Annotated in this window: 34 protein-coding genes; 15 read left to right on the top strand and 19 right to left on the bottom strand. The window is 59.9% G+C overall.

The features are described from left to right. Positions 1–11: 11 nt before the first annotated feature. The 8 genes from IIY41_RS05275 to IIY41_RS05240 all read right to left on the bottom strand — a co-directional run bounded on the left by IIY41_RS05275 (position 12) and on the right by IIY41_RS05240 (position 11,422). On the bottom strand, positions 12–1,385 hold the full coding sequence (locus tag IIY41_RS05275; protein ID WP_050004752.1) for an FAD-dependent oxidoreductase: 1,374 nt from the start codon (positions 1,383–1,385) through the stop codon (positions 12–14). Between the two features lie 39 nt (positions 1,386–1,424). Continuing rightward, positions 1,425–2,891 carry a sulfatase family protein gene (locus tag IIY41_RS05270; protein ID WP_055081344.1) on the bottom strand — a complete coding sequence of 489 codons (1,467 nt, stop codon included), beginning with the start codon at positions 2,889–2,891 and terminating at the stop codon, positions 1,425–1,427. Positions 2,892–2,968: 77 nt separating this feature from the next. Beyond that, positions 2,969–4,552 (bottom strand): extracellular solute-binding protein, encoded by a 1,584-nt coding sequence (locus IIY41_RS05265; RefSeq protein ID WP_009325221.1) that lies wholly within the window; start codon positions 4,550–4,552, stop codon positions 2,969–2,971. A gap of 69 nt (positions 4,553–4,621) precedes the next feature. Continuing rightward, positions 4,622–5,536, bottom strand: a complete 915-nt coding sequence (locus tag IIY41_RS05260; protein WP_050004749.1) for a carbohydrate ABC transporter permease — start codon at positions 5,534–5,536, stop codon at positions 4,622–4,624. Between the two features lie 18 nt (positions 5,537–5,554). Then, positions 5,555–6,547, bottom strand: coding sequence for an ABC transporter permease (locus IIY41_RS05255; RefSeq protein WP_009325219.1), 993 nt, complete (start codon positions 6,545–6,547; stop codon positions 5,555–5,557). Positions 6,548–6,823: 276 nt separating this feature from the next. Beyond that, entirely contained in the window at positions 6,824–8,623 is a 1,800-nt protein-coding gene (locus tag IIY41_RS05250; RefSeq protein ID WP_058723437.1) for a cache domain-containing sensor histidine kinase, read from the bottom strand. Continuing rightward, positions 8,620–10,272: a response regulator gene (locus IIY41_RS05245; protein ID WP_287400089.1), complete on the bottom strand. Its 1,653-nt coding sequence runs from the start codon at positions 10,270–10,272 to the stop codon at positions 8,620–8,622. Before IIY41_RS05245 ends, IIY41_RS05250 begins: the two co-directional genes overlap by 4 nt. 34 nt (positions 10,273–10,306) lie before the next feature. Beyond that, the gene (locus IIY41_RS05240; RefSeq protein ID WP_050004746.1) at positions 10,307–11,422 is read right to left on the bottom strand and encodes an ROK family protein; all 1,116 of its coding nucleotides are present in this window, start codon (positions 11,420–11,422) and stop codon (positions 10,307–10,309) included. 229 nt (positions 11,423–11,651) lie between these two features. Here IIY41_RS05240 and IIY41_RS05235 point away from each other — a divergent pair, with 229 nt between their 5' ends. The 4 genes from IIY41_RS05235 to IIY41_RS05220 are packed head-to-tail and all read left to right on the top strand — an operon-like array spanning position 11,652 to position 15,122. After that, positions 11,652–12,683, top strand: coding sequence for a zinc-dependent alcohol dehydrogenase family protein (locus tag IIY41_RS05235; RefSeq protein WP_050004745.1), 1,032 nt, complete (start codon positions 11,652–11,654; stop codon positions 12,681–12,683). Positions 12,684–12,722: 39 nt separating this feature from the next. Further along, entirely contained in the window at positions 12,723–13,757 is a 1,035-nt protein-coding gene (locus IIY41_RS05230; protein WP_155201475.1) for a zinc-dependent alcohol dehydrogenase, read from the top strand. Next, entirely contained in the window at positions 13,754–14,155 is a 402-nt protein-coding gene (locus tag IIY41_RS05225) for a VOC family protein (protein ID WP_242869121.1), read from the top strand. Before IIY41_RS05230 ends, IIY41_RS05225 begins: the two co-directional genes overlap by 4 nt. A gap of 10 nt (positions 14,156–14,165) precedes the next feature. Beyond that, positions 14,166–15,122 (top strand): carbohydrate kinase family protein, encoded by a 957-nt coding sequence (locus tag IIY41_RS05220; RefSeq protein ID WP_009325212.1) that lies wholly within the window; start codon positions 14,166–14,168, stop codon positions 15,120–15,122. A gap of 86 nt (positions 15,123–15,208) precedes the next feature. Here IIY41_RS05220 and IIY41_RS05215 read toward each other — a convergent pair whose 3' ends face one another. Continuing rightward, on the bottom strand, positions 15,209–15,784 hold the full coding sequence (locus IIY41_RS05215; RefSeq protein WP_287400082.1) for a xanthine phosphoribosyltransferase: 576 nt from the start codon (positions 15,782–15,784) through the stop codon (positions 15,209–15,211). A gap of 268 nt (positions 15,785–16,052) precedes the next feature. Here IIY41_RS05215 and IIY41_RS05210 point away from each other — a divergent pair, with 268 nt between their 5' ends. Continuing rightward, positions 16,053–16,238 carry a hypothetical protein gene (locus IIY41_RS05210; RefSeq protein WP_009325210.1) on the top strand — a complete coding sequence of 62 codons (186 nt, stop codon included), beginning with the start codon at positions 16,053–16,055 and terminating at the stop codon, positions 16,236–16,238. A gap of 268 nt (positions 16,239–16,506) precedes the next feature. Here IIY41_RS05210 and IIY41_RS05205 read toward each other — a convergent pair whose 3' ends face one another. Together IIY41_RS05205 and IIY41_RS05200 are read right to left on the bottom strand one after the other, a co-directional pair. Continuing rightward, positions 16,507–18,828: a hypothetical protein gene (locus tag IIY41_RS05205; protein ID WP_117461020.1), complete on the bottom strand. Its 2,322-nt coding sequence runs from the start codon at positions 18,826–18,828 to the stop codon at positions 16,507–16,509. After that, positions 18,825–20,912, bottom strand: a complete 2,088-nt coding sequence (locus IIY41_RS05200) for an efflux RND transporter permease subunit (RefSeq protein ID WP_287400079.1) — start codon at positions 20,910–20,912, stop codon at positions 18,825–18,827. Before IIY41_RS05200 ends, IIY41_RS05205 begins: the two co-directional genes overlap by 4 nt. A 261-nt stretch (positions 20,913–21,173) precedes the next feature. Here IIY41_RS05200 and IIY41_RS05195 point away from each other — a divergent pair, with 261 nt between their 5' ends. Further along, positions 21,174–21,764, top strand: coding sequence for a TetR/AcrR family transcriptional regulator (locus IIY41_RS05195; RefSeq protein ID WP_055081641.1), 591 nt, complete (start codon positions 21,174–21,176; stop codon positions 21,762–21,764). A gap of 60 nt (positions 21,765–21,824) precedes the next feature. Here the strand turns inward: IIY41_RS05195 and IIY41_RS05190 are convergent, their stop codons facing one another. The 5 genes from IIY41_RS05190 to IIY41_RS05170 form a co-directional block, all read right to left on the bottom strand. Further along, the gene (locus IIY41_RS05190) at positions 21,825–22,292 is read right to left on the bottom strand and encodes a spore coat protein (RefSeq protein WP_009325206.1); all 468 of its coding nucleotides are present in this window, start codon (positions 22,290–22,292) and stop codon (positions 21,825–21,827) included. A gap of 202 nt (positions 22,293–22,494) precedes the next feature. After that, positions 22,495–23,388 carry a carbohydrate ABC transporter permease gene (locus IIY41_RS05185; RefSeq protein ID WP_009325205.1) on the bottom strand — a complete coding sequence of 298 codons (894 nt, stop codon included), beginning with the start codon at positions 23,386–23,388 and terminating at the stop codon, positions 22,495–22,497. Then, complete coding sequence (locus tag IIY41_RS05180; RefSeq protein ID WP_050004739.1) at positions 23,385–24,317, bottom strand: carbohydrate ABC transporter permease; 933 nt, start codon at positions 24,315–24,317, stop codon at positions 23,385–23,387. The genes IIY41_RS05185 and IIY41_RS05180 overlap by 4 nt, the downstream gene beginning before the upstream one ends. Before the next feature lie 74 nt (positions 24,318–24,391). Further along, positions 24,392–25,819 (bottom strand): ABC transporter substrate-binding protein, encoded by a 1,428-nt coding sequence (locus tag IIY41_RS05175; protein ID WP_287400076.1) that lies wholly within the window; start codon positions 25,817–25,819, stop codon positions 24,392–24,394. Between the two features lie 60 nt (positions 25,820–25,879). Then, on the bottom strand, positions 25,880–26,887 hold the full coding sequence (locus tag IIY41_RS05170) for a LacI family DNA-binding transcriptional regulator (RefSeq protein ID WP_009325202.1): 1,008 nt from the start codon (positions 26,885–26,887) through the stop codon (positions 25,880–25,882). Between the two features lie 507 nt (positions 26,888–27,394). Here IIY41_RS05170 and IIY41_RS05165 point away from each other — a divergent pair. Together IIY41_RS05165 and IIY41_RS05160 are read left to right on the top strand one after the other, a co-directional pair. Then, entirely contained in the window at positions 27,395–29,830 is a 2,436-nt protein-coding gene (locus IIY41_RS05165) for a glycoside hydrolase family 94 protein (RefSeq protein WP_287400073.1), read from the top strand. Between the two features lie 13 nt (positions 29,831–29,843). Then, positions 29,844–31,196: a glycoside hydrolase family 1 protein gene (locus IIY41_RS05160; RefSeq protein ID WP_055081334.1), complete on the top strand. Its 1,353-nt coding sequence runs from the start codon at positions 29,844–29,846 to the stop codon at positions 31,194–31,196. 76 nt (positions 31,197–31,272) lie between these two features. Here IIY41_RS05160 and IIY41_RS05155 read toward each other — a convergent pair whose 3' ends face one another. Next, positions 31,273–32,640 (bottom strand): sensor histidine kinase, encoded by a 1,368-nt coding sequence (locus tag IIY41_RS05155; RefSeq protein WP_287400071.1) that lies wholly within the window; start codon positions 32,638–32,640, stop codon positions 31,273–31,275. Continuing rightward, positions 32,637–33,323, bottom strand: a complete 687-nt coding sequence (locus IIY41_RS05150) for a response regulator transcription factor (protein WP_009325197.1) — start codon at positions 33,321–33,323, stop codon at positions 32,637–32,639. Before IIY41_RS05150 ends, IIY41_RS05155 begins: the two co-directional genes overlap by 4 nt. A 200-nt stretch (positions 33,324–33,523) precedes the next feature. Here IIY41_RS05150 and IIY41_RS05145 point away from each other — a divergent pair, with 200 nt between their 5' ends. From IIY41_RS05145 to IIY41_RS05120, 6 genes are all read left to right on the top strand, one after another. Then, positions 33,524–35,932 carry an extracellular solute-binding protein gene (locus IIY41_RS05145; protein WP_192960592.1) on the top strand — a complete coding sequence of 803 codons (2,409 nt, stop codon included), beginning with the start codon at positions 33,524–33,526 and terminating at the stop codon, positions 35,930–35,932. 142 nt (positions 35,933–36,074) lie between these two features. Further along, a complete protein-coding gene (locus IIY41_RS05140; RefSeq protein ID WP_242853453.1) occupies positions 36,075–37,010 on the top strand; it encodes a carbohydrate ABC transporter permease in 936 nt (311 codons plus the stop codon). Next, complete coding sequence (locus tag IIY41_RS05135) at positions 37,007–37,861, top strand: carbohydrate ABC transporter permease (protein WP_287400069.1); 855 nt, start codon at positions 37,007–37,009, stop codon at positions 37,859–37,861. Before IIY41_RS05140 ends, IIY41_RS05135 begins: the two co-directional genes overlap by 4 nt. A 6-nt stretch (positions 37,862–37,867) precedes the next feature. After that, entirely contained in the window at positions 37,868–39,352 is a 1,485-nt protein-coding gene (locus IIY41_RS05130) for a hypothetical protein (RefSeq protein ID WP_287400068.1), read from the top strand. Continuing rightward, the gene (locus IIY41_RS05125) at positions 39,349–40,380 is read left to right on the top strand and encodes a hypothetical protein (RefSeq protein WP_287400066.1); all 1,032 of its coding nucleotides are present in this window, start codon (positions 39,349–39,351) and stop codon (positions 40,378–40,380) included. Before IIY41_RS05130 ends, IIY41_RS05125 begins: the two co-directional genes overlap by 4 nt. Positions 40,381–40,486: 106 nt before the next feature. Further along, positions 40,487–42,418 carry an EAL domain-containing protein gene (locus IIY41_RS05120; protein ID WP_287400064.1) on the top strand — a complete coding sequence of 644 codons (1,932 nt, stop codon included), beginning with the start codon at positions 40,487–40,489 and terminating at the stop codon, positions 42,416–42,418. A gap of 93 nt (positions 42,419–42,511) precedes the next feature. On the opposite strand, the gene IIY41_RS05115 is transcribed toward IIY41_RS05120, so the two are convergent. After that, complete coding sequence (locus tag IIY41_RS05115) at positions 42,512–43,711, bottom strand: acetate/propionate family kinase (RefSeq protein WP_009325190.1); 1,200 nt, start codon at positions 43,709–43,711, stop codon at positions 42,512–42,514. Between the two features lie 179 nt (positions 43,712–43,890). Here IIY41_RS05115 and IIY41_RS05110 point away from each other — a divergent pair. Beyond that, on the top strand, positions 43,891–44,327 hold a 437-nt coding region (locus tag IIY41_RS05110), incomplete at its 3' end, for a nucleotidyltransferase family protein (protein ID WP_287400063.1).

Genomic DNA, 44,327 nt, shown 5'->3' with positions numbered 1-44,327 from the left:
GTGTGACCAAGCTATTGCCCCAGATAAGCTCCCTGCTGCAGCAGAAGGCTGCGCAGTGCCTGAGCGTCGACACGGGACGGATCGCAGGCGCCGGATGCGGCCATAGCTGCGGCGGTTCCCGCCGCCTGGCCGAACACAAGACAGCAGGGAATCATACGGATGGCAGAGCCGGCCATTGCGTCGGCGGAAATGGAACGTCCCGCCACCAGAAGATTGGAGATTCCGCGCGGGATAAGGCAGCGGTAAGGAACACCAAAAAACGGACCGTTTTCCAGCGTATAGTAGGTGCCGCCGGGATCGTTTTTATTGTGGGTATCCATATTGGTCGCCATGACGGCGATGGAATCATCCGGTACACGGCAGGCCCGCACGTCGTCAACGGTGAGCCGGTATAATCCGTCGACATGCCGCGTTTCGCGGATGCCGATGGTAGCTGCAGTGTCAAGGAAACGCGCGTTTTCAAAGCCGGGCGCGTATTTTTTCAGAAATCCGAATACCTGGTGCGCCTGGCGCAGTCCCTCCAGTTCGGCGCGGGTCAGATCCTCCGCGTTTGTACCGTCCACATCCAGGATTCGGGTAACGTTCAAACGGTATTCCCCGGCCGCGGGGCTTTCAAACAGACACACCTCGCCTCGGGGCACGTCGCCCCATTCTGCGGCTTTCTCCCGGATCAGCCAGCTGAAAGGCCCGTAAAACGGGCGTATTTCATCCCGGTGTTCCCGAATGTGCGCTTTGAGGCGGGGCGTATCCACATTGCCGACACGGAAAAACAACGTGGCTGGCTGCATATTGCCGTCCTCCACGCGCCCAAGTTCAAATTTTACGCCCGAGCGTGCAGCAACGTCTGCGTCGCCGCTGCAGTCGATCACAACTTTGGCACGAAACAGAAACAGGCCGGATTTATTGGCGGCTACGACACCGGTGATGCGGCCGTTTTCCTGCAGTACATCTATAAACTGGGTGTGCAGCAGAAGCTTTGCACCGCTTTCAGCAAGCATCTGTGTACATACCAGTTTAAAGCACTCATGGTCAAAGGGGCCAACATGGGCGTGGCCGATCTTATAAAAGCCGGAAAACGGTTCTTCCGCCTCTACATCGGCCGGATCAACGGCGCCGCCCAGAGTTTTCATACGGGCCACAACCTCCTCAAAGATACCCCGGATGACCATTTTTTTGTTTTGTGCATCATAGCAGGTCATAAACGGACCGACGAGGCCGGTTGTGGCCTGGCCGCCTACACATCCGTTCTGATCAAACACAAGGGTCCGGGCCCCATTGCGGGCCGCACAGACAGCGGCACCGATACCGGCGGGGCCGGCGCCGACTACCAGAACGTCTACATTTTCAGCAACGGATAGTTGCCTGGTAAAGGATACGGTCTCCATTGTTTACCTCCGCTCTTTTGTTCTGCCTGAGGTGCGGGGTCAATAGCGGCCCCGCCTGGTCTGCCCCGGGCGCGAATATTTTGTGGAAACTCCGAAAGAATCCAGGATCAGGGCTTGTTTGACATCCTGATGATCCTTGTCATACCATAAATTGTGCTGTTCCTGCGGATCGTTTTCCATGTCGTACAACTCTCCGAATTGGATGCCGTGATAAACGCTGAGTTTGAACCGTCCGTCGTAATACATGGTTGCGTAGCAGCTTTCGGCCGGTTTGCCGGCCGCCTGAATTTCTCCGGGGGCGCGAAGTCCGTCGTAGTTCATATCCACCTCCAGCGTATCGTAGAACTCAGCGCGCACGAATTTGCGCGGTGCCGGCGCGTTCTGCCCTGTGAGGACGGGAACGAGGGAGCGCCCATGGGTGTCGGCTGGTGGGATGCCGCACAGGTCGGCGATGGTGGGGGCCAGATCGGTTTGTTCCACCAGGCCGCCGTACACGGCGTTTTGCCGGAAGGTACCGGGCAGGGAAATAATAAGCGGGACGTGTGTAATACCCTCGTAAAAGCGGCAGCCTTTATGGGTAAGCCCATGGTCGCCGAGCATTTCACCGTGATCGGAATTGAAAATAACGATGGTGTTTTCCCGCAGCCCCATTGCGTCCAGTGCGTCAATGATGCGTCCGTAGTGTCTGTCGATCAATTCTATCATCCCGTAATAGGACGCCTTGTTTCTCCGCATCGCATCGTCTGTGGGATGGGCCGTACTTTGAAAGAAAAAATCTTTAAGGTTATTGTTCAGAGCGAGGTCGGCATCGCTGTAAATGGGGTCGGGCAGATTGCGGGCAAGATATTTCTCCACCAGGTCCGCCGGCGCGTCATAAGGCGGGTGAGGGTCGTAGCAGTTGACCGATAACAGCCATGGCTGCTCGCAGGCGGAGCGTTCCCGTATAAAGGAGACGGCTTTTTCCGCCAGCCATGCGGTTTGCCGCAGCTCCGCAGGAGCGTCGGAGCGGTACCAGTGATAATCGTGCTTTTCATCGGAGGTAAAAATATCATGCCAGTCCACACCTTTTTGGTTCAGCCATTCCACATAGGGGTTGCCGGGGCTGTTCAGGTGATGCCCGGACGCGAGATTGTAACAGAAATAAGAATAGCCGTCATCCATGCGTGGCTCGTAATCGTTCCAGGCCGAGGTGATATGCAGTTTCCCGACGAGCCCGCAATAATATCCGGCGTCGGCAAGGCGTTTTGTGATCAGCGTGCAGTGCTCCGGCAGGTTGCACGCCCCATTGATATTGGCGTTGATCGAAGACGGATAACGCCCTGTCAGGAAACTGGCGCGGCTGGGTGTGCAGATGGGGTTTTGGCAGTATGTGTTGGTGAAAGCGACACCCTGGCGGCACAGGCGGTCCAAGTTGGGCGTATCAATGAATGAATTGCCCAAAGCATGGATCGTGTCCCACCGCTGTTGGTCTGTGCAAAGCCAAAGGATATTGGGCCTTTTGTCCATAGCAATTCCTCCGTTCTTATCTGCAACCTTCCACAAAAAAGGGGCCTGAGGCCCCTTTTGGTGCGGTTGGAATATGGTCAGCCATAAAAACTGTCGTACCAGGCCTGCAGCTCAGCCTGAACTGCATCGCCGCCGGCATTTTTCCAGTCCGCCTGGAAAGTGGGAAGATCGTCCAGCGTTTTGGTCCCGGCCAGAATTTGCAGGATATAATCGTTCATGCTGCTGAACAGTGCTGTATTGTATTTGGCATAGTTTTCGGTGGCAGGCTTAAAGGCGAAATCATTGTTTACGAAAATTTCAGGCGTATTTTCGTTGGCATACAAAGTAACAGCTTCGAAACCTGCCCACTGGGCGTCGGATTTGCGGACGCGGGACGGCCATTCGGTTGCGAACTCTTCCTCGTTGGTAGAGTCGATATACCAGTAGGAATTGCCGCGCTCCTCGGCAAAAATGGGGTTGATGGGGGCGATGCCGCCGTCTTCATCATAGTTAAAGTGAGTTCCTTCCACACCGATGTTGATATAAAGCTGGTTTTGCTGCTTCAGGTTGATCCAGTTCACGGCATCGGCGGCGTTTTCCGAGCCGCGCAGAATGACAGTGACAAAGTTGATGGCTTCCGTGCGCATGTATTTGCAGGTACCGTCAGAGCCTTTCAGTGCGCCGATGTATCCGAGGTCATCGTAAGTGAGGCCCAGAGTCTCAAGCATGGTGGGAGTGGTCTCGCCCAGGCCGTTGCGGTTGATCTGAGCGATGATCGCCTTGCCGCCTGCAAGCTTTTCCTGCACGGTGGACGAGGTGTTTACGGCCCAGTCGGGGTCAAGCAGACCCTCCTGCTGGCACTTAGACAGAAATTCGATCATCTTTCCGAAGTTTTCATGCTCCGTCATATAATATACATTGCCGTCCTCATCTACCATCCAGTCGTTGTAGATGCCGAACGCCGCGGCAATGGCCTGCGGGAAGATCCAGGTGCCGTTGCCTTCCGAGGCGGAACGGTACGGGCCAGAGAAGATGATGTATTGATCTCCGAAATGTTCTTTTAATTTTACGAGACAGTCATAAAATTCGTCGATCGTGGTTGGGATGGCCTCGATGCCTGCCTCCTGCATCAGATCCCAGCGGCATACCATAAAGCCCTGCACCTCCTGGGCATAGGGATATTTATAAGGAATGCCGTAAATGTTGCCGTCCTCGCCGGAGACAGCACGCCAGGAATCCTCGGATACACCGTTCAGGATATCTTGGCCATAGACGTCCAGCAGATCGTTCAGGGGCATAAGGGCACCCTGGCTCATCAGTGTCTGGAACTGGTCGGGCGAGCACTGGATGATATCATAGGAGGCGCCGCCGGCAACCTCCATCACAAGCTTTTCGTCGGCATTCTCGGCCGGCAGAGCATAATATTCCACATCATAACCCGTGGTCTCTTTGAGAACGTCCACCATGATATCGGTGGTGGGGTCCCATGCAACGTTATACCCCAGACGCTTTAATGTTACGTTGCCCGGGCCCTTCAATGCGGGGACGTTTGCGCCCGCCGTGCTTTGGCTGGTGCCGGATGTGTCCGTGCCGGACGGCGAAGCGCTTCCGGCGCCTCCGCAGCCTGCAAGGCATGTGAGCAGAAGCGCTGCGGTCAGCAGAATAGACAATGCTTTTTTCATCTTGTTACCTCCTGTTTTGATCGATTCGACTATCTCCTACCGGTGCATCCCGGAATGGATCCAAAAAGGTTATCCCTTGACGGAGCCGATTGTGATGCCCTGTACCATAAACCGGGCCACAAAGGGATAAAGGGCGACAATGGGAATGATGGACAGCGTGACGGCGGCCGCGACCATGCCTTCGGAAGTGATATTGGCCATGTAGTTGTTGCTGGCGAGATTTTGAATAAAATCCTGGCTGTTGTTGATGATATTGTACAGGTATACCTGAAGGGTGTTCATATCCGGGGACCGGGTATACATCATCGCATGGAAATAATTGTTCCAGTAATTGATCGCATACAGCAGGCCGACGGTGGCGATCACCGGTTTGGACATGGGGCACACGATGGACACCAGCGTGCGCAGATCTCCGGCGCCGTCGATCCGGGCGGATTCCTCTACACTTTCAGGCAGGCTTTCAAAATAATTTTTCACAATGAACATATTGAACTGCACGATGGCGAAAGGCAGGATGCAGGCGGCATAGGTATCCAGCAGCCCCAGGCTTCGTACGACCATATAAGCGGGGATCATACCGCCGAAAAACACCATGCTGATGACATACAGCAGTGAAACGACCCTGCGCCCCTTGAAGCCGGGCTTGGAAAGGGGATAGGCTGTCGTAATCGTCGTAAACAGGCTGAGCAGTGTACCTGCTCCCGTAACGATGAGAGAATTTTTCAGCGCCGTAAAAAATGAAGTCTGGGTCAGCACATACTTGACGGTCTCAAGCTGGAACCCAACGGGCCAGAAGTAAACGTTGCCGGCTGTGACGTCCGGCCCATTGCTGACAGCCTTGCTGATGACGTGCAGACAGGGCAGGATGGCGATAAGACTCAGCAATGCCATGGCTATGTAGGCAAAGCCGGACAGGAATTTTTCACTGCCGGACAGGGGAATGCCTTTTTCACGGTATAGCGGTTTCTTTTTGGTATTTAACATTTTATTGCATCCCCTTTCTTACCAGATGCTGCGTCCCAGCAGCTTGCGGCTTATCGCATTGGCGCTTACGATCAGAACAAACGCCACCACGGAGTTGAACAGTCCCAAAGCGGTGGACAGAGGGAAATCCATCTGCCCCATACCCAGACGGTATACATAAGTCTGGATTATATCTGCAACTTCATATACGGCAGGATTGTAAAATACCAGCACCTGCTCAAATCCCGTTTCCAAAATATAGCCCACCTTGAGAATGAGCATTAGGACGATGGTGGGCAGCAGGCCGGGCATGGTGATGTTCCAAATCTGGCGCCATTTGCTGGCGCCGTCCACGCGGGCCGCCTCATACAGCGTTATATCGATCCCCGTGATGGCCGCCAGATAAATGACCGTATTGTAGCCGACTTCTTTCCAGCCTTCGGTAAATACCAGCACGCTGCGGAATACACTGTTATCGGTAAAGAATCCGATGCGCGTGCCGCCCATCGCGGTGATAGCGGTATTGATGATGCCGTAAGAACCAAACAGCGAATAAAAAATACCGAAGATGACGACCCATGAAAAGAAATAGGGCATATAGATAGCGGTCTGGGCAAATTTGCGGTAGGTAGCGCGGCGGATCTCGTTGAGAAGTATCGCGCAGATGATAGGGATGGGAAACAGCCAGAGGATCTTCAATCCGTTGATGATCAGCGTGTTGGCCAGCACTTTCGTAAATTGGGAACTGGCGAACAGGCGCCGGAAGTGTTCAAGCCCCACCCAGTCGCTCAAGCCGATGGCGTCGATGGGGTTGCTGCCCAGAAAAATATTGTAGTCCTTGAAAGCGATCAGAATACCATACAGCGGCGCGAGTTTATAAATAAAAAGGAAAAACAAGCCCGGTATCAGCATCAGATACAGCATGGGATGATGCTTTACATACACAAAAAAACTGTGGAGTTTATGCCGCAATCCGGTTTTGGCTCTCAGTCCGCCGGACGGTACAGCCGTTGTGTCAAGTGCCATCTTCATTGTAAAACCCTTTCTTTCCATTCAGCTGCCGGAGCGTTCCGGGCTGTTTGTTCTCTGATATCAATTGTAGTACGGGCCAGCGTTGTGGTAAATATCACAAAATTTCGTTTTCTAGTCCGTTCTTTATGTAATTGTTGCTCAATTCAAAGACGTTGTAGACTTCTTACAAAAATACGCCCATGCCTTTCGGCATGGGCGCAGAAGAAATGAAACAGAATCAAAAAAATGAAACAGAGCCGCCTTCACGGCTCTGCGGACGATCTCGTACAGGAGCGTTCAATCGCTGTCATGGGGCTGCACCGGAAGTTCAATCATCACACAGGTGCCGATGCCTTCGCGGGCGGAGATATAAAACTTGCATTTCCCCTGGCCGAAGATATCGAGCCGCTTATGTACATTGGCTACGCCGTAACTTTTGCTGGTGCGGATATCCAGCTCGGTCAGCTTCTGTGCCGTTTCGGGCGCCATCCCGTTGCCGTTATCCTCGATCTCTACACCGAAAGCGCGGGAGGAACGCCATGCGCGGATGACCAGACGCTTTTCCGTTTTGTCACAGTACAAAATGCCGTGGAGCAATGCGTTTTCCACCAGCGGCTGGAGCGAAAGTTTGGGGATCAGGCATTCCATTGCAGCCTGATCCAAATCATACTCCACCTCAAACTGATGGGAGAAGCGTTTTTGCATGATACCGAGGTAGGTGCGGGTAAGATCCAGCTCGTCGGACAGCGGTACGATGGCTTCGCCTTTATTGATGCTCATGCGCAGATAGCGGGAGAGCGCGTTCACCATCCATACGCTGTCATCCGGATTTTTGTCCAGGATCATCCACTTGATGACATCCAGCGTGTTGTAAAGAAAATGCGGCTTGATCTGAGCCTGCAGCGACTCCATTTGATATTCGGAAATAGCCAGCCTGTCGCGGTAACGGGCGTCCACAACAGCGGCGATGGAGCGTACGATCTGCTCGGTATCGCGTTCCAGCGTGATGAGGCCTCCTTTGCGGCGTCCCGCGCAGGAATCGGTATTTCCGGTCCCGTTTTCGGCATCCAGCGTATGGATGGCTGCGTTGAGGCGGCTAACGGTACGGTTGAGATTGAGACTGTAGGCTGCCGTGACGGCGATGATAAACAAAATCAGACACGCGACTACCCACATGGATACAATGGTGTTTACCGCGCCGGAATCCATGGTGTAGACCTGTGCCCGCGGCATGGAGGAGATAACATACCATTCCGTCGTTTCAAGCCGGCTGAATGCAAGGATGACGTCCGGTTCAAGCAGATAACCGGAGCCCAGGCTGCACACCTGCTCCATCAGCGACGGCGGCAGGGCCGTTTCACCCAGATGCGCGTCGTCTGTGTGCGCCAGAATACGGCCCTGCGCATCCGCAAGGAACATTTCGTCATGGTTGGTGCTGCCTGCGGCAAATATCTCATGAAATTGAGAAACGCTCACATCGGCAAAAAGCACACCGCACAGCTTGTCGTAATCCGCCTGGCTTTTCAGCGCCACAGCACAGGAAACAACGGCGGTGGGCTCGGATATGCCCAGGCTGACAAGGTGTGTTCCGTGCCAAAATACGCCGCCTTTTTGATAAACGGACCCGTTTTCTCCAAGGCTGGACAGAGGGTCCAAGGAGTAAAGCGTTGTTTTCTGGCCGGAATAAATTTTTTCGTCGGGCACATACAGCCGCAGGCGCGTGATCATATGCTTGTCCAGCTGTTCAGACAGCGCGCGGCGTATCTTGGCGTATTCTTCCAGTTGCACGGCTGTGTCCGCGTCTGAATTGAGATAGGGATACAATGTGCCGATCAATGCCGATGCGCTCTCTTTGACCTGTTCAAAACGGTAATCGATGTTGTTGCGGGTCTGCCCGGCGGATACCAGCATTTTTTGACACAGCTCCGCTTCCATGGCCTGGGCGGTGTTGCGGGTGTAGTAGAATACGGCCAGCGTCAGAAGCACCAGCGCAGCCAGCAAAAGCACGAACATCAGCAGGCGGGCGGCGCTGCGGGCACGGCCGAGCCGGACGCCGCCGTTTGCGGGACGCCTGAAGCGGGCGGTCGCCTGTTTCAAAGCTGCTCCGCCTCCTTTTCGGCCGCGGGGCGGGCGTTCAGCATGATGTTTTCGCGGTATTCGCCCGGCGTTTGGCCCGTGTACTTTTTGAACAGGCGCGAAAAATAACTGGGGGAAAGGTATCCCACCTTATAGCATACGTCATACAGATGAATGTTTGTCTGCGCTAAAAATTCTTTGGCTTTGTTCAGCCGCTCCTGCGTGATGTATTCGTTGATGGTCTTTCCTGTGGCCTGCTTGAACAGCACACACAGATAGGTGGGCGTAAGATATACGGCTTCTGCGAGGCTTGTTACTGAAAGCTGCTCCATATACTGCGCGGCGATGATCTCCCGCACGCGCTTGATGACCGTATTTGTGTGAGGCGTGCTCATTTTTTGCAGGTGCAGGGTCAAATCTTCATATACGGAAGCAAGCATCGCCTCCTGCTCTCCCAAGCCGTTGCATTGCAGAAAGCTGGCTGTCAATTTAAGGTGTGAGGCATAGGGGCCCATATTTTCCGTGCGCATATTGGTCATCAGGCGCGTGGGCAGCAAAAGAAGGAAAAGCATGAAATTCTGCTGCTCGTCCTCGCCGGGCAGGGCGCGGATGCCGGCAACGGCGCGCTCCAGCGCCAGATGCACCGCCGCTGTATCTCCATTGAGAATGCTGTCACAGATCTCTTTTTCCGATTGTTCGCGAAGAGTGCGTCCGCTGCCGTCGTCCTCATATTTTTTGATGGAGATCGGGATATCCTTGCCGATCAGGTAACAGCGGCTGATTGCCTCGCAGGCATTGGCGTAAGCGGAGCGTACGCTGCGCAGCCCGCGGAACGGCTCGCTGATGCCGATCATGGTATCCAGTTTCATTTCGCTGCGTATGCGCGCCTGCAGATGCTCGGCCACGCTCAACAGGTCTTCTTCGTATTCGTCATGTTCTACGTCCAAAATGGCGATGTATTCGGAAAGCCGCCCTTTGAACACGACATTGACGCCGTATTCCGCCAATACGCGGGCAAACAATTCTTCCAGCGCCATACTGAAGGTGATGCGGTCTTTTTCAGGCATGCTGCCCATGGTGAGCCATTTTGATTTTGGCTGAAGCCGCAGTACCAGCACGGCGTAATGTGTCTGGCTGTTCAAAGGGATACCCAGGAATTCGATGCTTTGCAGAATGTCCTCCTCGCTTTCGTCATTGTTCTGCAAAAGATCGCACAAACGGCGCTGGCGCAGCAGCGGCATGCTTTGCTCCAGCTTTCGGGCCATGTCTTCCAGGACCAGTTGCTGGGAAGACCTCTGGTCCAGCATGGCCACCACTTTGGTGATCACCGCGTCCAGTTCGTCAATGTCGATGGATTTGAGGATATAGTCTACGGCTTCCATCTTCAGAGCATCACGCAGATATCCCACATCTGCATAGCCGCTGATAAATATGATTTTGACGCCGGGATAGCTCTCCAGCACATTTTTGGCCAGTGTGATGCCGTCCATATGGGACATCCGCACGTCTGTGACGATGATGTCAACTTCATTCCGGCGGACAAAATCCAGCGCTGGGACGCCGTCGTCGAATACCCCGGCCACTTCCACACCGTGCTTGCCCCAGTTAAAGTGCGTTACAAGCCCACGGCGAACCGTTTCCTCATCGTCTGCGATAATGGCTTTGTACATCTTTACCGTTCCCTTCCGCGGTTTTGCCGCGCGCTCAAAGTGTTTGCAGGTATTCTTCGATCCACGGGATGGCCGAGCCCAGGGCGGCCGCTTCTTTTTTATAGGCACAGGCCTTGAGATAGCCGGCGTCCGGCTCGAAGGTGTTGCGGAAGGCCGCGCGGCGGCGCAGCCCGGCCAGTTCTGCATCCATGTACCGGCCTACATAGCCTCCAAGAATCACGTCGCAGTCCAGCATCATGCGCAGGTTGTTCACTACGACGGCTACGTTGTCCAGATAAGCGTCCCACACGCTGCGCAGCGCGGCGTCACCCGTGTGCAGCCGCAGGAAGAAATCTTTCAGGCTGCCGCCGGTGTGGCCGTGCAGCAGGCCGGCGCGGCAGTAGGCGTCCACACAGCCGCTTTTGCCGCAGTAGCACGGCCGTCCGCCGGGAACCAGCGTGGTGTGCCCCACCTCGCCGCTGCGCAGGTTGTGCCCCAGATACAGCCTGCGGCCGATGAGCACCGCGCTGCCCACGCTGTTGCTCAGGGAGAGATAAACCGCGTCCCGCAGAGAGACGTCGGCCCAGGCCTCGGCAAGGCAGCCGGCGTTTGCGTCGTTTATCATGCGGCAGGGCAGGCCGAGATATTGTTCGAATTCATCGGCCCGCAGTCCCTGAATGGAAAGCGCGTGGGAGCGCAGGACGAGGTCCTGCCCGCTGCCGATGATACCGGGAATGGACAGGCCGACGCCCAAAACCGATTGCCGGGGCAGCTCCGCGCACAGCTCGCTGATGAACGCGGCGAGCGCCCGAAAATAGGCGGGCGTACGCGTAAAGGCCAGAGTGCGGGTTTGCGTGCGCGTCACCTGGCCGGAGAGATCCACAGCCACCAGGCTGACATGGCGCAGAGTGATGTCGGCCCCGACAACGTACCGCGCGCCGGGACAGGCGCTCCAGGCCCGGGGCTTGCGTCCGCCGGTGGAACTGAATTCCCCGCAGGGCTGCACCAGGCCGTGGCCCTCCAGGCGGCGCAGCAGAGTAATGGCCGTGGGCGTGCTCACCGCCAGAGCGTTCGCCATCTCCTGTGTGGAAAAACGTTCTTTTTCCATGGCCCATGCAGCCGCCTGCGCCGCCCGCCCGCGCTGTGCGCCGAAAAGATTTACTGTCTCCATCCTGAGTGCCTCCCGCCTGTTTGTGGTTTTACTGTAACACATTCAAAACACTTTGTAAAATCGTTTTAAAAACTTGACAAAAAGAAAGACTCATTCTTGGAGATTCCAACAAAATTGGAAGAGACCGCTTGACAACGTATCAAAAAAGACGCATTCTAATGCTGGAATCTTTTTAAACTGAGTTAAAAAAGTTTTGGGCATGGGAACATGCGGAAAGGATGGATCGACGATGAAGGGAGCTTTTTTTCTGGGCAACCGGGAATTTGAAGTCCGGGATATGGAAAAACGGCCGCTGGCCGCGGACGAAGTGCGCATTCGCGTGATGGCGTGCGGCGTGTGCGGTACAGATGTCCACATTTACCACGGCGAGGCGGGCTCGGCCGAAGTGACGCCGCCGGTGGTTCTGGGACACGAATATGCGGGTATTGTAGAAGAAGTAGGCGCGGATGTGAAAGGTTTGGTGCCAGGCGATCATGTCGCCGTAGACCCCAATATTTACTGCGGCGCCTGCACGCCCTGCCGGGACGGTAAAAAGCAGTTCTGTGAACATCTGCAGGCGCTTGGCGTCACCCGGGACGGCGGGTTTGCACAGTACAGCGCAGCGCCGGCGGCACAGTGCTTCAAACTGGCACCGGAGCTGCCCTTTGAGGCAGGAGCCATGGCCGAGCCGCTGGCGTGCTGCCTGCACGGTATCGATGCCGCGGGTATACGGCCCGGCAGTACGGTATGTGTGATCGGCGGGGGAGCCATCGGCCTGCTGATGGTGCAGCTGGCCCGCCTTTCCGGCGCGGCGAAGGTCATTCTCAGTGAGCCGGTGGAACTGCGCCGCAGCGCCGGGCTGTCCGTTGGAGCGGATCTGGCTGTCGACCCGCTCCGGGAGGACCTGTCCGCCCGTGTGCGGGAGGCTGCGGGCAAAAGCGGCGCGGATGTGGTGATTGAATGTGTGGGGAACACGGCGGCCACACGCAGTGCCTTCGAGGCCGCGGGCTTCGGCGCGACGGTGCTGCTGTTCAGTGTGCCCGCGCCTACGGCTACGGTTCCGCTGCCGTTGTTCGACGTATACAAAAAAGAGCTTGCCATCCGCGGCTCCTTCATCAACCCGGATACGCATCTTCGGGCTGTGGAATTGCTGAGTGCGGGGCGCATCAATGTGGAGCCGCTCATCACCCACACGTTCGGCATCGGGGAAATGGAGCAGGCGATCAAAATGCAGATGGGCGGCGAATCCATCAAAGTGATGGTGCTGCCAAACAAACGCTGAACGCGTACAAACGGGAGAGGATGATTCAGAATGCAGAAAATGCTGCAGCAGGTGATGACGGCGCCGGGGCACATCGAGTTCCGGGAGGCGCCCGTACCCGCACCCAACGCGGGCGAGGTATTGGTAAAGATCATGAAGATCGGCGTGTGCGGGTCGGATATCCATGTGTATCACGGCGAGCATCCGTTCACAAAATATCCGGTCACCCAGGGCCACGAGGTGTCGGGGAAAATCGCGGCGTTGGGCGAGGGCGTGACGGGATTTGCCATAGGGCAGAAGGTGACCATCGAACCGCAGGTCTACTGCGGCCGGTGCCATCCGTGCACGCACGGCAAGTACAATCTGTGCGAGGAACTTCGGGTGATGGGGTTCCAGACGACAGGCACAGCCAGTGAATATTTTGCCGTGGACGCGGGCAAGGTGACGCCTTTGCCGGAAACGATGACATACAGTGAAGGCGCGATGATAGAGCCGCTGGCCGTGACGGTACATGCGGTGCGGCGCGCCGGGGATGTGCGCGGACAGAAGATCGCCGTGCTGGGCGCGGGGCCCATCGGCATCCTGCTGGCCCAGAGCGCAAAGGCGCTGGGCGCGGCGCAGGTGCTTATCACCGACATCAGCACGCCGCGGCTGGAATTGGCAAAAGCATGCGGCGTGGATTTTGCAGTGAACACAAAAGAACACGGCTTCGGTGAAGCACTGGCGGAATGCTTCGGCCCGGACAAGGCGGATGTGATCTACGACTGCGCAGGCAACGATACGACCATGGGACAGGCCATCCGGCACGCGCGCAAGGGCAGCACGATCATCCTTGTGGCGGTGTATGCGGGTATGGCAAACGTGGACCTTGCGGTGCTCAACGACCATGAACTGGATCTGAACACGAGCATGATGTACCGCCATGAGGACTATCTTGAGGCCATTCGCCTGGTGAACGAAGGCAAGGTTCGGTTGGAGCCGCTGATGAGCCGGCACTTCCCGTTCCGGGATTATCTGGCGGCATACCAGTACATCGACGCGAACCGGGAGACGACGATGAAAGTGCTTATCGACGTGGATGAGAGCGAGGCGTGAACGTGGAAAAAATCGCGGAAACCATAAATGGCCTGCAGCACATCGGCCTGCCTACAAACGACCTGGAGAAAACGGTGGCCTTTTACGAAGGGCTGGGCTTCTCCGTTGCGCTGCGTACGGTCAACGAAGCCGCAGGGGAACAGGTAGCCTTTTTGCAGCTGAAAGAACTGATGATCGAAGCCTATCAAACCGGCCGCGCGGCCGGCAGGGCCGGGGCTGTCGACCATATCGCGCTGGACGTCGCGGACGTGGATACGCTGTTCGTGCTGCTGCGGGACGGTGGATACGAGCTGCTGGACGACGCGGTGCGGTTTCTTCCTTTTTGGGCGCGGGGCGTGCGCTTTTTCACCATCCTAGGCCCCAATGGGGAAAAGGTGGAATTCAGCCAAAAACTTTGAGGAGGAAAGTATGTTTGATATCGTGGCGCTGGGCGAGAGCCTGATCGACTTTACACCCAGCGGGGAAAACAGCCAGGGGATGGCGCTGTTTGCGCGCAACCCGGGCGGCGCGCCTGCCAATGTGCTGGCAATGGCCGCAAAGCTGGGCGGCAAAACCGCATTTATCGGCAAGGTGGGGGACGACGCTTTCGGCGCGTTTTTGAAAAAGACGATGGAGGATGCTGGTGTGGACGTGCGCGGTCTGCGTATGACGCGGGAATATCCCACGACGCTGGCCTTTGTGCAGCTGACGCCGGAGGGAGACCGAAGCTTCACGTTTTACCGCAAGCCGGGTGCGGACGTGATGCTCGCGCCTGCCGAAGTGGACAGGGCGCTGCTGCGGGACTGCCGCATCTTTCATTTTGGTTCTGTTTCGCTGACGGACGAGCCGTGCCGCACGGCTACGCTGGAGGCGGCGCGGGAGGCAAAAGCAGCGGGGGCGATGATCAGTTACGATCCAAACTACCGTCCGTTTTTGTGGGATAGCGCGGAGCGGGCGAGAGAAGCGCTGCTGGCCGCGCTGCCTCTGGCGGATATCGTGAAAGTATCGGAGGAAGAAATGGAACTGCTGACGGGCGAAGTGCAGCTGGCGGCGGGAGCGGACGCGCTGGCGTCCCGGGGCGCGGCGCTGGTTCTGGTGACGCTGGGGCCGCGGGGCGCGTACTACCGTGCTGCGGCGGGCCGCGGGTTGCTGCCTGCCTGCGAAGTGGACACGGTGGACACTACGGGCGCGGGCGACGCTTTTCTGGGAGCGCTGCTGTCGTGCCTTGCGGGCAAGACGCTGGAAGAGCTGCGGATATTGCCGCAGGCACAGTGGGAGCGCATTGTCGCGTTTGCAAACGCAGCGGGCAGCCTGACCACCGCGGCAAAGGGGGCCATCCCGGCCATGCCCGCGCGGGAGCAGATCCTGCGGCTGTGCGGCGAATGACGAACAGCCTGCGCGTTTTTTCATGCGCGGCATGCAAACAGGGCCTGTGCCCCCATTGTGGAGCACAGGCCCTGTTTTTATGCCGGTCACTGCGCAAAGGTGACCGTGCCGTTTTCCAGCGAGGCGATTACGGCCAGCGATTCCAGGCGCACTCCCGCTGCCCGCACCAGCGCGCCGCCGCCCTGCTGCTGCTTTTCAATGACGATGCCGCAGCCAGCGCACTGCGCGCCCGCCTGCCGCACGATGTCGATGAGGCCCAGCAGCGCCTGTCCCCGGGCGAGGAAATCGTCCAGGATGAGCACAGTGTCCTGCGGGCCGAGAAATTTTTTGGATAGCTGCACATCGTAGGTAATGTCCTTGGTGAAAGAATGGACCTTGGCGGTATACAGCGCACCGTCCAGATTGCGCGAACGCGTCTTTTTGGCGAAGATGACGGGAACGCTGCCGAAATGCTGCGCGGCAATGGCAGCAATACCGATGCCGGACGCCTCGACGGTAACGATTTTGGTGATGTCCGCTCCGTCGAAACGGCGGCGGAATTCACGCCCGATCTCATTCAGCAGCGTCACATCCATTTGGTGGTTGAGAAAGCTGTCCACCTTGAGTACGCCGCCTTCTTTCACCTGCCCGTCCCGCAGGATCCGCTGTTTTAAAAGCTCCATATCCGGTTGCCTCCGTACCTGTTGTTTTTGACATTGTAGCACAGCTGTGCGCCTTTGGCCAGACACGCCGGTCGCCGGTATGCACGCGGGCGGGGATAGGGCAGCCCTCCGCTGCCACGCGCATTCCGTGCGCGATGGGCTTGAGGGCGTTCAACCATGCAGAACCGTAGCGGATGCGGCTCTGCTGTGGCCGCTGCATCATGTCGTTGAAGCAAGGTCTGAAAAATGTTATAATACGTATAGTATAGAAAAGGAAAGGAGGAGCGCAATGTCTTTCCGCGAACCAATGGCCCATGTCCGGTATGGCAAAAATACGGAATTGGCGGGCGCGACACCCGGCGTGGTGCGCCCGATGTCCACCCGAGAGGCGGACAGGGCGTACCGCAAGGCCTGGCGGAAAAACAATCCGGCCTGGTATACGCGCCTGTGGCGCTTCCTTGCGAAAAAGCGCTGAGCCTGCTCCGCCGGAAAGCGGCACACGGGAAAAGCGCGCGGAACATTCCATGCGCTTCAGACCGTTGAAAAGGGCAAAGAGGCAAAAGAAACGTCTGGGGAAAAAGTTTGAAAAAGGGGTGGTGAACCCCTTTTTCATTTAAAATAACCCCGCGCCGTGCGCGGCGAACGGGGCCGCAGGCCCCGTTCGTAGGCAGCTTGGCGCAAAAGCTACGCTTTTGCGCCAAGCTGAAGCGCGTGGAATGTTCCGCGCGCTTTTTCCGTGCATGTCAGGAGAAAAGATTCTTGACCCGGTCCCAGAAGGAGGCGTCCGGGGTTTTGTCCTGCGGTGCGGCCTCCGAATCTTCCGTGTCGGAAGAGGATGCCGTTTCCTCCTCCGGCAGACCGGCTGTTTTCATCACGAATTTTACATTGGCACGCACGCCGTCCGCACTGCCCGTGTAAGAGGTGTAACTCTGCGCGCGGGTTTCCAGCGCCTTCAGCACGTCCTGCAGCGCGGAGGTGTCGGCGGAGCCCGCAAGCTCGGTCAGCTTTCCGATGGCCTGGCTGGCATAGGTGTCCAGCCCGTCCTGCAGCTGTGCCGCGCCGTCGTTCAGGCTCCCCGCGCCGGTGCGGAATTGGCCGATGGCGTCACGGACTGTTTTGCTTGCGCCGGAGAGCTGCGTCAGGCCGGCGCTCAGGCTGGAGGCGCCGTTGCTCAGCTGTGCCGCGCCGGCGGTGAGCTGCGCCGCGCCGTCGCGAAGGGAGGCCGCGCCGTCCTGCGCGCTCTGCGCGCCGGCCGCCAGAGCTCCGGCCGCTCCTACAACAGTGTTCTGGTCCGACGGAGCGTCGGCGTTGTACAGTGCGTCCGTCAGGGATTTTACCGAACCCATCATCGTTTGCGCGTCGCCGGAAAGCTGTTGGAACTGCAGCAGCATGGCCTTCAGCGCTGCGGTGTCCAGCCCGTTCAGTGCGGCGGTCACCTGGTTTACGGCGGCCTCCTTTTCGGGAGCCATCGCGGCCACGATCTGTCCGGCCGCTGCGTCGGCATCCACGGTCACATTGCCGGTAACGGCTTTGTCCACCGCGCCCTGAACCATGCCTGCCGCATCCACCTTGGCGGCCGCGCCTTGAGCCGCTCCGGCGGCCTCCGCAATGACGGCGTTCATTTCGTCAGATGTCATTTTCCCGCTGTCCACATAGGGCTGCAGCGCGTCTGCCAGCGCGGAGGAAACATCCTGCGCGGCTTTGGATGCAACGCCCTGCGCCGCGGCCGGTGCTGCCTGCGCAACGGCTGCGTCCGCAGCCTGCAGTGCGCCGCTCTTTACAGCGTCGCCCACGCTTTGGGCGGCGGCTTTCGCCGCACCCTGTGCAGCGCCGTCAAACACCTGGCCCACACCTGCGCCGAGCTGCTTTTTCAGCGCGTCCACATCGGGAAGCTGCACATGGCCGAGCTGGTCTGCCAACGCGTCCATCTGCTGCTGCAGGGCTGCCTGCTGCGCGGCGGCACCCTCCAGAGCGGGTACGAGAGTGCCGTTCAGCCGGCCGGCCAGCTGCTGTGCGCCGCTGTTCAGCTTCTGTGTGCCATCCGCAAGCTGCTGTGTGCCGTTGTCCAGGCTTTTTGCACCGTCCAGCAGGTTCTGCGCGCCGCTCTGCACCTGCTGCGCGCCGCTGAGAGCATTGTCCAGGCCGGTGTCGAAGGTGGCGTAGCTGGCGGCGAATTCGTCCATTTTGCTCTGCAGCGTGCCCGTAGCCTCATGCAGTGTGGCTGCGCCGCTCTGGAGCTGCGCGGTCGCATCCTCGAGCTGGCTCATCTGGCCGGAGAGGTCGGGAACGTCCAGCTCTGAGGTCAACTGGTCCATGCTTGTGGCTGCGGCCAGCATAAATGCTGGAGGTGTACAGTCTTTTACATCCGCCTCGATGACCAGTTCGTCCAGCATGTAATCTTCAAGACCGGACAGCGCTTCCGGCAGCAGACCGCCGAAGGTCTCGGCCATGCCCGGCATGGCGAGAAAGCAGACGAGCTGCGTTTTTGCGTCCGTCTGCACGGTGCCGTGCTGTGCGGCAATGTTGGTATAGGAGCCCGTGGGCAGCGTGGCCGCGGCCACAGTGAAAAACGGCGTGTACACCTTGCGCCGGCTGCCGGCAATCTCCATTTCCTGTCCCTCGTTGTTGGTCAGAGCCAAGCGCATCACAAGGTGTCCGCTTTTGCCCGCCAGCGCATCGGCGGTGATGGACCGGCCGTCCAGCGTATAGGTAATATCCACGGTCACGGGAGGCGTCTGCGTTGTGGTGCCCTGATAATAAATATCGTTGTCCTCGGTGGTCCAGGTCAGGTTTTCGCCGTCCTGCGCGGGCAGCACGTCGCTTTTCAGGTTGGTGATGCCGGAGAGTGTGCTGCGGTCCGCCGCAGCGTCAAAGCCGGTATCGCTGTGCAGCCAGTCGCTGACGATCTGTTCGCTCACCGAACCGTCCGGGTTCAGGATCAGAAACACATTTTCGTCTTTCGTCACGCCCTCTGTGGGCTGTTCGGCAAAGGCGGGCAGGGCGCAGGTGACGGCCAGTGCCGCGCTTACCAGAACGGCCGTGGTTTTCTGCAATAACTTTTTCATACGGTTTTCGTCTCCTTTTCTTTGCTGAGCCAATGGTAGGTGGTTTTCCGGATGAGAGGCGCCGTCAGGATAAGCAGCGCGGGCAGCACCAGCAGAATCACAAGCATGCTGATGAGCGCGCCGCGGCTGATGAGACGGCACAGGCTGCTGATAAGTTCCATGCGGGAAGCCAGTGAAACGCTGAAGGTTGCCGCGAAAAACGTCAGTCCGCTGGTGAGGATGCTCTGGCTGCACTGCTCCACGGCCGTCTGCACGGCGTCCTTGGTGGATCGCCCCGCATTCAGCTCTTCCCGGAAGCGGGTGGTCATCAGGATGGCGTAGTCCACCGTTGCGCCGAGCTGGATGGTGCCGATGATGATGCTGGCCACAAAGGGCAGCGTCGTGCCGGTAAAATAGGGGATGCCCATATTGATCATAATGGCACTTTCGATGGCGGCCACCAGAAGCACCGGAATGGACGCTGAGCGGAATGAAATGGCGATGATGAGGAAAACCGCTGCGATACTGGCGATGCTGACGCTGCGGAAATCCACGTCCGCCACTTCGATCAGGTCTTTTGTCATTGCACCCTCTCCGGTAATCACGCCGTTGGGGTCGTAACGCTTGACAATGGCGTTCAGAGCGTCCAGTTGGGCGTTTTGAGCTTCGGTACCGCTCTCATAGCTGGAATTGGCCAGCAGCATCTCGTGGCCGCCTGCGCAGAAGATCTGACGCACCTCGGTGGGCAGAACCTCCCGGGGAACGCCGCCGCCCAAAAACTTTTCATAGCTGAGCACCTGGCGGATGCCGTCCACCTGCTCGATCTCATCGGTGAGCGCCTCCATGTCGCGGGCCGGCAAGCCGTCGTCCACGATGATGAAATGGGAAGTCGTCATGCCGAAGTCCTCTTTCAGGCGGCTGGTACCCTGAATCCCCGCGAGGTCCTGCGGCAGGCTGTCGAATAGTGTGTAGTATACAGGCGTTTTCGCCTGCGCCACGCTGAATGGAATGAAGCAGAGCACGAACACTGCGAGGATGGGAATATACCGGCGCACCACGAAACGGGAGGTACGGCGCAGCTTAGGGATGAAGGTACGGTGGGTATGCCGCGCGATGGAGCGCCGGAACGTAAGGATGAGCGCGGGCAGGATCGTCACAGTGCTGACAACGCCCAGCAACACGCCCTTGGCCATTACGATGCCGATATCGCGCCCCAGTGTCAGGCGCATGGTGCACATTGCGAGGAAGCCTGCGATGGTGGTGAGCGAACTTGCCAGAATGGAGGAGAACGTCTTTTGCACGGCGCGCACCATTGCCTCGTTCTCATCCGGGCAGGAACGCTTTTCTTCCTCGAACCGTTGCAGCAGAAAGATGGAGAAATCCATCGTCACGCCCAGCTGGAGCACCGTGGCCAAAGCCTCGGTGATGTAGCTGATCTGCCCCAGAAAGATATTGGTGCCAAAGTTGTAGACAATGGGGAATATCATGCCCAGCATGAAGATGAGGGGTACAACCGTTTCTTTCATGCTGAGGAACAGCACCACCAGACACGCCCCCACGGCACACAGGATGTAGACGGGCATTTCCTGGTTTACCAGGGATTTTGTGTCCTCCAGAATGGCGGACATTCCGCCGATGAAGCAGTCCTTGCGCAGGATATCCTTGATGGTGCGCTGCGCCTGCATGGTCACGGCATGGGCGCTTGGGTTTTCGAACTGGACCAGCAGCAGTGTGGCGCCGTTTTCGCTGTAAAAGAATTTCTGGATGTCGGCCGGCAGCATTTCCTTTGGCGTAGTTACGTCCAGGATGTCGCTCGTCCACAGCACGCTTTTTACACCCGCAACAGCCTCCAGCTCACTCTTGAGGGCAAGTGTGTCCGCGGTGGACATATTCTCCACGGTGATCATGGAGGTGGAGGCCATGTTGAAATCGTCCTCCAGATATCCTTCGCCCACCATGGAATCCAACTCCGGCGGCAGATAGGTGAGGATATCGTAATTGATATAGGTGCCTGCGGCACCGAACACGGATGGGATCAGCAGCAGCACGGCGGCCGCCAGCACCGCTTTGCGGTGCCGTACCACCCAGCGCGCAAAATGTTCCATTGCTCAACGCTCCCTTTGAATTTTTGCGGCAGCCGATGCCGCGGATCAAACTGACCAACAGTCAACGTTGAATAGTATAGTCTTGTTATGACCGTTAGTCAATCCAATTATTGACCAATAGTCACAAAATGAAAACGATGACTTTTGGTCATTTTGCTGAACCGAAAGACAGCTCTTGCAATCGCCGCCGCGCGGGAGGTATACTAAAAGCGGGAAAGAACGGGGAAAATGCCGCGCCGCGGCGGAAAGGGGAAAACGCGTATGCGCGAACCGATGGAATCCCGCAAGGAACAAAAGCGTCAGAGCCTGCTGGACGCCGCCTACGCGTTGTTCACGGAAAAGGGCGTGGCCAAGACTTCGGTGGACGAGATCGTCCGCGGAGCGAACGTGGCCAAGGGCACGTTTTATCTGTATTTTCACGATAAGGATCAATTGCTGGGACAGCTGGTCTATAATATCTCGGCCCAGGTTCTGGAAGAAGCATACGAATGGCTGGATGAACGCCGCACGCCGGATTTTGTGGAGAATGTGCTGCTTCTTTTGGATTATGTGGTGGAATATTTCAAGCGCAACAAGCTGGTCCTTCGGCTTGTTGAGCGGAATTTTTCCTGGCCTATGGTGGCAAAACAGATGAGCGAGCGGCGCGGCCCTCTTTGGGCGCGGCTGATGCGGGACCTGGAGGCAAGCCCGCTGGCGGCCCGGTATACAGAGGACGAGCTGTTCAAGATGATATTCGTCATCATCGAGATGCTGGGTTCCGTATGCTATTCCTCCATCATTGAGGGCAAGCCGGACACCGTGGACAATATGAAACCGGTGCTGTACGGCATCGTCCGCAAGATCCTGAGCTGAAGGAAGCACAAAAAGAAAGGCCGCCCGCGGGCGGCCTTTCCGGATGAAAAAGATGGTGTCTCAGCAATACATGTTGTTGGCCTGCATATAGTCCGAAAGCTGTTTGCCGTGTTCCTGTTCCTGCTGCTGGATGGCGGCCAGCACTTGGCGCGCCTTGGCGTCGCTGAACTCAAACACGGCGGTGTTGTACACGCCGGAGACATATTTTTCCGTGCCCAACAGATCGGACAACAGATAGGCGTCGCGCTGTTTTTCAGCGCGGCTGGCCGTGGATTTCAGGTCCTTTTCCGCCTTCTGACGGGAGGCCTGCCCTTTGCTCTGCTGGCCCTGTTGGGCGGGCAGGGTGCCCGCCAGCATACCCGTCACGGTGTCGTAATGGCTCTGTTCGGCTTTTTCGATTTTTTCAAAGATATGCTGCAGCTTGGCGTCGCAGGCATTTTCGGCGGCCTTGCGGTACTTTTCCACGCACAGTTTTTCTTCATTCTGCAGGTCCTTCAGCAGGCCCTGCTCCTTTTTTGTCAAAGTCATCCTCATTCGCTCCTTTTTTGCGTTGGGCCGGCCGCCGGGGGAGCGGTGCGCCCCGCCCGCCGGCGCATGCGTCTTGTGATAGTGTGCCGGGCGCGGCCGCGGATATGCACTGCGCCGGCACAAAAATAAAAAATACGCCGCCGCACCCGTTGCCGGATGCGGCGGCGCCGCTTTTTGTGCTGTAAACGCAGTCGTTTTCCGCTCAGCCCTTCACGCCGCCGAGGGCCACGCCGCGCACGATAAATTTGGAGAGGCAAAGGTATACGGCGATGACCGGCAGAATGGCGATGGCTACCATCATATACACCTGCCCCATATCGAACTTAAGAAAATCCGCGCTGCGCAGCTGTGCAATGAGGATGGGCAGCGTCTTTTTGCCGCTGCTGCTCAGCACAAGGGCGGGGGTGAAATAATTGTTCCAGGTGTTGACGAAAGTGAAGATGGCCTGCACGGCCAAAGCGGGCTTGAGGATGGGAAGCACGATGCGGTTGAAGGTGGAAAACTCGCCCGAACCGTCAATGCGCGCGGCCTCGACGATCTCCATGGGCAGGTTGCCTTCCATGTACTGCAGCATGAAATAAAATACAACGGGCGCCGCGATGCTGGGCAGAAACAGCGGTGCGAGGGTGTCGGCCATGCCCATTTTGGTGATGAGCCGAACAAAGCCCAGCGCGGATACCTGTGTGGGCATCATCATGATGAGCAGGATGAACGTAAAGGCCAGCTTTTTGAATTTGAAGTCATAGGCATGGATGCCGTAGGCGGTGAGCGCTGAAAAATAAACACTGAGCAGCGCAGAGAGCGCCGAGACAAGCAGGCTGTTGCGGATGCCGGAGAGCACGGGGATGTTGGCGTTGGCCAGCACGCTTTTCAGGTTCGTCAGCAGTGAACGGCCGGGCAGCAGGGAAAAGCCGCGCTGGATCTCAAAATGGGTGCGCGTTGCGTTGATGAGCAGGATGTAAAAGAAGAACAGGCACAAAAAGCACAGCAGCCCCAGCACCGTGTAGGCTGCCGCCCGCCGGGCCGTTGAAGCCGCGCGGGCGCGCCCTGCGCGCCGCAGCCGGGAGCTTGCTTTTTCCGTTTGGGCAGACGTCATTTCCCTGCGCCTCCTTCCTTGCTGCGGTCCAGCGTTTTCAGCACGGCGATACACAGCACCGCGCACACCAGAAACAGCACCGTGGAGACCGCCCCCGCCATGCCGTAGTTTTTGCTGTACATGTGGTTGTTCAGATACATGATCATCGTGGTGGCGCAGCGGTCCGGGCTGCCTTTGCCGTTTGTCAGGATCTGGGGCACATCGAACATCTGCAGCCCGCCGATCATCGAGGTGATGACCACATACACAAGGATGGGCCGGATAAGCGGCAGTGTGATGCGCCGGAACATCTGGCCGGGCGTGCAGCCGTCGATCTCGGCGGCCTCGTAAAGGCCGGGGTCGATGCCCATGACGGCGGCCATCAGCAGGATGGTGGTGTTGCCGAACCACATGAGAAAATTCATCAGGCCCACCAGCCCGCGCGTGCCTGCCACGCTGGATAAAAAGCGGAACGGCTCTTCCAGAAAGCCGGCGGAAACAAGCGCGGCGTTGACCGGCCCGTTGTCGGAAAACAAGGCGAAAAACAGCATGGCAAAGGCCGAGGCCATAATGAGGTTGGGCATGTAGATGACCGTTTTGAAAAAGCCCTGGCCGCGCAGGCGCAGCCGCGTGTCCGTGAACCAGGCCGCCAGCAGCAGCGACACGGCAATCTGCGGCACAAAGCCGATGATCCACATCAGCAGCGTGTTGCCGAAGTATTTCGGCAAATCGGTGCGGAACAGCTCGGCATAATTCTTAAGCCCCACGAAATTGGGGCCGATCTCCTTCAGGCCGCTGCGGAAATATTCAAAAAAACTGTAATATACCGTGGAGGCCAGCGGGATGAGCTGGAACACCGCAAAGGCGATGAAAAACGGGGCGATGAAAAGATAGCCCCATTTGGCGTAGCGGATGGAGCGGTGCTTTCGGCCTGCCGTGCGCGCTTGCATATCGGTCACCTGTCCTTTTCAGAGGAATGCGGGGCGGGCGACGCCCGCCCCGCGCGTTTGAGCCGTGGCTGCGTTTATTCGGGCCACACTACTTCGGTAAGTTCAGGGTATTTTTCCCCGATGGACGTCTGGAAATTGGTCTTGGCTGTTTCCAGGTCCACCGCGCCGTCAAAATAATCCTTGAACGCGCCCTGGAAGCTTTCGTTCAGCCCCTGGTCGTAGGGGCCGGCGTTGCTCATGTCGATGTTGGGCGCGGCTGCGGCGAACAGCGCGATGTGGTTCTGGCCGCCCAGAAAATCGGATTTGAAGTCGCTGGAGGCAAGCTCCTCCATGGCCGGGGCGTTGTTGGTGTAATCCTGCGTATCCTCGGTGATCTGCTTCATGATGGCCTTGTCGCAGGTGAGGCTGCGCATGATGTCCGCAATGGCGGCGGTGTTGTCGGTGCCGGCCGCGGCGCAGATCCATGTGCCGCCCCAGTAATACGGCTGCGGGCCTTCGCAGACGGCGTAATCGCCGTAGATGCCGTTGCCCGCTTCGGCTTTGCCGCCCTCGGCCTCGGGCGTTTCCAGGGAATTACCCAGCAGCGTGAAATTGATGCCCCAGGTGGAATAGAAGAACCCGAACACCTTGCCGTCGGGGCCCTGGTCCGCGGCCCACACGTCGCTCCACAGGCTGGATTTATTGTTGTAGCCGTTGTCGGTGTAGGTCTTGGTCTGTTCCACCCACTTCATCAGGTTTTCGTCCACAGTTACGGTGGTGCCCGTCACCCATGGGGCGGAGACGTTGTTGGAGAAAGTGCGGTAGCTGTCGTCATAGCCGGACAGCATCTTGTAGCCCTTCGCGGCGGCCTGTTCGGCCACAGCGTTGAATTTGTCCCAATCAGACAGGGCCTCCTGCACCTGAGCGGGGCCGTCGGTGCCCAGTACGTCTTTGGCGATGCTGCGCCGGTAGGCGAACAGGCCGGGGGTGGCCTGCCAGGTGACGCCCTTCAGCTTGCCGCCGGCCGTGGCGATGTCCTGGGTGTACGGGTACTGCCCGGACAGGTCTGCGTCCGTCAGGCCGATATCGCCGCGTACGTCCAACGTGTAGTCGGAATCCACATACTTCAGCGCGTAATCCGCTTCGATGAGGAAAATATCGATCTTGTCGTCGGCTGCGGCGGAATCCTGCGCCAGCAGGGCCTCGTCCAGCTTGTTCTGGTAATTGTTGTTCTCGTTGGGATTGATGGTCCACTTGACGATCGTGCCGTCGTTGAGCGTGGTGGTGGATTTGTCCTCCGCCACTGCCTTTACCTCGGGATAATAGTCGTTGAACCGGCTTTGGAACTCGTCGTTCCAGCACCAGATGTTGAGCACGGCGCCATCGGCGGGCGCGGATTCGATGCCGGATGAGGGGGCGGAGGCGGAAACGGAGGCGGGAACACTGGAAGCGCCGGAGCCGCCGCAGGCGGCCAGGGAAAGCATCATGCACAATGCCATAAGGGTCGCAAGTGTACGTTTCATAGATTGTTTTCCTCCTTGTAAAGTTCGGTCAGGCGGCCGTTTGGCCGCGCGATCACAAAATCAGATGCGCCTGACCGATGCTCCTTCCAACAGGCTGCCGGGGATGAGGATGCTTTCCGGCAGGGTGGTTTTGGGGTGCTCGATCAGGCTGACGAGACGGTCCGCCGCCCAGTAGCCGATGGCCTGGGTGTCCTGGTGGTAAGTCGTCAGGCTGGGGATCATCATTTTGGCGAGAGGGATGCCGTCATAACCGACGGCGGAGATGTCTTCCGGCACGCGGAGGCCCGCCCGGGCGATGGCGGCGAGGCCGCCCAGAGCCGACACGTCATCGGTGAAAAAGATGCATGTGGGCCGCTGCGGCAGCGCCAGCAGCTCGGCGGTGATGCGTTCGCAGCTGTCGCAGTCGTGGTAAGCGCCTTCGCGTACATAGGCGTCGGGCACCTGCAGCCCCAGGTCGTAGCAGGTCTTGTAAAAGCTGGCGCAGCGGCTTTCGGTGACGGCCGTGCGTTCGCCGTGGATGAAGGCAATGTTCCTGTGCCCCATACCGAACACATGGTTCACCAGCGTTTGAACGCCCTTGACGTTGTCCGAAACGATGGAAGTACGGTTGTTGAACATGTGGTCCACTGTCACGACGGGCAGCTCGCTCTGCACCAGTTCCAGCACCTGCGGGTCCAGAAAGTTCACGCATACCACACATACGCCGTCCACGCCGCGGTAGCGGCAGTGCTCCAGGTAAGACGAGCGCCGCTTGCCGACATTGCGGTTGATGAAGGTGACATCGTAGCCGCAGGCCTCGGCCTGCGCGCGGAAGCTCTCCAGAATGCGCGAAAAATATTCGTGCCCCAGGCCGCTGTGCTGCGGGTCCTCGTACAGAACGCCCAGATTGTATGTACGGTTCGTCTTGAGCGCACGGGCCGCGGAATTGGGCTGGTAGCCCATTTCGGCCGCTTTGCGGCATACGGTCTCCCGCGTTTGAGCGCTGATGTCATGGTGGCCGTTGAGCGCTTTGCTCACTGTCGCCACGGACACGCCGCATTCCTTTGCAATATCCCGAATCGAAATCATAACGGTCCGCCTTTCCAGAAGTTTTGCTCTGCTAAATCGAAATCGTTTTCTGGCATCTATTATACCGAAAGGCGGCTTGTTTGGCAAAACTGGATACTTAATCGTTTTCGCAACTTCAATATACCGCAATCTCGCTTTAATTTCAACAAAAATCAAGCGATTTTTAAGCGAAATCACGAAGTTTGGAGCCTTTTCCAATTTCGACAAAGAGTATTTGGCGATTCTATCCGAAAATATACCTTTTATTTTCGCCAATGATACGAAAACATTTTCGCTCTTGTTCTATACCTTTATTTAAATGGAAAAAAGACTAAGAAACAAGCGGGATCCGTACTTTACAGCACTTATCAGCAAAAAAGGCTTGCTTTTTTTTGAAATGGCAGTATGATAAAAATACAGAGCGCTTGAATGTATGCGGACTTAATCGTTTTCGCAAACGGGGCCGCAGCATGCTCCCCAAAATCGAGTGGCCCGCGCCGCAGGGCACGGGTGTGAGGAGAATACCTTATGCGCTATGGATACTTTGACGACGAGAACCGGGAATATGTGATCACCACACCGCGCACACCGCTGCCGTGGATCAATTATCTGGGCAGCGAGGATTTTTTCAGCCTTGTTTCCAATACGGCGGGCGGCTACAGCTTTTACCGTGACGCAAAGCTGCTGCGTCTGACGCGCTACCGCTACAACAGCGCCCCGGCGGACGGCGAGGGCCACCGGTTTTATATCCGCGACGGCGCCTGCGTATGGAACCCGGGCTGGCAGCCCGTGCGCACGGAACTGGATTCCTATCGCTGCCGCCACGGGCTGGGCTATACGGTCATCGAGGGTGCGAAAAACGGCATAGAGGCAAAGCAGGAAATGTTCGTTCCGCTGGGCGACGCATGTGAAGTGATACGCCTGACGCTGCACAACGCCGGGGCAGAGCCCCGCGCGCTGCAGCTGTTCAGCTATGTGGAGTTCTGCCTGTGGAACGCAGTGGATGATTCCACCAACTTCCAGCGCAACTACAGCACCGGCGAGGTGGAGGTGGAGGGCGGCGCCATCTATCATAAAACGGAATACCGCGAGCGCCGCAGCCACTATGCCGTGTTCGGCGTGAACCGGACGCCCGACGGTTTCGACACGAGCCGGGATGCGTTTCTGGGGCCGTACCGCGGCCCGGCCGGGCCGCTGGCGGTGGAACGGGGCGCGTGTACGGGCAGCATCGCCCACGGCTGGGCGCCTGTGGGCGTGCATCAGCTGAACGTGACGCTGGCCCCGGGCGAACGCCGCAGCTTTATTTTTGTATTGGGATATGTGGAAAACCCGCCCCGGGAAAAATGGGCCGCGCCCGGCGTGGTGGAAAAAAGCCGCGCCCGCGCCATGCTGGCCCGCTATGCCGCGGACACGCAGGTTGACGCCGCGCTGGCCGCGCTGGCCGCGTACTGGAATGGGCTGCTGGCGCGCTTTTCGCTGCGCTCCGGCGACGAAAAGCTGGACCGTATGGTCAATATCTGGCACCAGTACCAGTGCATGGTGACGTTCAATATGAGCCGCAGCGCCAGCTATTATGAAAGCGGCACCGGCCGGGGCATGGGCTTTCGGGATTCCTGCCAGGACCTGCTGGGCTTCGTGCATCTGGTGCCGGGCCGGGCGCGGCAGCGCATTCTGGACATCGCCGCCACCCAGTTCGCGGACGGCAGCTCCTATCACCAGTATCAGCCGCTGACGAAAAAGGGCAATTTGGACGTGGGGAGCGGCTTCAACGACGACCCGCTGTGGCTCATCGCCTGTGTGAGCGCATACCTGCGGGAAACAGGCGACCGTTCCATCCTGTACGAGGAGGTGCCCTTTGACTGCCGGGAGGAAGACACGGCGCCGCTGATGGAGCATCTGCGCCGCAGCCTGGGCTTTACCGCTTCGCACAAAGGCCCTCATGGACTGCCGCTCATCGGCCGGGCCGACTGGAACGACTGCCTGAATCTGAACTGCTTTTCCAGCGAACCGGGCGAGAGCTTCCAGACCACCGGCCCCAGCGAAGGCCCTGTGGCGGAGAGCGTGTTCATTGCGGGGATGTTTGTAAAATACGGCGGGGAATACGCGGACATTTGTGCGTGGGAAGGCCTTTCGCAGGAAGCGCGGGCCGTGCGCGCACAGGTGGACGAAATGACAGCGGCCATCCTCGGCCCGGGCTGGGACGGCGCCTGGTTCCGCCGCGCCTATGACGCAAACGGCCGGCCGGTGGGAAGCGCCGAATGCGCGGAGGGCAAAATTTACATTGAACCCCAGGGCATGTGCGTGATGGCGGGCGTGGGCCTTTCCGACGGCCGCGCGCTTCAGGCGCTGGAGAGCGTAAGGCGGCATCTGGACACAGAGTACGGCATCCTGCTGCTGCAGCCCGCATACACGCGGTATCATCTGGAACTGGGGGAGATCAGCAGCTATCCGCCGGGGTATAAGGAGAACGCGGGTATTTTCTGCCACAACAACCCATGGATCAGCTGCGCTGAATGTGCGGCGGGGCGCGGCGGCCGCGCCTTTGAGGTATACCGCCGCACCTGTCCGGCCTATCTTGAGGAAATCAGCGAGATCCACCGCACCGAGCCCTATGTGTACAGCCAGATGATCGCCGGGAGGGACGCGGCCGCCTTCGGCGAGGCGAAAAACAGCTGGCTGACGGGTACGGCCGCATGGACATTCGTCAACATCAGCCAGTATATCCTGGGGATCCAGCCCACGTTGGACGGCCTGCGGATCGCCCCGTGCATTCCCGCCGCGATGCCCGGTTTCACCATCACGCGCACCTACAGAGGCGCGGTGTACGAGATCGCAGTGGACAACGCGGCGGGGGTGGAAAAAGGGGTAAAATGCATCACGGCGGACGGCGCGCCCTGCGTGGACGGCATTCTGCCCGCCGCGCCCGCCGGAACGACAGTACATGTAAAGGTGACGATGGGCTGAACGGAGGGGACATATGGCGTTTGCAAAAGATTTTGTATGGGGCGCGGCCTCCAGCGCTTACCAGACCGAGGGCAGCCCGCGGGCCGACGGCGGCGGGGAATCCATTTGGGACGTATTCTGCCGCCGCCCCGGCGCCGTTGCAGACGGGTTTGACGGTTCCGCCGCCACGGACGCGTACCGCAGATATGAGGAGGACATTGCCTGCGCGGCGCAGATGGGCCTCGGTGCTTACCGTTTCAGCGTGAGCTGGGCGCGGGTGGACCCTTACGGCGACGGCCGCTGGAACGGGGAAGGGTTTGCGTTTTATCTGCGCATGCTCCAGGCCTGCCGCGCTGCGGGCCTGGAGCCTTATGTCACACTGTACCACTGGGAACTGCCCCAGGCGCTGGAAGATGCGGGCGGCTGGCGCAGCCGAGAGACCGCCCGTGCTTTTGCCCGCTATGCCGCCGAGGCGGCGCGCCGTTTCAGCGGCCTTGCAGAGAATTACATTACGCTCAACGAGCCGGAGTGTACTGTAAAGCTGGGCCACGGTACGGGCGTGCATGCCCCGGGCCTGCGTCTGCCCGAGGCGCGCCAGCTTCTGGTGCTGCACCATCAGCTTTTGGCTCACGGCCTTGCCGCCGCCGCCATTCGGGAGACCTGCCCCGGCGTGCGCGTCGGCATCGCCGCGACAGGGCGGCTGTGCTGGCCCGGCACGGACAGCCCCGCCGATGTGGAGGCTGCCTGCAGCGCTACCTTCGCCACGCCGGACAGCGACTGGGCATTTACCTATCAGATGGTGCTGGACCCTGTCTGTTTCGGACATTATCCGGAAAACTGCGGGCCCGGCCTGCGGCGTATGACGGCGGCGCTCCCGGCGGAAGACCTGGCGGTCATCCACATACGGCCGGATTTTATCGGCTTGAACATCTACAATGGCCACGCGGTATGTGCAGGGACGGGAAAGCGGCCGGTTTATGTGCCGCGCCCGCGCGGCTGTGCTGTGACAGCGCTGAAATGGCCCGTTACGCCGCTGGTGATGAACTGGGGCGTGCGTTTTCTCTGGCAGAGGTACGGCCGGCCGATTTACATCACCGAAAACGGGCAGAGCTGCAACGACCGCATCTTTCTGGACGGCCGTGTCCATGATCCCGACCGCATTGATTTCCTGCACCGTTATCTGCTGGCGCTGCGTGCGGCGGCGGAGGGAGGCGCGGATGTGCGGGGCTATTTCCACTGGGCGCTCACTGACAATTTTGAGTGGAGCGAGGGCTATCGCGAGCGCTTCGGGCTTGTTTATATCGACTATGTTACGGGTGCGCGCATCCCGAAGGACAGCGCTGCCTGGTATGCCGAAACCGTGCGCGCCAACGGGGAGAACCTGTAAAAGCGCATGGCATGCAGGCTGCAGAATACCCCCGGCAGCCCGGAAAAGAACCGGACGCCGGGGGCATTTTGCGATTTCATGCGCGGCCTGTATGCGTGCGCTGTGCTTTTCGGGCGCGGACAGGCAGACGCAGCGTGAATGTGGCGCCTCCGCCGGGTGTGTCTGTAAGAAGGATATCTCCGCCGTGCAGCGCGGCCAGTTCCTGTGCCACAGAGAGACCCAGCCCATAGTGCTCCTTGCCCGTGCGGCTTTTGTCGGCGCGGTAAAAGCGCTCGAACACATGTGCCTTTTCCGCATCCGGCACGCCGGGGCCGTGGTCCTCCACCGAAAGCAGTACCCAGCCTTTTTCCGCGCGGGCGCGCAGCGTGACGTCGCTGCCGGCGGGCGCGTAGGCGCAGGCGTTGCTGATGAAGACCAGCAGCAGCTGGCGCAGCCGTCCGGCGTCGCCCCACAGGGGCGGCAGTGTTTCCTCGGGCAGGTCCAGCGCAAGGCGCAGGCCGCGCGCTTTTACCAGAGGCGCAAACTGTTCATGCGCGCCGATCACCAGCGCATCGGCATCCACAGGTTCCATACGCATCCGCCAGGTGCCCGCGTCGCTGCCTGCAAGCAGGAGAAGATCGTCCACCAGGCGGGCCATGCGGTCGGCCTCGCTGCCGATGGCCGCCAGGTACTGCGGCGTGTCCGCCGGGCTGGCCTGCATGGCCGACAGGCTCGTCTTGACGACGGCCAGCGGGCCGCGCAGCTCGTGTCCGGCGGCGGCCACGAATTCCCGCTGTTTTTGCAGTGCTTCGGCGGTGGGACGCAGCGCCCGCCCCGCCAAAAACCAGTTGACCGCGCCCAGAAGTGCCAGCCCGCCCGACAGCAGCGCCGCATACAGCAGGGCCTGGCGCGTCAGCGTCCGGCGCAGAGGCCCGTCGTCCCGCAGCACGGCAAGGCCGTACCAGCCGCGCTGTCCGGGGACGGAGCATACGGCGGCGGTATAATGTTCGCCTGCGTTGCCCTCCACTGTGACGGTGACGCGGGAGGCATACACAGACGAACGCGGCGCGGCATCCATATTCACACCCTCTGCAAGCCCTGCCTCCGCCGCACGCTCCAGCAAGGTCCCGCGCGGGGTAGCGGGCGCCCAGCCGCCGCTGAAAAACAGCGGGGTACCGTTGTCCGTGATGAAAATGAGCAGTCCATCCGCGGCCTCCGTCTGGGCAAGAGCCGTGTCGGAGACGCTGCCCGTCTGCAGCGTGACGATCAGGGTGTCCACGCTGGCGTCGAACATGCTCTGTGCCGAGAGCTGCGTCTGCTTTTGTGCCAACCCCAGGGTGATGGCCAGGAATACCGTGAGAACTGTGCCCGTCAGCACGGTGAAAACAAATGTCAGGCGGCGGCGCAGCTGGCGCAGCGGCGTGGTGTACGGGCCGCGGGGAGGCTGTGCGGCACGGCGTTTCATGCGCCCGTTCCTCCATCCAGCAGCCGGTAGCCCACGCCGCGCACAGTGTCCACTGTCACCCGGCTGCTCACGGCACGCAGCCTGCGGCGGATAAAGTGTACATAGCTGTCCAGGCTGGCTTCCTCTACGTCGGCGCCCGGCCCCCAGACACGGCCGAATAAAAAACTGCGGGACAATGTTTGTCCGGCGTTTTCCATCAGTGCGGCCAGCAGCTCCGCCTCTTTTTTCGAGAGCGTGCATTGCTCTTTGTCTCCGGTCAGCACCAGTGTGCCCATGTCCAGAGTAAGATCCCCGCAGCAGGGACGGCCGGAGACCGCCACAGGAGCGGGGCGGCGGGCCAGTGCGCGTACCCGGGCCAGCAGCTCGCGTACGTCGAAAGGCTTTACCAGATAATCGTCTGCGCCCGCGTCCAGACCGTCCACTCGGTCGCCCACAAGGCCCAGCGCCGTCGTCATCAGCACCGGCGTGTCCAGGCCCTCGGCCCGCGCTGCGCGCAGCACCGAAAGCCCATCCCGTCCGGGCAGCATCCTGTCCAGAATGCACAGCCCGAACATCCGTTGGCGCATGTAGTACAGCGCATCGTCGCCGTCTCGGCATACGTCCACACGGTAGCCCTCCTGCTCCAACAGCGGCGCCACGGCCGCGCACAGGGCTTCGTCGTCTTCCACAAGCAGTATCCGCATGTTTTTGTCCCTCCTGTTCTGCAATAAAACCATTATAATGGATGCAACCTTAAAAATCCCTGAAAAACAGAGGCTTTCACAAATCCCTCACTGTTTTTCAAGGACTTTTCAAGGTTGATTTTTTTATGATGGAAACAGGCTGGACGGGAAGCATCTTCTGTCCGCATCATTTTGAGCATACCGGAAAGGTGAGGGAAACAGTGAAGATAAAACAACTTTTGTGCGGCGTACTGGCCGCGGCGGTGCTGTTCACGGGCTGCGGTGCGCAGCCCGGCACGAGCGGCGGTTCAAGTGCGCAGGGGGACGGCACGCCCATGCAGGCCAAGGGGCGGTTCGTGGAAAACGACATCACCCCGCCGGGCGCGGCGGGCTGTACCCCGGTGAGCCTGACGGCACGGCCGGACGGCGGATTGGACTACATCGCGCTCCGGCCTGCCGAGACGCCCGGTCAATATACATATACCCATTTTTATTCTGCTGACAGCGGCAAAGAATGGACGGAAAATACGATGGACTGGCAGGAGAGTTTCGGAGAGAAACGCCAGATCGAAAAGGTCACCGTTACCCCTGAGGGAGAATATTTTGTAATGTTGACAGAGCAGACAGAGGACGGTATGGGCGCGGTGGCCTACGCACGCGTTGCGGCGGACGGCACGGCCGCTCCCGTGCAGCCGGAGGGCCTTTCCGCGCAGGGCGGGCTTATGGCGGCGGATGCACAGGTGCTGCCGGGCGGCAGACTGCTGCTCACCAGCTTTGGGGGCGATTTTGCCGCGGCGCAGAACGGGGCTGCAGGGGAAGACGCAGGCGCGCAGGCGGCATCTTCCGGCACGCAGGACGCCGCCGGAGAGACGGACGACGCAGAAGCTGCGGACGGCACGGAGCAGTCCGGGGACGATATGGGCGTATTCAGCGCGGAGGATACCGCCACAACGGCTGTATACGATATGGCCACCGGAAAAAAGCTGTATGAGATTCCCAACTGGATGGGAGGCCTGACAGCCTGCAACGGGACGACACTTTTTGTCTACGGCTACGAGGGCGGCACGGCGGCGTATGATCTGGAGACCGGGCATATGCAGACTGAGGCCGCCAGCGCGGCGGGTGGAGAGGATTATCCGTCCAGCCTTGCGGCAGACGCGGACGGCAACTTGTATCTGCTGTCTGAAAAAGGCGTGCGCCGCGCCGTGCCGGGCGGCACGCTGGCGGAGACCGTGATGGAAGGCAGCATGTATACCTTCGGTTCCCCGCTGGCCGCTGTGCGCGGCTTTACGGCGCTGCCGGGCAACACCTTCGCACTGGCCGTGCAGACGGAGGAGGGCGGCCGTGTGCTGCACTATGTATTTGATGAGACGGTGAGCGCCGTGCCGGACAAGGAGGTGCGTGTTTACGCGCTGAACGATTCCCCCACTGTGCGCGCGGCCATCACCAATTTCCAACAGGAAAATCCGGATGTGCGCGTGAATTTTGAGGTTGGAACCTCCGGCGGCGCCAGCGCCGAGGACGCGCTGCGCACGCTGAACACAGAGCTTGTGGCGGGCAAGGGGCCGGATGTGCTGATCCTGGACGGCATGCCGCTGCAGAGCTTCATCGACAAGGGCGTGCTGGCGGAGCTTTCACAGGTGATCTCCGCCGACGGGTTGATCCCGCAGGTGGTCGACCCTATGAGAACGGACGGAAAGCTGTACGCAGTGCCCACACGTTTTACCGTACCTGTGCTGATGGGAAAGCCGGAGACGCTGGAAGGGCTGGACAGCCTGGAGGCGCTGGCCGCGGCGGTACAGGACGGACCAGAGGCGCTGGCCGCCAGCGGAGATATCAATGATATTTTCAAAGCTGTGCCGGAGGAGCAGCGCCCGCTTCTGAGCTTTACCACCCTGCGGGAGTTGTTCGACCAGCTGTACAGTGTCAGCGCACCCGCCGTGGTGCGGGACGGCACGTTGAACGAAGCCGCTCTGCGGGAACTGTTTTCCGTGATGCAGGCGGTTTCGGACCGATACGGACTGGGGGAAAAGGCGAACGACGGCGGTATTGCGTTTATGGTGACGTCAAATGCCTCCACCGGGCTGGGAATGTCCGCGGACGTTCCGCAGGGCGTGATGGAATACAGCTACGGCCGGGCAAACGCGGCGCTGTTTACACTCAAGGATGTGCTGGGTGCATATATGTCCGATGACGGACAGGCGGCGCTTACGCCGGCGCCCGGCATGGAGCAGGGCGTATATACACCGCGGGTGCTTGCCGGCATTACGGCACAGAGCGCCCAGCAGGAGCTGGCTGCACAGTTCATACAGGCGCTGCTCGCGCCCGGCGTGCAGAATTATTCGTTGGGAGAGGGACTCCCGGTGCTGCGCTCCGGCCTGGAAAAACAGGTGGCGTACGTGCAGGAGCTCTATGCAGAACGCGGCCAGACGATAGGCACGGATGTGCCCCGGGTGGACTGGACTGCACTGCTGTCCGGGCTGAAGACACCCGTGCGGGACGACAGCACGGTGGCCGAAAAGCTGTATGCACAGGCTGAGGCGCTGTGCAAAGGTGAAAAGACCATGGATGAAGCCGTGACGGGAGCAAAGACGGAGCTTGCCACCTATCTGGCGGAAAAGCGGGCGTGACCTGCCGCAGAACGGCAGGAACAAACCCGAAAGGAGCGGCCGGATGCCGTATTCAGCGATTGGAAGCATTGGGGCGCGGAAGCATTTCTGGAGGAATTTACGGTTCCGAGTTATCAGAATGATCAATTAAAGGAAAAAATATATGCCGAAGCAACAAAACGATACAGCGGCGAGGCCGCGCTGGAACAGGCTGTGGCGGCAGCGGCCGACGCCACGCGGCTCTATTTCGCCGAACAAAATGAACCGCGCCGCGCCGTATTTGTTCCTCGCGCCCAGCCTGGCGGGGCTGTGCGTGTTCGTGCTGGTGCCGTTTGCGGACGCGGTGCGCCGCAGCTTTACCGACGCCATGGGCAGCCGCTTCGTGGGGTTTGCGAACTACGCCTCGGTGCTGGGCAACAGCGCGTTCCGCCTGGCGGCGGGCAATACTGCGCGCTTCATCGGCGTGTGTGTGCCCCTGCTGCTGTGCGTCAGCCTGCTGCTGGCCGTGGCCGTGCGCGCCGCAAAGGACGGCGGCCGTATTTTTAAAACAACCTATCTGATCCCCATGGCTATCCCGGTGGCCAGCATCGTGCTGCTGTGGCAGGCGCTGTTCCACAGGCAGGGGCTCGTCAACGCCGTTTTGTCGGCGCTGGGCGCGCAGCCGGTGGATTTTATGGGCACAGACGCGGCTTTCTGGGTGCTCATCGGCACCTATGTTTGGAAAAATGCGGGCTATGACATGATTCTGTGGATGGCGGGGCTGGACGGTATCTCCGACAGCCTGTATGAGGCCGCCCGCGTGGACGGTGCGGGGGCATGGCAGTGCTTTTGGCGTGTCACGCTGCCCGGGCTGTTGCCCACGCTGTTCATGACGGCGGTGCTCAGCCTGCTCAACACCTTTAAGGTGTTTCGTGAGGCATATCTGGTGGGCGGAGCATACCCGCACGACAGCATCTATCTATTGCAGCACCTGTTCAACAACTGGTTCCTGGACTTGGACGTGGGCCGCCTGTGTGCAGCGGCGGTGCTCATCGCGGCGGTGCTGCTGGCTGCTATTCTGCTGCTGCAAAAACTGTGGGGCGGGGAGGACGCGCGATGAAAAGAAAAAATTTGGGCCGCGCGGTGTTTGTGCTGTTCCTTCTTTTGCCTGCGCTGGCGGTGTGGTGGCCGTTGTGGTTCATGGGCACAGGCGCGCTGATGCCCTTGGACGAGCTGCGGGCCGCGCTGGGCCCGGTGCTGCAGGGTGCAGAGGGCAGCGCTTTCTGGCCCCTGCTGCCAAGCTGGCCCACGCTCCAGCCACTGGCGGAGCTTTTGTTGGACACACCGCAGTTTTTCACCATGTTCTGGAACACCTGCGCCATCGTGTTCCCCCAGGTGCTGGGACAGGTGCTGGTGGGCGCGCCCGCGGCATGGGCGTTTTCCCGGCTGCGGTTTCGCGGGCGGCGGGCGCTGTTCACGCTGTACATCGTTCTGATGCTGATGCCCTTTCAGGTCACGATGGTTTCGGGCTATCTGGTGGCGGACGCAATGGGCATCATGGATACGTTTTGGGCCATCATCCTGCCGGGTGCATTCAGTACATTTCCGGTATTTATCATGGCAAAGGGGTTCGATGCCGTGCCCATCGCGCTGTTGGAGGCCGCGTCCATCGACGGTGCGGGGCCGCTGCGCACTTTTTTCCATATCGGCGTGCCGCTGGGTGTGCCGGGCATCCTTTCGGCGGCGGTACTGGGCTTTCTCGAAGCATGGAACGCCATTGAACAGCCTATGACCTTTCTCAAGACAAAAGCCCTGTGGCCGCTTTCGCTGTACCTGCCCCAGATCGCGGCGGAAAAGCTGGGCCTGGCCATGGTGGCCAGCCTTGTGATACTGGCCCCGGCGGTGCTGATCTTCCGGTTCGGGCAGAAATATCTGGAGCTGGGAATCCAGGCCAGCGGATTAAAGGAGTAGACAACGTTGCATATCAAAGAAAAAGTCACGGGCCTTTGGGCCCGCAGGCCGCGCTTGAGCGGCACACAGGGCCGCGCGCTGAAGGGTGTGACGCAGTTCTTTGCGGCCATGCTGGTCTGCACGCTGATTGCGCGCGGCACGGCGGGCGCAACGCTGGCCGTAGTGCAGACGGCGTCCCCCCGGCGCGGAGAGCTTGTACAGGGGCTGACGGCGGACGCAGCGCTCTCCGCGGGAGAGGTGCAGAACGTTAAGGCCCCCACGGGGCTGGTGCTGGAAAAATATTTCGTTCCGGCGGGCGGCAGGGTGGAGGCGGACACGCCTTTGGCACAGTTTGACCCCGACGGTGTGAAGGATGCGCTGGCTCGCGCAAAAACGGAGTTGGCGCGCCTGCGCCTGCAGCGGGAAAAGCTGCTGGCAGGGGACACGGCGGACACCTCGTCGCTCTCTTCCGCCTCTACCCAGCGGGACAGGGCACAGGCGGATTACAACGCCCAGAAAGCGCAGAACGACGCGGCCGTGGCCGCTGCCCGGAACGATGCGGATACGGCTCAAAGCGCCTTGGATGCGGCAAATGCCGCGCTGGCGGAACTGCGGGCACAGACGGACCCGCCCGCCTCTGAGGAAGCGTTGGCTGCGGCGCAGGCGGCGGCAGACGCCGCGGCCGCGGCGCTGGCTGAAAAGCAGGCGGCGCTGGCTGCCGCGCAGAGCGCCGCCGATACCGCCGGGGAAAACGCGGCGCGGGCTTTGGCCGACGCGCAGGCCGCGCTGGACCCAGCGGCAAAGGCGTATGAAAAATCAAAGCAGGAAACGGAATTCCAGAACCGTCAAAACAACCTTGACGCCCAGACGGCCGCGCTGGACATTGAAAAACAGCAGGCTGTTGTGGACGCGCTGGCGGCGCTGGCGGAAAACGACGGCGTTCTGAAAGCGGGATCGGCGGGTACGGTGGAGACGCTGACACTGGAACCGGGCGGAACCGTTACGGAGGCCTCGGTGGCCGCGCTGGCCCCGGCGGACGCAGGCATGACGGCGACATTCACGCTGGACTCGGGAAAAGCGGAAAAGATGGCTGTGGGCGCCGCGCTGACGCTGCGGCAGGGCGGCACGGCTGTCAGCACCACGGTGCGGGCCATCTCCGAGCCGGATGAAAACGGGCGCGTTACCGTAACGGCGGATGTACCTGCGGATGCCGGCCTGCGCAAGACGCAGACCGTGACTGCCTCGGCGGAGCTGTCCCGCACCACATACGAAATGGTGTTGCCGCCTGAAGCGGTGCGCATGGACAACAAAGGCAGCTACGTGCTGCGCGTCGAGCAGACGCAGACCATCCTCGGCCTGCGCAATGTGCTCTCCCGCGTGGATGTGACAGTCCTGGAACAAAGTGCATCCGGTGTTGCGGTGGAAGGGCCGCTGTCGCCCCAGGATGTTTTGGTAAAAAGCAGCGCCAGACCCGTTGCAGCGGGAGACAGCGTGCGGGTGGAGCAGCCATGAGGCGCGTGCGGTATTATCTGGGCGGTGCGCTGTTCTGGGGCGCATTCCTTGCGGTTTGCGTTTTGCTGTTCTGGAACGCGCAGCGTCTGGCGCGGGCCGCGGGCGGCATTTCCCTGCGGTACGGCGAAGCGCTGGAGCCGCGCGTTGTGGCTTCGGCGCTGGAGTATGCCCGGGACGGGCGGAACAATGCGGCTTGGTCGCCCACATTCTGGGCTGTGCGGCAGGGAGCGGCCTCTGCCAACGGGCGGGAGGAGACCGTCCGGATGCTGCGGGTGTGCGGCGATGCAGAACTTCTGGCAACGGAGCCTCTTTTATACGGTGCGCTGCCCGGCCCGGCAGGCCAGGGCGGATGCGCGGTATCCAGCGCGCTGGCCTGGCAGCTTTGGGGAGCGCTGGATGTGACGGGCCTGGAGCTGGAGCTGGACGGCGAACGTTATACGGTGCGCGGCGTGTTTGAAAGCGGAGAGGCGCGCGCTGTGACACAGGAGGCGGCGGACAGCCGCACTGCAGAGTACGCCAATGTGGAACTGACGGCGATGGAAACCGCTCCGGAGGGCACAGAGGCGGCCTTGGCCTTTGCCGGTGCCAGCGGCCTGGGGACGCCCGCCCATGTGGTGGACGGCCCGGCGCTGGCCGGGCTGGCCTGTGCGCTGTGCTGGCTGCCGTTGGCGCTGTGCGGCGCATGCACGCTGTGGCGGCTGGCACGCGGCGCACGGCGGCTTCGGCCGTGGCAGCGGCAGACGCTGCTGTTCGCGCCGCTGCTGTTTTTCGCGGCGCTGCTGCCCGTGCTGCTGGCAATTGTGCCGGGGGCCTGGGTGCCCACGCGCTGGAGCGATTTCGGCTTTTGGGCGGCGCTGGGCAAAAGCGCGGCAGCGCGGGTGGACGCGTGGTTCGCTCTGCCGCCCCAGCACAAGGACATAGCGGTAAAGTGGCTGCTTCTGGAGCAGGGCGCGCTGTGCCTGGCGGGATGCCTGTTTGCGCTGCGCCGCCCACCCGCGCCGCGGAATGAAAAAGCGGTTGAAGCGTAAAAGTCAAAGCCGAATTTACAAAATATTTACTTCCGGTAGAAATATTGACCGATTTCCTGTATAATAGGCACACAGAAGTAACATCCGCCCTTGAAAGGGGAGCCCTATGGAATGGGAGATCGGTGCGGAATGCCTGGCCTGTGTCCTGATCGTACTGGTGCTGTGCTTTTCGCGTGAAAAATTTTATACGCAGATGCCCCAGACGCGCTTATACTATGCGTGTCTGGGTTTTGCGCTTTTTTCCACTCTGCTCAATATCGCCACAGTGGTGCTGATGGGCGTGCCGGGCCTGCTGCCGCGCTGGCTTTGCTACACGCTCAATATGCTGTATTTTACGTTCTTTCCGCTGCTGGAAGCCGCGCTCACCTACTATATGGCCTATCTCATCCACGGCCGCGGCCCGTGCTTCACGCGCGTTGCCATATGCCTCGGCGTCATGCTGGCCGCCGCATTGGCGGTGGTGTTCACAAACCCGTTCACAGGTTGGCTGTTTTATCTGGACGCGGCGGGCACATATGTGCGCGGTCCGTACAACCGGCTGCTGTATGCGCTGCTGGTGGCGTGCTGTTTGTTGCTGGTGATATGTTATATAAAGCAGTTCCGCACGGCGTCGCGCGCCATCCACCGAATGATGGCCACGCTGCCCCTTCTGGCGATGGTGCTGGGGACGGTGCAGTATCTGTTCCCGCCCGTCATGATGACGGGCTTTATCCCGGCGTGCATTTTGCTGGTGCTGTTTTTTAATTTCCAGAGCCAGCGCATCAATACGGATTTTCTGACGGGCCTTTCCAGCCGCAGCGCGCTGTGGTATGCGGCGGGCACGTGCCTTCGCTCGGGCCAATCCTTTTATTGCGTAGCGGTATGCCTGCGCCATTTCGGCGACGTAAACAAACAGTTCGGGCACACCGGCGGCGACGCAGTGCTGCGCCAGGTGAGCGCATATCTGGAAGCGCTGGGCCGCCGGGCCGTCGCCTGCCGGTTCAGCGGCGTGGAATTCGTGCTGTTATTCCCGGGCATGGATGCTGCGGGCTATGCAGTGCTGGAAAAGGAACTGTCAGAGCGTTTTGCAGCGCCCTGGCAGGCGGGGAGCGTGTGCTGTCGTCTGGACGCGGGCGTGGCAGGCATCGCCTGCCCGCGGTTTGGCGACACAGCCGAGCGTCTGACAGCTCATCTGGAATACGCCATCCAGCAGCTGAAATTGCCCGGCGCACCGGAGGCGCTCTCGTTTGACACAGAGATGGAACAACGGTTCTCCCGGCGCGTCGCGCTGCGGGATGTGGTCGTACGCACATTGAGCGGGCAGGCGGCGGGTGTGGCGTACCAGCCCATCTACGCGCTGGATGCAGATACTCCCTGTATGGCGGAGGCCTTGCTGCGCCTGTGCGGCGCAGATGGGAAGCCCGTGCCCACGGCGGATGTGGTGTCCGTGGCCGAGGAGATGGACCTTATCGTTGCGCTGGACTGGATGATGCTGGAACAGGTGTGCGCGTTTTTCGGTGCACACCGCGAGCTGGATGGATGCGCGGTCTCTGTGAATTTTTCGGCCCGGCAGTTTCTTGCGCCGGATGCGGAACGTCGTGTGCTGGATACGCTGGAGCGCCACGGGCTTGCGCCCGCTCGGCTGAAGCTGGAACTAACGGAGCGCGTGTTGGCCGGAGATATCCGGCGTGTGCGCGCCGTGATGGAGACTTTGGCCGCCCGGGGCGTAGAATTTTATCTGGACGATTTCGGCACCGGATATTCCAATCTCTCCAGCGTGGTGTCTCTGCCGCTGCAGTATGTGAAGGTGGACAGAAGCCTTTTGGAAGCCGCGACGAATGGCGGTGGGGGAGCGCTTTTGCTGCGCGCGGTGGTGGAAACGTTCCGGGCCATGGGCCGAGGCATCCTGCTGGAGGGTGTGGAAACGCCGGAGCAGTATGCGCTGGCGTGCACGCTGCGTGCCGACCGGCTGCAGGGATACTATCTGGCGCGCCCAATGCCGGGAGAGGAGCTTTGTGCTCTGATGCGCAGCGGCGCGCGGCGCACGCGCAGAACCTGAAACGGCTCTGGCTGCAGCCGCTGAAATGAAAAGCGCCCTGCCGCGTAGAAATGCGGCAGGGCGCTTCGGTTTTATCAAAAGGAAAAGGCGGCGTCAGCGGCGTGCTTCCACCAGAGCCTTGGTGTCTCGGGCGATCATCAGTTCTTCGTTGGTGCAGACGACCAGCACCTTCACGCGGCTGCCTTTGCCGCTGATGTCCAGGATATCTGAGGTGCGCTGCTGATTCTTTGCGGGGTCCACGGAGATGCCCAGGAACCCCATATTCTCACACACGCTGGCGCGCACGCGGTTGTCGTTCTCGCCGATGCCGCCGGTAAACACCAGGCAGTCCAGCCCACCCATAGCGGCGGCGTAGGAACCTACATATTTCTTGATCTGATACGCAAGCATCTCGGTAGCCAGTTTGGCGCGCTCGTTGCCCGCGTCGGCGGCGCTCGTCACATCGCGCATATCGCTGGAAACGCCGGAAATGCCCAGCAGGCCGGATTTCTTGTTCAGATAATCAGCCATTTCCTGGCCGTGGAATCCCAGCTTCTGTTCCATGTAGGTGACGACGCTGGGGTCGATGTCGCCGCAGCGGGTGCCCATCAGCACGCCGGCCAGCGGGGTAAGGCCCATGCTGGTGTCCACACATTTGCCTGCGTTCACGGCACTGATGGAGCTGCCGTTGCCCAGATGGCAGGTGACCATTTTCAGGTCGGAATCGTTCAGGTACTGGGCGGCGGCCATGCTCACATAACGGTGGCTGGTGCCATGGGCGCCGTAGCGGCGGATGGAATATTTTTCATACATCTCATACGGCACGCCGTACATATACGCCTTTTTGGGCATGGTCTGGTGGAAGGTGGTGTCGAAAACGACAACGTTGGGCACCTTTTCGCCGAACACGGCCTTGGCGCTGCGCAGGCCCTGCACATGGGCCATGTTGTGCACCGGGGCCAGAGGGGCGATCTCCTCGATCTTGTCGATGATGGCGTCGGTGACGATCTCGGACTTGGTGAAAAACTCGGCGCCCTGCACCACGCGGTGGCCGATGGCAGAGATCTCGCTCTTGTCCTTCACGACGGCGCCCTCGCCGCTGGTCATCATTTCAACGACCTTCATAAACGCTTCGGTGTGGGTGGGGAAGGGCACTTCCTGTTCCCACTCGCCGCCGTTGGCCTTGTGTGTGATCTTGCTGCCCTCGATGCCGATGCGCTCGCACAGGCCCTTGCACAGCACGCGTTCGCCCTCCATATCGATGAGCTGATACTTCAGCGAGCTGGAACCACAGTTGATGACCAAAACTTTCATCCGATATTTCCTCCCATTCACAAAAAAGCGCAGTTATGCTTTTTAAAATCGCTCCATTATTATATAATGATTATAAAGCATTTTCAAGCGCACGGCCGGAAACGCGCAAGAAAAAGCGAGAAAAACGGCCAAGATTCGCAATTTATGCGTGCACAGCGGCCGAAAGAAGCGAGGCAGCCATGAGAACAGCCGGTATCATCGCGGAATACAACCCTTTCCACAACGGACACGCCTGGCAGATAGCGGAGCTGAAAAAACGCGGCTTTGAGGCGGTGGTGTGCGTGTGCAGCCCGGGCGTGGTGCAGCGCGGTACTGCGGCGCTGTTTCCCGCCCGGGTGCGTACCCGGGCTGCGCTGGCCGCCGGGGCGGACCTGGTGCTCAGCCTGCCGGCGCCCTACGCCACGCTGTCCGCCGAGGGCTTCGCAGCGGCGGGTGTGGCGCTGCTGAGTGCGCTGGGCTGTGTGGATGCTCTGTGTTTCGGCACAGAGACACGGCGGCTGGAGGATATCGCCCAAACCGCAGCGCTGCTGGAAAGCCCGGACTTTCCAGCAGCGCTGCGCGGGCAGCTGGACGCGGGCCGCGCCGTGAAACAGCCGCACCCGCAGATCGGAAAAGC

This window comes from Ruthenibacterium sp. (assembly GCF_017421385.1).
Classification (GTDB): Bacteria; Bacillota; Clostridia; order Oscillospirales; family Ruminococcaceae; genus Ruthenibacterium; species Ruthenibacterium lactatiformans.
This window is presented reverse-complemented; position numbering and strand designations above follow the sequence as displayed.

Excerpts from the sequence above, each read along its gene's own strand:
- IIY41_RS05195 (WP_055081641.1), top strand. The coding sequence starts at position 21,174 with ATGCGCGAACCGATGGAATCCCGCAAGGAACAAAAGCGTCAGAGCCTG.
- IIY41_RS05245 (WP_287400089.1), bottom strand. The coding sequence starts at position 10,272 with ATGTACAAAGCCATTATCGCAGACGATGAGGAAACGGTTCGCCGTGGG.
- IIY41_RS05140 (WP_242853453.1), top strand. The coding sequence starts at position 36,075 with ATGCCGAAGCAACAAAACGATACAGCGGCGAGGCCGCGCTGGAACAGG.
- IIY41_RS05150 (WP_009325197.1), bottom strand. The coding sequence starts at position 33,323 with ATGCGGATACTGCTTGTGGAAGACGACGAAGCCCTGTGCGCGGCCGTG.
- IIY41_RS05240 (WP_050004746.1), bottom strand. The coding sequence starts at position 11,422 with ATGGAGACAGTAAATCTTTTCGGCGCACAGCGCGGGCGGGCGGCGCAG.
- IIY41_RS05235 (WP_050004745.1), top strand. The coding sequence starts at position 11,652 with ATGAAGGGAGCTTTTTTTCTGGGCAACCGGGAATTTGAAGTCCGGGAT.
- IIY41_RS05180 (WP_050004739.1), bottom strand. The coding sequence starts at position 24,317 with ATGCAAGCGCGCACGGCAGGCCGAAAGCACCGCTCCATCCGCTACGCC.
- IIY41_RS05230 (WP_155201475.1), top strand. The coding sequence starts at position 12,723 with ATGCTGCAGCAGGTGATGACGGCGCCGGGGCACATCGAGTTCCGGGAG.
- IIY41_RS05220 (WP_009325212.1), top strand. The coding sequence starts at position 14,166 with ATGTTTGATATCGTGGCGCTGGGCGAGAGCCTGATCGACTTTACACCC.
- IIY41_RS05160 (WP_055081334.1), top strand. The coding sequence starts at position 29,844 with ATGGCGTTTGCAAAAGATTTTGTATGGGGCGCGGCCTCCAGCGCTTAC.
- IIY41_RS05185 (WP_009325205.1), bottom strand. The coding sequence starts at position 23,388 with ATGACGTCTGCCCAAACGGAAAAAGCAAGCTCCCGGCTGCGGCGCGCA.
- IIY41_RS05170 (WP_009325202.1), bottom strand. The coding sequence starts at position 26,887 with ATGATTTCGATTCGGGATATTGCAAAGGAATGCGGCGTGTCCGTGGCG.
- IIY41_RS05265 (WP_009325221.1), bottom strand. The coding sequence starts at position 4,552 with ATGAAAAAAGCATTGTCTATTCTGCTGACCGCAGCGCTTCTGCTCACA.
- IIY41_RS05260 (WP_050004749.1), bottom strand. The coding sequence starts at position 5,536 with ATGTTAAATACCAAAAAGAAACCGCTATACCGTGAAAAAGGCATTCCC.
- IIY41_RS05115 (WP_009325190.1), bottom strand. The coding sequence starts at position 43,711 with ATGAAAGTTTTGGTCATCAACTGTGGTTCCAGCTCGCTGAAGTATCAG.
- IIY41_RS05190 (WP_009325206.1), bottom strand. The coding sequence starts at position 22,292 with ATGACTTTGACAAAAAAGGAGCAGGGCCTGCTGAAGGACCTGCAGAAT.
- IIY41_RS05155 (WP_287400071.1), bottom strand. The coding sequence starts at position 32,640 with ATGAAACGCCGTGCCGCACAGCCTCCCCGCGGCCCGTACACCACGCCG.
- IIY41_RS05120 (WP_287400064.1), top strand. The coding sequence starts at position 40,487 with ATGGAATGGGAGATCGGTGCGGAATGCCTGGCCTGTGTCCTGATCGTA.
- IIY41_RS05275 (WP_050004752.1), bottom strand. The coding sequence starts at position 1,385 with ATGGAGACCGTATCCTTTACCAGGCAACTATCCGTTGCTGAAAATGTA.
- IIY41_RS05125 (WP_287400066.1), top strand. The coding sequence starts at position 39,349 with ATGAGGCGCGTGCGGTATTATCTGGGCGGTGCGCTGTTCTGGGGCGCA.
- IIY41_RS05270 (WP_055081344.1), bottom strand. The coding sequence starts at position 2,891 with ATGGACAAAAGGCCCAATATCCTTTGGCTTTGCACAGACCAACAGCGG.
- IIY41_RS05255 (WP_009325219.1), bottom strand. The coding sequence starts at position 6,547 with ATGAAGATGGCACTTGACACAACGGCTGTACCGTCCGGCGGACTGAGA.
- IIY41_RS05175 (WP_287400076.1), bottom strand. The coding sequence starts at position 25,819 with ATGAAACGTACACTTGCGACCCTTATGGCATTGTGCATGATGCTTTCC.
- IIY41_RS05210 (WP_009325210.1), top strand. The coding sequence starts at position 16,053 with ATGTCTTTCCGCGAACCAATGGCCCATGTCCGGTATGGCAAAAATACG.
- IIY41_RS05215 (WP_287400082.1), bottom strand. The coding sequence starts at position 15,784 with ATGGAGCTTTTAAAACAGCGGATCCTGCGGGACGGGCAGGTGAAAGAA.
- IIY41_RS05165 (WP_287400073.1), top strand. The coding sequence starts at position 27,395 with ATGCGCTATGGATACTTTGACGACGAGAACCGGGAATATGTGATCACC.
- IIY41_RS05200 (WP_287400079.1), bottom strand. The coding sequence starts at position 20,912 with ATGGAACATTTTGCGCGCTGGGTGGTACGGCACCGCAAAGCGGTGCTG.
- IIY41_RS05135 (WP_287400069.1), top strand. The coding sequence starts at position 37,007 with ATGAAAAGAAAAAATTTGGGCCGCGCGGTGTTTGTGCTGTTCCTTCTT.
- IIY41_RS05205 (WP_117461020.1), bottom strand. The coding sequence starts at position 18,828 with ATGAAAAAGTTATTGCAGAAAACCACGGCCGTTCTGGTAAGCGCGGCA.